Origin of the sequence: Roseibium hamelinense (genome assembly GCF_007830545.1) — a bacterium.
GTDB lineage: Bacteria > Pseudomonadota > Alphaproteobacteria > Rhizobiales > Stappiaceae > Roseibium > Roseibium hamelinense.
In genome coordinates this window covers 346,030-386,851 of sequence record NZ_VLLF01000004.1, presented here as the reverse complement: position 1 = coordinate 386,851, position 40,822 = coordinate 346,030, and the positions used below count along the sequence as shown (strand labels likewise).

At 55.3% G+C, this 40,822-nt stretch carries 40 protein-coding genes and 1 pseudogene (1 of these 41 cut by a window edge); 18 read left to right on the top strand and 23 right to left on the bottom strand.

Annotation, left to right across the window (positions count from 1 at the left end; all coding sequences use genetic code 11):
• Positions 1 to 360: transposase (locus JM93_RS11075; RefSeq protein ID WP_208995097.1), on the top strand; the 360-nt coding region annotated here is incomplete at its 5' end.
• Between the two features lie 65 nt (positions 361 to 425).
• Here JM93_RS11075 and JM93_RS11070 read toward each other — a convergent pair.
• Both JM93_RS11070 and aroC read right to left on the bottom strand, forming a co-directional pair.
• Positions 426 to 626, bottom strand: a pseudogene (locus JM93_RS11070) (dienelactone hydrolase family protein); the annotation flags it as partial.
• 156 nt (positions 627 to 782) lie between these two features.
• The gene (aroC, locus tag JM93_RS11065) at positions 783 to 1,868 is read right to left on the bottom strand and encodes a chorismate synthase (protein ID WP_145343260.1); all 1,086 of its coding nucleotides are present in this window, start codon (positions 1,866 to 1,868) and stop codon (positions 783 to 785) included.
• 329 nt (positions 1,869 to 2,197) lie between these two features.
• Between aroC and JM93_RS11060 the strand changes: the two genes are divergently transcribed.
• The gene (locus JM93_RS11060) at positions 2,198 to 4,468 is read left to right on the top strand and encodes a putative bifunctional diguanylate cyclase/phosphodiesterase (protein ID WP_145343258.1); all 2,271 of its coding nucleotides are present in this window, start codon (positions 2,198 to 2,200) and stop codon (positions 4,466 to 4,468) included.
• On the opposite strand, the gene JM93_RS11055 is transcribed toward JM93_RS11060, so the two are convergent.
• The 3 genes from JM93_RS11055 to fabI form a co-directional block, all read right to left on the bottom strand.
• On the bottom strand, positions 4,454 to 5,644 hold the full coding sequence (locus JM93_RS11055) for a DUF3095 family protein (RefSeq protein ID WP_145343256.1): 1,191 nt from the start codon (positions 5,642 to 5,644) through the stop codon (positions 4,454 to 4,456). The two genes, JM93_RS11060 and JM93_RS11055, sit on opposite strands and share 15 nt — an antisense overlap.
• 93 nt (positions 5,645 to 5,737) lie before the next feature.
• Positions 5,738 to 6,370 (bottom strand): histidine phosphatase family protein, encoded by a 633-nt coding sequence (locus tag JM93_RS11050; protein WP_145343254.1) that lies wholly within the window; start codon positions 6,368 to 6,370, stop codon positions 5,738 to 5,740.
• Positions 6,371 to 6,459: 89 nt separating this feature from the next.
• On the bottom strand, positions 6,460 to 7,278 hold the full coding sequence (gene fabI, locus JM93_RS11045; RefSeq protein WP_145343252.1) for an enoyl-ACP reductase FabI: 819 nt from the start codon (positions 7,276 to 7,278) through the stop codon (positions 6,460 to 6,462).
• A 169-nt stretch (positions 7,279 to 7,447) separates the two neighbouring features.
• Here fabI and JM93_RS11040 point away from each other — a divergent pair, with 169 nt between their 5' ends.
• Positions 7,448 to 8,860 (top strand): FAD-binding oxidoreductase, encoded by a 1,413-nt coding sequence (locus tag JM93_RS11040; RefSeq protein WP_145343250.1) that lies wholly within the window; start codon positions 7,448 to 7,450, stop codon positions 8,858 to 8,860.
• Positions 8,861 to 9,077: 217 nt separating this feature from the next.
• Positions 9,078 to 9,512, top strand: coding sequence for a glyoxalase superfamily protein (locus tag JM93_RS11035; RefSeq protein ID WP_145343248.1), 435 nt, complete (start codon positions 9,078 to 9,080; stop codon positions 9,510 to 9,512).
• Between the two features lie 54 nt (positions 9,513 to 9,566).
• Here the strand turns inward: JM93_RS11035 and JM93_RS11030 are convergent, their stop codons facing one another.
• Together JM93_RS11030 and JM93_RS11025 are read right to left on the bottom strand one after the other, a co-directional pair.
• Positions 9,567 to 10,403, bottom strand: coding sequence for a class I SAM-dependent DNA methyltransferase (locus tag JM93_RS11030; RefSeq protein WP_170230624.1), 837 nt, complete (start codon positions 10,401 to 10,403; stop codon positions 9,567 to 9,569).
• A gap of 71 nt (positions 10,404 to 10,474) precedes the next feature.
• On the bottom strand, positions 10,475 to 11,215 hold the full coding sequence (locus tag JM93_RS11025) for an SOS response-associated peptidase (protein ID WP_145343244.1): 741 nt from the start codon (positions 11,213 to 11,215) through the stop codon (positions 10,475 to 10,477).
• A 117-nt stretch (positions 11,216 to 11,332) separates the two neighbouring features.
• Here JM93_RS11025 and JM93_RS11020 point away from each other — a divergent pair, with 117 nt between their 5' ends.
• The 4 genes from JM93_RS11020 to JM93_RS11005 all read left to right on the top strand — a co-directional run bounded on the left by JM93_RS11020 (position 11,333) and on the right by JM93_RS11005 (position 13,340).
• The gene (locus tag JM93_RS11020) at positions 11,333 to 11,845 is read left to right on the top strand and encodes a hypothetical protein (protein ID WP_145343242.1); all 513 of its coding nucleotides are present in this window, start codon (positions 11,333 to 11,335) and stop codon (positions 11,843 to 11,845) included.
• 54 nt (positions 11,846 to 11,899) lie between these two features.
• A complete protein-coding gene (locus JM93_RS11015; protein WP_145343240.1) occupies positions 11,900 to 12,331 on the top strand; it encodes an NUDIX hydrolase in 432 nt (143 codons plus the stop codon).
• 44 nt (positions 12,332 to 12,375) lie between these two features.
• Positions 12,376 to 12,876 (top strand): TIGR02301 family protein, encoded by a 501-nt coding sequence (locus tag JM93_RS11010; protein ID WP_244300808.1) that lies wholly within the window; start codon positions 12,376 to 12,378, stop codon positions 12,874 to 12,876.
• A gap of 191 nt (positions 12,877 to 13,067) precedes the next feature.
• Positions 13,068 to 13,340, top strand: coding sequence for a hypothetical protein (locus JM93_RS11005; RefSeq protein ID WP_145343238.1), 273 nt, complete (start codon positions 13,068 to 13,070; stop codon positions 13,338 to 13,340).
• 44 nt (positions 13,341 to 13,384) lie between these two features.
• Here JM93_RS11005 and JM93_RS11000 read toward each other — a convergent pair whose 3' ends face one another.
• Positions 13,385 to 14,020, bottom strand: coding sequence for a LysE family translocator (locus JM93_RS11000; RefSeq protein WP_145343236.1), 636 nt, complete (start codon positions 14,018 to 14,020; stop codon positions 13,385 to 13,387).
• On the bottom strand, positions 14,017 to 14,175 hold the full coding sequence (locus JM93_RS21725) for a hypothetical protein (protein ID WP_155197364.1): 159 nt from the start codon (positions 14,173 to 14,175) through the stop codon (positions 14,017 to 14,019). The genes JM93_RS11000 and JM93_RS21725 overlap by 4 nt, the downstream gene beginning before the upstream one ends.
• Between JM93_RS21725 and JM93_RS10995 the strand changes: the two genes are divergently transcribed.
• Positions 14,174 to 14,848 carry a hypothetical protein gene (locus JM93_RS10995; protein WP_145343234.1) on the top strand — a complete coding sequence of 225 codons (675 nt, stop codon included), beginning with the start codon at positions 14,174 to 14,176 and terminating at the stop codon, positions 14,846 to 14,848. The two genes, JM93_RS21725 and JM93_RS10995, sit on opposite strands and share 2 nt — an antisense overlap.
• A gap of 9 nt (positions 14,849 to 14,857) precedes the next feature.
• Here JM93_RS10995 and JM93_RS10990 read toward each other — a convergent pair whose 3' ends face one another.
• From JM93_RS10990 to JM93_RS10975, 4 genes are all read right to left on the bottom strand, one after another.
• The gene (locus JM93_RS10990; protein ID WP_341873629.1) at positions 14,858 to 15,514 is read right to left on the bottom strand and encodes a class I SAM-dependent methyltransferase; all 657 of its coding nucleotides are present in this window, start codon (positions 15,512 to 15,514) and stop codon (positions 14,858 to 14,860) included.
• A 4-nt stretch (positions 15,515 to 15,518) separates the two neighbouring features.
• On the bottom strand, positions 15,519 to 16,781 hold the full coding sequence (locus tag JM93_RS10985) for a BtaA family protein (RefSeq protein WP_145343232.1): 1,263 nt from the start codon (positions 16,779 to 16,781) through the stop codon (positions 15,519 to 15,521).
• 160 nt (positions 16,782 to 16,941) lie between these two features.
• Positions 16,942 to 18,117, bottom strand: a complete 1,176-nt coding sequence (locus JM93_RS10980) for a L,D-transpeptidase family protein (RefSeq protein ID WP_145343230.1) — start codon at positions 18,115 to 18,117, stop codon at positions 16,942 to 16,944.
• Between the two features lie 284 nt (positions 18,118 to 18,401).
• Entirely contained in the window at positions 18,402 to 19,736 is a 1,335-nt protein-coding gene (locus JM93_RS10975; RefSeq protein WP_145343228.1) for a dihydroorotase, read from the bottom strand.
• Between the two features lie 154 nt (positions 19,737 to 19,890).
• On the opposite strand from JM93_RS10975, the gene ygfZ reads away from it, so the two are divergent.
• The 6 genes from ygfZ to JM93_RS10945 all read left to right on the top strand — a co-directional run bounded on the left by ygfZ (position 19,891) and on the right by JM93_RS10945 (position 25,446).
• Positions 19,891 to 20,778: a CAF17-like 4Fe-4S cluster assembly/insertion protein YgfZ gene (gene ygfZ, locus JM93_RS10970; protein WP_145343226.1), complete on the top strand. Its 888-nt coding sequence runs from the start codon at positions 19,891 to 19,893 to the stop codon at positions 20,776 to 20,778.
• 18 nt (positions 20,779 to 20,796) lie between these two features.
• Entirely contained in the window at positions 20,797 to 21,453 is a 657-nt protein-coding gene (locus JM93_RS10965; protein ID WP_145343224.1) for a YfbR-like 5'-deoxynucleotidase, read from the top strand.
• Between the two features lie 59 nt (positions 21,454 to 21,512).
• Positions 21,513 to 22,022: a tyrosine phosphatase family protein gene (locus tag JM93_RS10960; protein ID WP_145343222.1), complete on the top strand. Its 510-nt coding sequence runs from the start codon at positions 21,513 to 21,515 to the stop codon at positions 22,020 to 22,022.
• Positions 22,023 to 22,059: 37 nt separating this feature from the next.
• Positions 22,060 to 23,040, top strand: a complete 981-nt coding sequence (locus JM93_RS10955) for an NUDIX hydrolase (protein WP_145343220.1) — start codon at positions 22,060 to 22,062, stop codon at positions 23,038 to 23,040.
• Between the two features lie 81 nt (positions 23,041 to 23,121).
• Positions 23,122 to 24,021 (top strand): DMT family transporter, encoded by a 900-nt coding sequence (locus JM93_RS10950; protein WP_145343218.1) that lies wholly within the window; start codon positions 23,122 to 23,124, stop codon positions 24,019 to 24,021.
• Positions 24,022 to 24,246: 225 nt separating this feature from the next.
• Positions 24,247 to 25,446, top strand: coding sequence for a cell wall hydrolase (locus JM93_RS10945; protein WP_208995095.1), 1,200 nt, complete (start codon positions 24,247 to 24,249; stop codon positions 25,444 to 25,446).
• Positions 25,447 to 25,553: 107 nt separating this feature from the next.
• Here the strand turns inward: JM93_RS10945 and JM93_RS10940 are convergent, their stop codons facing one another.
• On the bottom strand, positions 25,554 to 26,057 hold the full coding sequence (locus JM93_RS10940) for a YqhA family protein (protein WP_145343214.1): 504 nt from the start codon (positions 26,055 to 26,057) through the stop codon (positions 25,554 to 25,556).
• A gap of 194 nt (positions 26,058 to 26,251) precedes the next feature.
• Between JM93_RS10940 and JM93_RS10935 the strand changes: the two genes are divergently transcribed.
• On the top strand, positions 26,252 to 26,848 hold the full coding sequence (locus JM93_RS10935; protein WP_145343212.1) for a HupE/UreJ family protein: 597 nt from the start codon (positions 26,252 to 26,254) through the stop codon (positions 26,846 to 26,848).
• A gap of 10 nt (positions 26,849 to 26,858) precedes the next feature.
• On the opposite strand, the gene nadC is transcribed toward JM93_RS10935, so the two are convergent.
• The 3 genes from nadC to nadA form a co-directional block, all read right to left on the bottom strand.
• A complete protein-coding gene (gene nadC / locus JM93_RS10930; protein WP_145343210.1) occupies positions 26,859 to 27,719 on the bottom strand; it encodes a carboxylating nicotinate-nucleotide diphosphorylase in 861 nt (286 codons plus the stop codon).
• 23 nt (positions 27,720 to 27,742) lie between these two features.
• Entirely contained in the window at positions 27,743 to 29,356 is a 1,614-nt protein-coding gene (locus tag JM93_RS10925; RefSeq protein WP_145343208.1) for an L-aspartate oxidase, read from the bottom strand.
• Positions 29,357 to 29,444: 88 nt separating this feature from the next.
• The gene (gene nadA / locus JM93_RS10920; protein WP_145343206.1) at positions 29,445 to 30,527 is read right to left on the bottom strand and encodes a quinolinate synthase NadA; all 1,083 of its coding nucleotides are present in this window, start codon (positions 30,525 to 30,527) and stop codon (positions 29,445 to 29,447) included.
• Between the two features lie 308 nt (positions 30,528 to 30,835).
• Here nadA and JM93_RS10915 point away from each other — a divergent pair, with 308 nt between their 5' ends.
• Positions 30,836 to 32,080: an MFS transporter gene (locus tag JM93_RS10915; protein WP_145343204.1), complete on the top strand. Its 1,245-nt coding sequence runs from the start codon at positions 30,836 to 30,838 to the stop codon at positions 32,078 to 32,080.
• 50 nt (positions 32,081 to 32,130) lie between these two features.
• Here the strand turns inward: JM93_RS10915 and glyS are convergent, their stop codons facing one another.
• Complete coding sequence (gene glyS / locus JM93_RS10910) at positions 32,131 to 34,218, bottom strand: glycine--tRNA ligase subunit beta (protein ID WP_145343202.1); 2,088 nt, start codon at positions 34,216 to 34,218, stop codon at positions 32,131 to 32,133.
• Between the two features lie 213 nt (positions 34,219 to 34,431).
• Between glyS and JM93_RS10905 the strand changes: the two genes are divergently transcribed.
• Complete coding sequence (locus JM93_RS10905) at positions 34,432 to 36,054, top strand: putative bifunctional diguanylate cyclase/phosphodiesterase (RefSeq protein WP_208995094.1); 1,623 nt, start codon at positions 34,432 to 34,434, stop codon at positions 36,052 to 36,054.
• Positions 36,055 to 36,066: 12 nt separating this feature from the next.
• Here the strand turns inward: JM93_RS10905 and JM93_RS10900 are convergent, their stop codons facing one another.
• The 5 genes from JM93_RS10900 to JM93_RS10880 form a co-directional block, all read right to left on the bottom strand.
• The gene (locus JM93_RS10900) at positions 36,067 to 38,028 is read right to left on the bottom strand and encodes a DUF2207 domain-containing protein (protein WP_145343200.1); all 1,962 of its coding nucleotides are present in this window, start codon (positions 38,026 to 38,028) and stop codon (positions 36,067 to 36,069) included.
• A 12-nt stretch (positions 38,029 to 38,040) separates the two neighbouring features.
• Complete coding sequence (locus JM93_RS10895) at positions 38,041 to 38,598, bottom strand: LemA family protein (protein WP_145343198.1); 558 nt, start codon at positions 38,596 to 38,598, stop codon at positions 38,041 to 38,043.
• 182 nt (positions 38,599 to 38,780) lie between these two features.
• Positions 38,781 to 39,749, bottom strand: coding sequence for a glycine--tRNA ligase subunit alpha (locus JM93_RS10890; protein ID WP_145343196.1), 969 nt, complete (start codon positions 39,747 to 39,749; stop codon positions 38,781 to 38,783).
• A gap of 146 nt (positions 39,750 to 39,895) precedes the next feature.
• On the bottom strand, positions 39,896 to 40,081 hold the full coding sequence (locus JM93_RS10885; RefSeq protein WP_145343194.1) for a hypothetical protein: 186 nt from the start codon (positions 40,079 to 40,081) through the stop codon (positions 39,896 to 39,898).
• A gap of 50 nt (positions 40,082 to 40,131) precedes the next feature.
• On the bottom strand, positions 40,132 to 40,822 hold the 3' portion of the coding sequence (locus tag JM93_RS10880) for a S49 family peptidase (protein WP_145343192.1). It continues 170 nt past the right edge of the window; the window shows 691 of its 861 coding nt (coding positions 171–861); its start codon lies off the right edge, out of view — the gene reads right to left on this strand; the stop codon is at positions 40,132 to 40,134.

Sequence of the window (40,822 nt, the reverse complement as noted above, 5' to 3'; positions counted from 1 at the left end):
CAAGAGAACCGCAGGGCAGCACAGGAAAAGGCTGACGCTGTTATCGCAGACCTGCGGGCACAACGTCTGACACGAGCTGCCGATCTCATTGAAGAGAGCATCGACGAGACGCTGACCTACTACGGCTTTCCGGACAGCCATTGGCGCAAGATCAGGACGAACAATCCTCTGGAGCGGATAATGAAAGAGATCCGGCGGCGAACGCGAGTTGTCGGGGCGTTCCCGGATGGTCAATCATGCCTGAACCTGGCCGCGGCAAGACTCAGACATATCGCGGCCGGCAAATGGTCCGCCCGAAAATACATGAACATGGCACCGCTCTACCAGGAGCAACACCAAACCCACGGAGCCGTCGCCTGAAAACAAAAGTGCGAAAAATATTTGACACTACCCCTGGCTGCGGCTTGGCTGGGCGCGTTCGGCATTCAGCTCAGATGCTGTTTGAAAAACGCAATGGTGCGTTTTTCGGCAAAAGCTGCGGCTTTGGCATCGAAGCGCGGCGTAGTGTCATTGTGAAAACCATGGTTCGCGCCGGGATACATGTGCGCAGCGTAGTCGTCGTTGTTTGCTTTAAGCGCTTCTTCATACGCCGGCCAGCCAGCGTTGATCCGTTCGTCCAACTCGGCATCCGGCGTCACCTCATTCATCACGCTCTGCGTTAGCCAGCGCCCGGGACAGTAAAGTTAGTGGGAGAGCCTCCAACGGTGATGTCCATAGTCGCGTTGGTCACGGGATTTCGTGAAAACGCGGCATCACGTCTGACAAATCGATCGACACAGGGCTTATCCGATTTGGGCACGATGCCGAATGAAGTGATCTGCAAGCACGCATGCCATCATTGCTTCTCCAACCGGCACAGCCCGTATGCCGACACAAGGATCATGCCGGCCCTTGGTCATTACATCGATTTCTTCGCCAGTCCGCGTAATAGACTTGCGCTCAGTCAAAATGGACGACGTCGGTTTGACCGCGAAGCGCACGACAAGCGGGTCACCATTAGAAATACCGCCTAGAACACCGCCTGCATTGTTGGTCAAGAATACGGGTTTTCCATCCTCACCGATGCGAATCTCGTCCGCATTTTCTTCGCCGCTCAAACGTGCAGCTTCAAAGCCGTTGCCGATTTCAACGCCCTTGACTGCGTTGATTGACATCATCGCCGCAGACAAGTCGGTGTCGAGCTTGCCATAGATCGGCGCACCGAGGCCAACGGGTACACCTTCCGCAACAACCTCGATCACCGCGCCAACAGAAGAGCCGGCCTTGCGCACCCTGTCGAGATAATCAGCCCAGTACGCAGCGGCTTTTTCGTCCGGGGCAAAAAATGGGTTCTGATCGACCTGGTTCCAGTCCCAGTTGGAGCGGTCGATTTCATGAGGACCGACCTGAACAAGCGCTGCCCGGATCGTAACGCCATCTAGGACTTTACGAGCAACAGCGCCGGCAGCGACACGCATGGCCGTTTCGCGGGCAGAGGATCTCCCGCCGCCGCGGTAATCCCTAATGCCGTATTTCGCGTCATAGGTAAAATCTGCGTGGCCCGGCCGAAAGCGATCTTTGATTTCAGAGTAATCCTTCGATCGTTGATCTGTATTCTCGACCATCAAAGAGATCGGTGTCCCAGTCGTTTTTTGAACGCCATCTTCATCAACCATCACACCAGAAAGGATTTTAACCTCATCGGGCTCGCGGCGCTGTGTCGTAAACCGGGATTGGCCCGGCTTGCGCTTTTCCATGAAGACTTGAATGTCTGTTTCGGTCAGCGGCAGCAACGGCGGGCAGCCATCAACAACACATCCGATCGCAGGTCCGTGGCTTTCTCCCCACGTGGTGACACGGAACATATGACCGAAACTGTTGTGCGACATAACTTTCTTTCATTCGGGATGACGTCCGCAGATCCGGCCGGGTTGAGGCCTCGGCTGCGCAAAAAAGACGGTGCCAGCGATACGGCATCACAAGGAAAAGCTCAAGATGGGAGGCGACGGCAATGGCTACGGCTTGTAAAGCACAAGACAGGCTTCACAAGCATGGGAGCAAAAACACGAAAACAGTCACATAAGGTTTTTTCCGGCCTTATCTCTGATCACAATTTACCGAGCCCTGCCGTTTACGGAGCTACGGATCGTTATCTTTGGAAAAATTTAAGTATCAGACCCCATTGTCAGCGTGTCAGTGAAGTACAGAAGGTGTGTCCGTGAACATTAGGCAATGGTTATCCGGCATAGTCGTGTTTCTGCTGGCACCAAGCCTTCTCTTTGCAGGTCTTTGGGTGAAGAATTCACTCAACGAAGTTCGTGCTCTAGACGCCGGTCTCTCGGCGCTGAATGCAGCAAGCGGACTGGAAAGCGCCATTCGCGCCCGCATGCTGCAAGATGATCCGCTGTCGGACCTCGCCCCCCCCGAAATACGGCCCGCGCTGCAAATGAGCGAAGAAGAAGCGGTTGAATACCAGCTCAGCTTGACTGTCTTTCGCGACGCGGAGACTGTGCATGGAGCGCTTCGCGGTGCACGCAGCGCAATTAGGCTTCTATTTCAAAGCGCCAAAATCTCGTCGGTTATAAGTCCCCAGGCGTCCGAGCTTGCGTATTTGATCAGTGACACCCTGCCGACCGTCATTATCGAATCGAGTGCGATGGTGCACGGTGGTCTCCGCTTGGCTGAAAAACCTGAACTCAATCTCTGGGATAAGATGGCAATCCCAGTGCAAGGTGGCCAATTCAAGGTCTCGGCCGATACCGTCACACGCGTCACCAACATGACTATTGGAATGCTCCCGGAGGCCGGCACTGCAGACTTGCGAATGCTATCGGACAACTACCGCGCGTCGAACGGTATTTATCAAAACGCCGGATCTCGCTTGCTCATGTCAACCAGCGCAGCACAAACCGGCCAAGATATCGAGGCTGGTCCCGTGCTGGACGCATGGCCAGAGCTCGCGAATGCCACCATGGATTTGTGGGCGGGCTCGGTTGCCTACCTAACGGCGGAACTCGAAGAACGCCGGTCCGCAACCTCGCTTGGTGTTGTCCTTGCCGGAACCGTCGGGCTGCTCGTTATCGCGGCCGCATTTGGCTTGGCTATTGTCCTGAGCCGCGCAGTCGCGGAACGTACGCAAAAAGAATTCGACAAACTGGGCTATCATGACCCGCTAACCGGCTTGCCAAACCGGCGCGGATTGATGTCTGCCCTGGAAGTGGAAGCTGGAACCGAGCCTGAAGGCTTCCCGGCCCTCATGCTTCTCGACATTCGGCGCTTTAAAGCAATCAACAATCGTTACGGAGACGAGGTTGGGGATTCTGTTTTGCGCAGCATCGCAGAAGACCTTGCCGTGTTTGGGGATACGGACGATTTCATCGTCCGCACCGGGGGAACCGAATTTGCAATTTTGCGAAGAAATGTCACCGACCAGAAGAGCTTTCACGAACTGGGCGAGAAAATCGTTCAACATTTAGCGCGAGAACGAAATGTTGACGGGTTCGACATAAGCTTGGAAAGCTGCATCGGCTACGCGATCGGCACCGTTCGTCAGCAAGCCACAGAACAGCTGATCATGGACGCAACACTCGCGCTGCGATCCGTTAAACAGCGCAACACACTGTCGGTATGCCAATTCCATCCAAACATGCGTGCCCAGTTTGAAAAAAACACTGAAATTGCAAAAGATCTGCTTGAGGCAATGAACAGCGGCCACATCCTTGCGTGGTTCCAGCCTCAAATATGCGCAAAATCCGACACTGTCGTTGGAGCGGAAGCTCTGGTGCGCTGGGTCGATGCAGAAAACGGTGTCCGCTACCCCGGCGCTTTTTTGCCTGCAGCAGAAGAAGCAGGCTATATGGAAAGGGTTGACAGGTGCGTACGCAAACAGGCGCTTGCCATGACGGCGCGCCTTAGAGAAAACTGCCCAATTCCTTTTCATGTCGGACTAAATGTCACCGCCTCGGTGCTTATTGACGAAGACTGTGTCGCTCTGCTCCTGGAAGAGGTTGAGGCAGCAGGGCTCAAGCCCGACTGCGTCAGTATCGAAATCCTCGAGGCAGTTATGATCGATGAGTTTGCGGCAACACCGATCAAGGCCAACATCGCCAAGCTGTCAGAACTTGGATTTTTCATCGAGCTGGATGACTTCGGCACTGGGCACTCAAGCATCACCAGCCTTCGGGACCTGAAAGTCGACCGGGTGAAGATTGACAGGAGCTTTGTGCGCGGCGTCGATTCCGACCCTGAGCTCCAGAAATTCACCCGCGCTTTGATCCAGCTCGCGCGCAGTCTGGATATATCCACCTTGGCCGAGGGCGTCGAGACAGAGGCCGAGCGCACATGGCTGGCGGATCATGGATGTGATGTAATCCAGGGTTTTCTTGTTTCAAAGGCTGTCCCGGAGGCTGATCTTTTCAAGCAGATTGCCGAGCGGGCCGCCCGCACCGAAACCCCGCCCCACCCCTTGGCGGCCTCAGCCAGTGTTTAAGCAGTCTTTGGCACGTGCTTGGGTTTGCAGCCGTCTGTGAAAATCGGTTGCAGCCTCGGAAAAGCCTCCGTCTTCTCCATCTATGAAATGAATGTGCTGGCTATTGCCCATATCTGTCACGAAGCACGTCATCAGCGCAGATTTCGACACCTTCAGTCCGTAGGTCAACAAGCCACTTGAATAGGCATTCTGCAAATATTGCTCCAACGCATTTGTTTGCTCATGCGTCAAATCCAACACAAGCCGGAGAGCATCATCGAATTTGCGATGATCAGTGTTGCGGCTGATTTCCGCTAGATACTGTTTTGGCCGGAATGGCCCAACCCGAAATCCGGTCACATATCCCCATACAAAAGCAACGCATTCCAAAACCGTTCTGACTGCGAAACCAACCTTGCCGATGGTTGGCCCGATAAGTCGCACTTCCCTCCGGAACCCGCTCGGCAGGAACTTGAAACGCAGATTTTCAGGTGTCACCAACTGGGCGGATTGCCCTTCCGACAAAGGATTGAACCCGATTGCGTCGGTCATGCCTTCGATGATGGAGTTAAGCTGATGACCGCCTTTAGGTTTCAAGATCAATGTGACCATCTTGCCATACTTGGAAGGCAGCGGCTCCCAACGGCACGACAATCCATCGAGGCTGGGAAGGTCCGCGCCCTCCAAGTTGAGCCGGTAGGGAGAACACGCCTGCTCATCCTTGAGGATCTTCTCGGATAGCTCAAGACCATCCCCAATTGCCATGGCAAGATAGTTGCCAGGAGACAGTTCGAACTTCCGCAGCTTTATGTCCGTGCCGCGTGCACGCAGATCGGCCACCGGGATAATAGCGATCCGTAGATCGAGCTGTGCGGCATCGCGGGCTAGCAAAGCAACTCCCCGCAGCGCTTCGCGGCTGGGTTCCAAATGTTTGGCCGGAACAACCAAAAGGGCACCGTCCCCGCCGAAAACGAAAGGAATGTCATCGCGACCAAGCTTGTTCAAGACCGCCGAAATGACCGCGGCACCGATTAGGTTGACATCTTTGTAGCGCCCTTCTGCGACAGCCTCCCGGGACCGGACAATATCAGCGGCCAGGACCAGCCAATCATCCGGCACGCTCCGGAAACCCTCAAAATCGCCCAACCGGGCCAGATCGGAAAAGCTTTCAAGATCGCGATAAAACTGGTCGGACATCTGATCGTTGTTCCCAAGCTACACGACTAGAATACGCATATTTCTGCATCTATGATGCATCGCGCACTGATAACATCCATGTGTACAGCGTGGCTAAACCCACTCCATCTGGCTGTGATACCAGACAAAAACCCGGTCTTGAGGGACATCAAGCTTCGGAATATCCGAGGTTGCAAGACCTTCCAAGTGACCGCGGAGCACACGGAAAACGCCACCGTGAGCCACCACAACACTCTGTTCTTCAAAACTCTCCAACCATCCCCCGATCCGTTTGGCGAGCATTTCGTAGCTTTCGCCGCCGCCGGGGGGCACAAAAGCCCATTTGTCAATGCGCCGCTGCTCGACCAGCTCCGGCGTTTGCTCTGCCAACTCGGGGATCGTGAAACCCTCCCACGCGCCGAAAGTTAGCTCCTTGAGACGCGGTTCGGTGGTATAGGCCTGCGGATCAAGACCCATGTTTTCACGCAGCAGCTCCATGGTTCTGCGGGTACGGTCCATTGGTGAGGCAACAAACCGGAACATGCTGGCAGTGAGCCCGTTTTTTTCAAAAAAGTCCTTTAAACGCCTGCCGTTCGAACAGGCCTGCTCCCGACCGGTCGCGTTCAAAGGGATTTCCTTCTGTCCCTGCATCCGTCCTTCGGCGTTCCAGTCCGTTTGGCCATGACGCACAAAAATAAGGCGCGCAGAAATTTCGAGCGGCTTAAGCCGGGAAACGGGAGCAGTCATCTAAACCAATCATATCTCGGGGCGGAGTTCGGCGCGGGAGCCAGTTAACTCGTCATAGACGAAAAAGGCCGGAAAATCCGGCCCTTGAGTTAGTCTTTAACCACCGAGATGTCCGGTGCATCGACGGCTTTCATGCCGACGATGTTGTATCCGCAATCCACATGCTGGATTTCGCCTGTCACTCCACGTCCAAGGTCAGACAGCAGGAATAAGGCACTGTCGCCAACTTCTTCAATGGTGACGGAGCGGCGCAAGGGGGCGTTGTATTCATTCCACTTTAAGATATAGCGGAAATCGCCAATCCCCGAGGCGGCGAGCGTTTTGATCGGGCCGGCGGAAATTGCATTTACGCGGATGTTCTGCGGGCCAAGGTCCATAGCGAGATACTTGACGCTTGCCTCAAGTGCAGCCTTTGCGACACCCATGACATTGTAGTGTGGCATGACCTTTTCTGCGCCGTAGTAGGTTAGAGTCAGGATTGAACCACCATCTGTCATAAGCTTCTCGGCTCGCTGCGTCACAGCCGTCAGCGAGTAGCAGGAGATGTCCATCGTCCTTGCAAAATTCGCAGATGAAGTGTCGACATAACGTCCGGTCAGCTCATCCTTATCCGAAAAAGCAACGGCATGAACAATGAAGTCAAGCTTGCCCCACTTCTCTTCAAGGTGCTTGAAAACCGCATCTATGCTGACCGGATCCGTCACATCGCAATGCCCGGCAACGATAGCGCCCAGTTGATCAGCAAGCGGTTCGACCCGCTTTTTCAGAGCATCGCCCTGATAGGTTAAGGCAATCTCGGCACCAGCATCTGCGGCGGCTTTTGCAATTCCCCACGCGATAGATCTGTTGTTCGCAACGCCCATGATCAGGCCACGCTTGCCAGTCATCAATCCACGCGTTTCCGCCATATTCATCTCCAGAAGGATTCATTAACTCTTGCCCGAAGGGCCGGCATGCTATGGCACAGGCCTAAATTTCCTTCAAGACACACCGTGGCGTAATGAGCCGTCGACGGCTTAAGCTCCACCTACTATGTTACCGCGAAAAACCAATATCGAATTGTGAGGTTCCCTTTTCATGGAGCAGTCAAACCACGCTGGCCGATTGGCGTCCATCGTCGGCGACGCGAATGTCTTGACCACTGTAGAAGACAAAGCGCCCTATCTTGTGGAATGGCGTGACCTGTATCAGGGCTCAACACCAATGGTGCTGCGGCCGGGCTCAACGGAAGAGGTCAGCAAGATTCTGAAATATGCATATGAGAACGGGCTGACCATTGTGCCGCAAGGCGGCAACACTGGCCTCGTTGGTGGTCAAATTCCAACGGAAAACGGCGGCGAAATCGTTCTCTCTCTCGGGCGCATGAACAAGGTGCGCAATATTGATCCGGTGGGTTTCACGATCACGGTTGAGAGTGGTGTTGTCCTAGAAACACTGCAGAACGAGGCTGAAAAGGCCGACCGGTTATTCCCGCTTTCGCTGGGCGCCCAAGGCTCATGTCAGATCGGAGGAAACATCTCGACCAATGCTGGCGGGACTGCGGTGCTTGCATACGGAAACACCCGGGATCTCGTTCTTGGGCTCGAAGTTGTGCTTCCGAACGGCGACATTTGGAATGGGCTGCGCACCCTTCGCAAGGACAACACCGGTTATGATTTGAAACAATTATTTATCGGTGGTGAGGGCACCCTGGGGATAATTACAGCCGCTTCTCTAAAGCTGTTCCCAAAGCCGAAAAAGCTCGAGGCATCATTTGTCGGGCTTCCTGATCCCCATGCTGCGCTCAAGCTGTTCTCTCTCGCCAAGCAAAAGGCGGGACCGGTGTTGACGGGGTTTGAAATCATGCCCCGCGTCGGCGTTGAATTCTGCCTGTCCCACCTTGATGGTGCCCGTGATCCGCTTGAGGCGCCGCACAATTGGTACGTATTGATGGAACTCTCGAGCGGTTCCGACGCTTTCCCGGTCCGGGACCTGTTGGAAGAAATTTTGGGCGAAGCGTTTGAAGACGGCTTGGTTGAAGACGCCGTCCTGTCCGAGAACCTGTCTCAGGTGAATGCGTTCTGGCACATCCGTCATGGCATGTCTGAGGTTCAAAAGGCCGAAGGCGGCTCGATCAAGCACGATGTTTCGGTGCCTGTTGCAGCGATTGCAGATTTTTTGGACAAGGCAATATCGGCGGTGAGCGAGTTTGTACCGGGATGCCGGCCCGTGCCGTTCGGACATTTGGGAGATGGCAATATCCATTTCAATGTAAGCCAACCAGTTGGAGCGGACAAGGAAGCCTATCTGAAAAACTGGGATGCGATGAACGAGATCGTTCACGGTATTGTTCATGACTTTGGGGGCTCAATCTCCGCAGAGCATGGGATCGGACGCCTGAAGCGGGACTTGCTCAAAACGGTCAAGAGCGACACCGAACTCGACCTCATGCATCGTATCAAAGACGCGTTCGATCCCAAAGGTTTGCTCAATCCCGGCCGTGTTCTCTAATACAATGACCGGATTGACTTGGCCGCGAACGGCGCTTAAACGCGTCCGTAAGGTCGGGGGCCCTGCCGTTCGCGGGCTGCAAGCAGCCTTTGGTGAAATCCCCATCGCATCCAATGTCTCAGCGGATACGGAAGCACAGACGCCTCTTGCATCTTTTTGCAGGTTGTCGGCAATGCGAACACCGTCATAGATGCCTGCCTCATAAGAGGGCTCGTAAATGACAATTTCTTCGGTGCAGAACCTAAAAGAGCAAGCTAAGCGCTTGCGCAACGCCATACCATCCGTACTGCAGCAGACTTGTACGCATGGCCAAGCCCTGGAGCTGATCGCAAAGCAACTCGGCTCCAGAGACTGGAATACCTTGCTCGCGACAACCCGGTCGCGAACTAGCGAGAAGACGTTTTCCCTGGGTCAGAGGGTAAGCGGTGAATACATGCGGCAACCATACAGCGCCAAAGTTATCGGTATTTCTCAACTGGCCGATGCCAACCGGTATCGCGTAACCCTGCAGCTCGACCATCCGGTCGATGTCGTCACCTTCGAGAGTTTCTCATGCTTTCGAAGCCGGATCAGTGCCGTTGTAGACCGGTTCGGAATATCCATTGCGCGGACATCGGACGGCAATCCGCATCTAAAAATTTTGGCAGCATAACAAGCAAAGCATGCGCGGCACCCTGCCCGCATGCCTCGCCTCCTTCAGCGCTGTTTACTGATCGCGCTTCTTTGAAACGATCATATGACCGGGCACCGGGGCGCCGTCTTCCAGTCTAACGGTGATATCTTCCCGAGACAGCGTTTGAAAACCGGCGTGCTCCAGTTCGCTGAGCAGGTGCGGCAAGTGATGGGCGAACCTGTTCTTAGGGCCAACAGCGAAACAGCTGTCTGCGAAAGCCGGATCCGGCAGAGTTTCGGTTGAAAAGGCAAACAGTCGGCCCTTGGGCAAGCGATCCGCTGCAGCGGAGATTATCGGTCTAACCTCGCCGAGATAGGGAAACACATCCGTGGCCGCGATAAAGTCGTACATTGGGCGTGTTCCGTCGTCCTCTTCAAATTCTTGAAGAAACTCGACAGCCTCGCCAATATAAAGGTCCTCATAGACCTCACGGTCATAGGCCAACTCGACAATACGTTCCGACAAGTCAACGCCAGTCATCCGAGCAGCACAATCGGAAAAAGCGATACCCGTCAGACCCGTGCCGCATCCGAGGTCGAGCAGTGTTTCAAATGGACCAAGGCCAAGCTTGCGGATGCGCTCGCGAAGCAGCAGCGGCACGCAATACCCGAGCTGATCCACTAGAATATCGTCGAACACATCGGCATGCTGGTCGAACAGTGTCGCAACATAGGCGTCCGGCATTTTGGAAGGAGCTGCCATGCGGCCCATCGCAGCCAACCGAATGCTCACACCGCCGGGGTCGGACGGATCCATTTCGAGTAGCTTGCGATATTCACGCTCGGCGCCGTCATGGTCGCCTTTCTTTTCGAGCTCAAGGCCATGATTATAGACCTCCGCCAGCGCATCTTCATCGGTTTCGTTCAACAGAGGCTCTCCAACTCGGTATTCGATTGCGCTTTCTACAGCGCTGCTGCATCTGCGGCCACAGCTGATTGGCCTCAAAATAGATCCAGCTGGTCTCTCCCGCCTTTTGGTTTTGCAGTTTGCTTCTTTGACTGAGGAGAGGCTGGTTGTTCCTCACAAGCCTCCTGGAGGCTTTTGTCATCGTTTGTCACCTTGTTGACCTTTGATGAAACCGGAACCGCTTGGAGATAATCGTTCTCAATCGGCCTCAGCAGATTGACCGCTTCTTTGACCGGGACGTCAGTGACATTCAGCCAGGTCTCAAAGTCTTGCCAATGAAGAATTGCCGGCATTCTGTGGTGGATGGGCGCCATCATATCGTTGGCATCCACTGTCAGCAGTGCTCCGGTGTCTATTTCCCCTCCATCAGCATCCGACCATGTTGACCATAGCCCGGCCATCGCTATGACGCCTCCCTCCACGGGGGAAATCCAGAAAGGTTGTTTGCCATCCGGTGTTCGGCACCATTCATAAAATCCTGAGGCTGGAACAATGCACCGATGATGGCGCATGGAGACTTTAAAGGATGGTTTTTGCGCAGCGGACTCGGCGCGCGCATTGATCAGCAAGGTGAAACTCGCCGGATCTTTAACCCAGCCCGGAACCAGCCCCCAGCGGACAAGTGCAAACCTGCGCTGGCCGTGTTCCCGGCGGACAATCCCGATCGGCTGAGTCGGCGCGATATTGTAGCGCGCCGGAAAATTCGGTTGATCGATGTAGCCGAACAGGGCCTTCACATCGTCGGGTGTGGCTGTAAGACTAAAGCGGCCGCACATTTACTGACCTATCATTTTAAGGGCGCTGCGTGAAAAGCGTTTGCACACGCACGGTTAGTTAATTGGCAACAAAACCGAAGTAGGTTCGAACCATAATGTAGTCGCCGGGGGAACGGTATGGAATGCGATGATCCAGTACTTGGCGCCGGAGTTTTGGCAGCTGAACGGCTGGAGCAGGCGAACATTAATGCTTCGACCGGATTGGCGACGGACTATCTGAACCATTTCAATGAAGTGGTTATGCTCCTTGAGATGCTGCCCGCCATGCCCGACTGTGCCGAAGACGTCATCGCGTGGAGCCCACTCGGTTATGCCGAGCATTTCGAAAACTCCTCGTTCAAAGACAAGAATCTTGCGATCCTTGCGTATTCTGCAGCACCTTCAGATCTCCGTGAACATCTGGAAGCGAATGTTGAAGCAATCAATTCGGCTGTTGGCGAGGCTCAGGACATGCTGAAAAACGCACCCGATGTCGCAGAAATTGCGGGCGAAGTGTCGGAAAAGGCCACGCTTCGCATTAAGCCGCTCATTTCGACCGCGAGCGGAATCATACATGGACACATTGAAACAGATACGCTTCAACCCGAAGGTGATGCGGCGCAAGCAGAAATCGATGCCATGTTTGCCTAGGCCGATTGGCCCCGCAGCTTATGCCAATGTTCATTTCTCACTCAGCCAGCCGACATGACATCTGAAGTCGCTTCGCGAAAAGGCCCCATTGTCGGCGTCAGCGTGTTGTGCCACGACCAGGATCGCGTGCTTCTGATCAAGCGCGGCAATCCGCCCTACAAGGGGCTTTGGAGCCTGCCGGGAGGGCGCGTTGAATATGGTGAGGCGCTGACCGCAGCGGCAGAGCGCGAGCTTTTTGAGGAAACTGGCATCAAAGCAACGCTTGGTGAACCGGTCGACATGTTCGAAACCATGATGCACGACGGCGCGGGCACCACGACAAGCCATTATGTGCTTGTCGTTTTCTCTGGTGCCTATTTGTCCGGCACGCCGTGGGCAGGAGATGATGCCGCCGACGCTTCTTGGTTTGCCATTGGAGAGCTGGGCAGCCTCCATACCACCCCAGGCACCGTCGCGCGGATAAAAAGACTGCTTCCAGGCCGATAGCCTGAAGCGGTCCGCCCGCCCCGCAACTGTATGATGTTCACGCTGTGTGCGGCAAACACTCCAGCATCAACATCACCAGCAATATTCGTGTGTTCAATCTGTCCGTGAATGACGCCTTTCTGTTGCGCATTTCCAGCACTGTCCTCATGATGCCGCCCATGCGATTTGCCATTTTTCTTCTGCTGGCAGTATGTCTTGCTACCAATTCTCCAGCCAGCCATGCACAAACGCCACAAACCGAGGAGCCGCCCTATGAGCAGCAGCTGCTCCGGCTGTCGGAGGTGATGGGTGCGCTGCATTTTTTACGGCCCCTGTGCGGGTCTAACGACGCACCGAGCTGGCGGCAAAATATGGAGGCGCTTTTGCTGGCAGAAGCCCGCACGGAGAACCGCAGGCGCAAGTTCATCGAACGTTTTAATCAGGGTTATCGTGGTTTTTCAGCAGTTTATAGGGTATGCACATCCACCGCGCGTACCGCTATGGAACAGTATATCGCAGAGGGCGAAACGCTGATAACCACAGTTACAAGCCGCTATGGTCGATAAATCCACAACCGTTGGGTCACTTCTTACCGATTGGTTAACCTTTCCGATAAAGATTGTGAATGGCCGTTAAGTTTGCGTTCACGGTTGCTACCCCTCCCGCTTCGGCGTGCTAGGATTCTTAGCAAGAGATTCGGAAAGACCGCATTGGCAGGCGCGTTTAGCCCCAGTGTTTTGAGACCGGTAAGGAACGAATGATAAACGACGATTTCAACGACGCTGCCATGGAAGCGGAATTTGCAGAAGATGAAGATCTCCGGCGGGCGGCACTCAGCTTCATAACCGATGCCTGGGCAGAGGCCATTGCAAACGGTGTGGACGCCGATGCGGTTGCTCATGCTGCCATGTTTACCGCCCTAGCCGACCTGGTTGCGACCTATGGCGAGGAAGCTGTGGCAAAGCTTGCGGAAGGCTTGCCGGACCGGATCCAGCGCGGCGACTACACCGTGAACCGTATCCTGCAATAAGTCTGATGTCCCGGCTGGTTCTGCAGCCTAGTATTGCGTGGCACTCAGAAAATATCGAAGAGCAGATCGGCGTAAATCAATGCGCCGAAGACCACTAATATGGTGCCCGCTATGTGGTTGGCCTTGTCCAGCCAACTATCGTCGATGCCGCCGCGAAAGCGCGTAACCATGCCGGACACAAAAACCCACCAGGTCGTTGCGCCACCTGCAACACCTGCAACCATGATGAGCTTGCCGAAGATATCGCCATGTTTCGGTCTCAGGTCACCCAACCCGCCGAATATTGCAACAAACGCTAATACGGTGCCTGGGTTGGTCAGGGCCATGAAAAACGCCGCCGTGGCATCTCCCCAGAATCCTTTCTCATCCCCGTCAGCAGCATCTGCCAGATGCGGGTGCGTGTTCCACACTTTGATGCCGAACACGATCAATAAAGCACCACCGACGATTTTAATGAGGTCAAACTGACCCTCGATGAACTGTGTGATTGCGGATACGCCGAAAACCGCGACAGCGGCGTAAATTGCGTCAGCGACAACAGCGCCCAGTCCGACAAAAACGCCCTGACGGAACCCGCTCTGAGCTGCATGCTGGATAGCCATGACGTTAACAGGTCCGACCGGTGCCGTCGTTATCACGCCGATTACGAATCCGATCAGCGCATATTCCAGAAATGTCACGCAATCCGGTCCTTCACAATGTCGTAGTACTGCCGTCGATAGCGGCTGGTGATACGCGTTTCAAGTTTCGAGACGATTACCGGGATTGCAGGTAGCGTCGTCGGCGAGAATGTGGGACAGCAGGCAGACTGCTGAAATACGAAGGTGAACGGCATGCTGAAGATTCTCAGATTATCTGTAATTCTGGTTTGGATGATTCCATTGGTCGCGCATGCAAAAACCGTTCGGACCGACACTATTCTGGTTTCACCAGAAGCAGAAGCAGGATCAACGATCACGATTCCGAGCGAGGAGCTTCTTGAAACCGAAACAGAAGAATTCGAAAAAGCACCGCTGCCAGACCGGGCTGCTGAGCCTTTGCCTGCGCCCGAAGTCCTCTACGATTTGAGCCTGTTGCCCAAACCGGTTCAGCGCATGCATTCGCAACTGAAAGAAGCCGCCCAGACCGGAGATGTTGAACGGCTCCGAATGGTGCTTGAGAGCAATGAAGTCCTGCCAACCCTTTCCTTGACCGAAATTGGCGACCCGATTGATTTTCTTAAAGACAGCTCCGGTGACGGTGAAGGGCTGGAGATCCTAGCAATTCTGATCGATGTGCTTGAGGCGGGATTTGTTCATACCGACGCCGGTACCGCGCAAGAAATGTATGTCTGGCCGTATTTTGCGCGCTACCCGCTAAACGATCTGCGTCCGGACCAGAAGGTGGAGATGTACAGGATCATCACCTCAGCGGATTTCAACGAGATGCAGAACTACGGCGTTTGGCTGTTCTACCGCGTTGGTATCGGCAAGGACGGCACGCTGCACTATTTCGTCGCCGGTGAGTGAGCAATCGCCTTAGCTGACCTGTACGTAGGTTGCATAGCCGCGGTACAGGCTGGTGCTGGTCATAGGCCGGCCCGAGCGGTCCGACAGTTTGGCAACCTCATTCAACAAATCGGCACGCGGTGTGACATGGAAGCTTGCCAGCCAGGTCCGCAACAAGCGAGCGAACCACACCGGCAACCGGTCCAGTTGACCGAAATCGACGATGCAGAGACGCCCATCCGCCGAAAGGCAGTCCAGACCTGCGGCCAGCGCCTCGCGCCAGACCGGCATCATAGACAATGTATAGGAGTAAAATACTCGGTCGTATTCAGGCGCACCGGCTGACGATACGAAAGAGCTGCTTGAAGCATCGCCCTGGTGGAGATAAATCCGGTCGCTGAGCCCCGCGCGCGCAACACTTTCACGCGCTGTTTCCAGCATCTGTTGCGAAATATCAATGCCATGGAACGTCACATTCGGGTACCGCTTGGCTGCGCCAATTAAATTGCGGCCGGTCCCGCAGCCAAGCTCCAGAACGGTCTGGTCCGGCCCCGGTTCCAGCTGCTCGATCAGATGATCCCGGCCGAGCAGGTAGTATTTGCGTGTGACATCGTAAAAATGGCGCTGATACTTATAGATACCGTCCATCAATTGAGCGGTTTCCGCAGCTTTTTGATCACTATGCACGCTGTTACCCATTGAAAACGTAAAGGTGGAAGCCGCCATAGATAGACGAGCGATCCTGCCGACCGAGCGCGAAGCTTTCGTCTTTCTCGTAGGTCCAGCGGTCGAGGATTGCATCGGCGACCCGCCCCGGCAACAAGGTCGGCTCCGCGGCGGTGCGGAAGACAACACGGGCGCCTGGACGAGCAGTCCGGGTGATTTCGCTCCACAGGGCATTGAGCTGGACGTCAGTCATCCAGTCCTGAGCATCCAGCAAAACAAAGGCGTCGAGCTGGTCATCGCCCTCAGTCTGCAGGTGTTCGGTGAAGTTCCGGTTCAACACGCGCACACGTGAGGCACGTTGTTTGATGTCTTCAAAGTGCTGCCTCTTCAAATAGGGCGGCAATGGCCCGGCCTCGCCGGTGCTTTCGCCCGCTCGCGGAGCATAGCCACGATTAAAGGCCTGCCACGCGAAGTAGTTGTCTTGCAGCGAAAAATCGCAGGCAAGCTTTTCAAGACGCTCGCGCAGAACCGAGGACATGTCCCGATCGGCACTGGCAGAAACAAGAGCCTCATACTGCGCGGGCGGAATTCCCAAACCATAAAGCGACATTTTCTTGGAGGTCGCCCAGCGCACCAGGCGCTTGTCAAACAGCGGGGCCAAAGCCGTTTCGAAGTAGGACCGCTGTTCGTCCAAGCTACGGGCCTTCACCATGTGTTTCGGGTCAATGCCGTAAAGACGCGCGATAAAGTGCCCCAGGCCAATGCAATAGCCGAGCAACCCATGGTGATAGAGATCTCGCGAAAAGAGAGTAATTCGTTTCCGGCCCCAGCCGCTAATGTCCCGACCTTCCCAGTAGGCAAGGCTTTCCGCATCAAGTTCGGGCTTTAGAAAGCGCTCATAAGCTGCAATGTTCGAACGCTCGTCCGCTTCGCCGAAAAACCGGTAGAAAGCGTCGTAGCTTGGAAGCCTCCGGGCCGCCAGCAATTTGAGCCGGCCAAGTGCAACATGCGCCCTGTTCAAATCAACGGCAGTGATCTGCGCCGGATTGGCCGTCAGGTAGGACATGACATTGCAGCCGCCGGACGCTATCGCAACCATACGAGACTCCGATGTCAGCCGCAGCGCCTGCATATCGACATCAGGGTCTTCCCAGATTTGCGGGTAAACAAGTCCCTTGAATGCAAAGGTGAAAAGCCTTTCCAGCATCCCCTCCCGGGACGTAGCGCTTGAGCGGTGAACAGCCTTTTTCAGACGCGATTTCGAAGCTTCAAGCGTGCTTTGCGGCATAGTTGTCTCCCGGCTGCCACTTTAATTAGGTGGCTTTCCGATACGGCAGGGCGACGACAGTTTGGTGACGAAACGCGCTGAATTTCAGGTTATCCGGATAAACAAAAGCCTCCGCGGGCGGGCAGAGGCCTTTGTGCACAAATTCAATCAAAAATATATATTACCTGGTCATTACAACGAAATCCGTACCAAGATCTGTGTGCCGTTTGAAACTGCGTTCCGTAATAATAAGCGATGTGCCAGGGGTCAGGATTTTGCCAAGGTCCTTTCGGACCTTTTCAGGCAAGTCGACCCTGTCCAAGATCGCGTGCGGGGTTCGCTCGCCCCGGTCTTCCGCCCGAACCGATATCCAACTGACCCGCGCCTCACCCTCTTTGAAGCCCAATGCTGTGAAGACATGGGTACCAACATGAACATCCGGATTTTCTATGAAGACCGGCGCTGAATAGACTTCTCGGAACTTGCGGCGAACCCGGAGGGTCGCGTTCAGAGGCTTCTCATAGCCTGCTTCCTGAAAGATCCGCGCGACGATGAAGTCCGACATATTGCCGTTGATTGGAAGCTCCGCTCCCTCCTGAAAAAGAGCGATCGCAGCCCGGGTCTTGCGGCCGATCACACCATCGACCGGGCCAGCTCGGTATCCAAGCCTGTTTAGCAGGCGCTGAACTGTCTTGACCTTGTTGATTGGTTTGTTCGGCGTGATGATCATTCGCAATGGATGTTCGAAATATGGGTTCGGCTCTACGGTCTGAATGTTCTCCTGGAGCGCTGCCGATGTTAGTGAGCCGCGCAATCCGGCATCGAAACCGATAACTGCGGGAGACAGGCTGACCAACGTGGTCGCCGGCACATAGGGTTGCGGCAAAACGGGATGGTCCACGCGCCGTGGCTCGGCATGCTCGTTAGTCACGATGACCTGAGCGCCTCTTTTTGTCAGAGCAAAAAGATCTTTGGCAAAGTCACGGGGCATTCGGACACACCCGTGGGAAGCAGGGTAGCCGGGCAAATGTCCCTGGTGCAATGCCACACCTGACCATGTCAGGCGCTGCATGTATGGCATAGGCGCATCATCATAAAGGTTTGAAAAATGCCGCCGCCGTTTTTCAAGGATAGAAAACACGCCGGTCGGCGTGCTGTACCCCTTCTTGCCTGAGGAAATCGGTGATGTCCGGATCAGCTCGCCACCGCGATAAACGTCGATCTTTTGATCGTCCAGCGATACAAGCATGTGGAGTGGTGCAAGTTCATCCAGCTTATCTTCAGCCTGATTTTCGAGAGCTGATGCTCCAGAAACCATACCCGAGCCAACAGCAAGGGAACTAACTGCAAATATCATGCGAAGCCGACTTGACCAACCACCAAGAAAACCAGGATTTCCCCTACGCATTTTTGAGCCTCACCCTACGCAATACATCTAAGCCCTGGCGAACTATACGCTCGCATGCATGTAAGTTAAGTTAGTAGATAAGGTTACGTTTCCCTTATCAGCCACAGCCCCGCACATTAACAAGCTAAGCACATCGGTTCTGTTGTGAACATCACTCTTTGTGTTCTATTTCCCTCCTGGAAACCGATTAGGTCGGGACTGCTGCATTTGGGCTTCGGTCCCTCCCTTTTGGTTCACGACCTAATGCGGCTTTCCTGAAACAACACCGCTTCGCCTGTGGAAGCCCCGACCAGCTGATCCTCCCACATTACTTTTCGGCCACGGATCACGGTGCCAATCGGCCAACCAGTCACTGACTTTCCGTCGTACGGCGTCCAACCACACTTCGACGCAATCCAATCATTGGTGATGGTCCGGGTTTTCTTCAGATCAACAATCGTAAAGTCGGCATCATAGCCAACGGCGATCCGGCCCTTCCGGGCAATCTGGAAAAGACGCAGCGGGCCTGCGCTGGTCATGTCAACGAAGCGGTCCAGCGTCAGGCGCCCGGCATTGACATGGTCCAACATGATCGGAACCAGGGTCTGAACACCCGTCATGCCAGACGGCGACGCCGGATACGGCTTTTGTTTTTCTTCAAGAAGATGTGGCGCATGATCCGACCCAAGGATATCGAGCACGCTTTGGCCAAGGCCCCACCACAGTCGGTCCTTGTGCCGCTCAGCCCTTACTGGCGGGTTCATCTGAACAAGAGTTCCAAGGCGTTCATACGCTTCGTCGGTCAACGTCAAATGATGGGGGGTGACCTCTATTGAGGCAACATCCTTGTGCGGGATCAGAAAGTCCACCTCTTCGGCGGTCGACAAATGGAGGATGTGAATTTTCGCGCCTGTTTCACGGGCAATGCGCACCAGGCGTTGGGTGCACTGCAAGGCAGCAATTTCATCCCGCCAGATAGGATGGGAGCGCGGATCGTTTTCAATCCTTTCGCCCGCGCGGTCCTTAAGGCGGTATTCATCTTCGGAATGGAAGGCCGCGCGTCGGTTTGTTGCCGAAAGAATATCACGCACTCCTTGATCATCCTCGACAAGCAGATCACCAGTAGACGATCCCATAAAGACTTTGATCCCCGCAGCAGCTGGCAGACGCTCGAGTTCGGGAATGTCTCTAACATTCTCACGAGTGCCGCCGACCCAAAACGCGAAGTCGCAATGCATGCGATGATGCGCCCTTGAAACTTTGTCTGCCAGCGCGGCTTCGGTTGTTGTGAGCGGCTTGGTATTCGGCATCTCAAATACTGTTGTTACACCACCCATGACGGCCGCATGTGAGCCTGTTTCGAGATCTTCCTTGTGCTCAATGCCCGGTTCGCGAAAATGAACCTGGCTGTCGATAACACCCGGCAAGACATGAAGGCCGGTACAGTCTACTGTTTCGCCGGCCTGCTCTGGATAAAAAGACCCAATCCCCGCAATCCGTCCGTCGCGGATGCCGATGTCGCGCTGCGCGGTTCCATCCTGATTGACGACGGTTCCGTTTTTGAGAATGGTATCGAAAGTATCCGGCACACTGAGCTCCCATCATTGTCATGATTTCCGAGCTGCTTATACGTGTCCTTGCTCCTTTGAGCGAGTCCGGGTGGTGCAGCTTTTAAACCTTGCCCGAATTTCACAGGCTCACTATCTGGATGTTGGCCAACCATCACCAAAGTCGGGAACTGAGATGTTTTTTACGCCTCTAGAGAATCGCGGTCTGCTTAGGATTTCTGGCGATCCGGCGCATGATTTTTTGCAAAATCTCGTAACCACTGATTTGAGCATCGTCGACAAAAATGGTGCGGCGTTTTCCGGCTTGCTCACACCTCAGGGCAAGATTCAGTTTGACTTTTTCATCGTGAAATCCGGTGAAAGTTATTTGATCGAAGTCGACCGCACTGTTCTTCAGGATTTGAAAAAACGACTGACATTTTATCGCCTGAGGACAAAGGTCGAAATAGATGTTGCCGAACAGGCGGTCTTTGCGGTCTGGGACAGCGAAATTTTTCATCTGGACGGAGCGCTAGTTTTTCGAGACCCGCGGTTGGATGAACTCGGTTACAGAGTGATCGGGCAAAAAGAAACTGTTTCGTCTGGACTTCAGACAGTTGGCGGAACCAGCGCAACGTTTGAGAACTATCAGCTGCACCGTTTGAAATTGGGCGTGCCAGAATCATCGACTGATTTTTCTCTGTCCGACATTTTCCCGCATGACGCAGACATGGATGCACTTCAAGGCGTCAGCTTTTCCAAGGGCTGCTATGTAGGTCAGGAAATTGTCTCGCGCATGCAACACCGGGGAACCGCCCGCAAACGGTTTGTCAAACTAAGGTCAAAGGCGGAGCTGCCGGAGGCCGGCAGCGATGTGATGGCAGATGGAAAAAGCGTTGGCCATATTGGCTCGCATGTGAAGGACGGGGACACCAGTATTTCGGTCGCCCTCCTCCGCCTTGACAAGGTGCGTGCCGCACTCGACAAGGGGGCCACGATCACCTGTGGCGAAGCTCCCGTTGAGGTCGATCTTCCGGCTTGGGCAACCTTTGACTGGCCCGAGACGACGAAAGCGGACCACTGAACCTGGGAAATGGAATCGATGACGAAAGAGCGATCAGACGCAACACCCCGCGCATGGCAAAGGATGTTGTCTGGTCGCCGCCTTAACCTGCTGGATCCCTCACCGCTGGATGTCGAGATCTCCGATATTGCGCATGGCCTTGCCCGAGTGGCGCGCTGGAACGGCCAGACGATCGGTGACCACGCCTTCTCGGTAGCCGAACACTCTATGGTCGTTGAGGACATTGCCCTCACACTGAAACCAGACCTGTCTCCAGACTGGCGCCTCGCCGTTTTGCTTCACGACGCCCCCGAATATGTCATCGGCGATATGATCTCACCGTTTAAGGCGGTTATGGGGGGAGCGTACAAAGCCGTGGAGGCCCGGCTGCAAGCGGCAATCCACCTTCGATTTGGTCTGCCGGCCGACATTCCGCAGACAATCAAAAAACTGGCCAAACGCGCCGATCTGATCTGCGCCTATTTCGAGGCAATTGAATTGGCCGGTTTTGACGAGAACGAAGCGGCCAAGATTTTCGGAAAACCGCGCGCCTTTCAAGAACATCTTGGTCCTGGACACCGGCTCAAGCTGACCCCGTTGACAACTGCAGACGCACAGCGCCTTTTCCTGAAACGGTTCGTAGAGATCGAGGATCTTCGTGCTTCGAGCAAAAACACCTGCAGAAAAACAGCTTAACAGGTGACCCCTGCCGTTCAGACAGGTACGGTCTGAAAAAACCAAATCAGCGGCATGCCATGCTTTTTGTTTGTTCACTGTCCAGGCTTAATGAAACTGTTCAAAACACCGGTGCGACACGTCTTGTCACTTTGATCAATGGCGACATGAAAGTTCCCACGCCCGATGGTATCGCGCCTGAAAACCACTTGTTTTTAGGTTTCAACGATATTGTCGCACCGGTTGCCGGGCTGACCCCACCGACGGAAGACCATGTTCTTCAGCTACTTAAATTCACCTCCGATTGGGACCGGACCAGCCCGTTGATTATTCACTGCTGGGCAGGCATCAGCAGATCAACAGCAGGCGCCTACATCACCGCCTGTTCGCTTCTGCCCGATAGAACCGAAACAGATCTGGCGAAGACGTTGCGCGACCGGGCGCCTTCGGCAACTCCCAACGCAAGGCTTGTAGCTATGGCGGACAAACTGCTCGGACGTGACGGTCGTATGATAGATGCAATCAGCGCGATCGGCCGCGGTGCGACAGCTTTCGAGGGCAAGCCGTTTCAGATGCCATTGACACCGTGACCACTTCGCTGCCCGGACATTTGGGAATCTGCTCGGCATGAATAACAAGACCGCCAGCATTGAGATCGGGCTGAATGCCGTGATCGTGTCGGTCTCGGCCGGGTACCCGCAGATCGTACAAGTTGGCTCGGGCGGAAAGGGCATTCCGGACAGCCTTCCCTTTGGGCCATTTGACCCCTTGCATCATCGCACATTCGAAATCGGGCTGCGCGCCTGGGTGGAAGAACAGACCGCCCTTAAGCTTGGTTATGTAGAACAGCTTTACACCTTCGGCGACCGGGGCCGCCACCGGCTTCAGGAAGACGCAGGACCGCATGTGGTGTCCGTCGGGTATCTTGCCTTGACACGCCAGACTCCCGACGCTGAGGACGTGTTGGCCAAACAGCAATCCCGCTGGCGTTCCTGGTACGACTATTTTCCATGGGAGGATTGGCGAAATGGCCGCCCTGACATCCTGGACCGCGAGATACTGCCGGCATTGGACGCGTGGTCAGAGGAACCGCTGCCGCAGGACACGCCTCCCCGCGCCTTAGCAAGAGGTGAGCGCATCCGTCTCGCCTTTGGGTCCGATCGTGAATGGGACGAAGAACGCGCGCTGGATCGGTATGAACTGCTTTACGAAGCGGGCCTGGTGCAAGAAGCACTCGTAGACGGACGTGAAGCTGCGCTCAAGCGGCCAAACGTCCCAGAACTGGGCCGCACCATGCGGTTTGATCATCGCCGTGTGCTTGCAACGGCGATTTCGCGATTGAGAGGAAAGCTGAAATACCGCCCAGTCGTTTTCGAATTGATGCCTGAGCGGTTCACATTGACCGAACTGCAAACATCGGTGGAGGCGGTGTCTGGCCGTCACCTGCATAAACAGAACTTCCGGCGCCTTGTGGAAAACGCCAATCTCGTTGAACCCACTGGAGCAACCTCGACTGCAACAGGAGGACGGCCTGCTGCTCTCTTCCGATTCCGCCGCGCTTTGCTGACGGAACGCCCTGCCTTAGGCCTTAAAGTGGGTGGTAGGTAGATCGAATTATTTCTATTTTAACTTGCATTCGCCGCTTCACAGACTGTAGCTTCTTCCCAAAGTACGCCGTGGAGGGCATTCATGTCCTTGCTTGCAACTTCAGCAGCATTGGGCGCCTCAACTTGCTGGGCGTTCGGTTCGATTGTGGCAACTGAACCGTCACGCCGTCTGGGCACATTTGCGGTTACCCGTTTGCAATTGATTGTTGCCGCTCCAGTTCTGGTGACCCTGGTCTCCGCCGGCACTGGTTGGGCAAGTGTCAATTTTGATGCCTGGCCGTCAATATTATTGAGCGCCTTGGTTGGAGTGCTGTTGGGCAATCTCGCGTTGATGGCCTGCCTGAAACGCGGCGGGCCAAGGCGGATGCAATTGCTGCTATCGCTAAGTCCGCTGACGACCATGTTCCTTTCCTGGATCTATTTGGCCGAAACAATTAGTCTGTTCCAATTGATCGCGTGCCTTTTGACACTCTCCGGAATTGCGATTGCAGTTGGAATGCGTGGTGCGAAGGGATCAGCCGCGTCTATCGACGGGGTTTCCGGCTCGATAGCTTCCGTCATATTCTTTGGGACTGTCGCCGCATTCTGTCAGGGGTTTGGGCTGATTGTTCTTAAGCCGGTTATGGAAGCTGGAACCGAACCGCTTGTTGCCTCGTATTTGCGCACCGGGCTCGCTGCGATTGTCATCTTTTTCGCAGGACTTCTTCCTTTGGAAACACTTCGTCCTTCTACGTCCCTGACACCACGCCTGCTATTTCAAGCCGTTGTACCGGGCCTTCTTGGATATGTTGTCGCGGTCAGCCTTCTTCTTTATGGGATCAGTATCTACCATAGCGGTGTTGTTGCGGTTTTGGGTGCCACCGCACCTGTCATCATGCTGCCGCTTCTGTGGCTTTTGGGGACCCGGGATCTACCACCGCCCGCCTGGGTCGGCGCGGCTTTGACTGTTACCGGAACAGGTGTCCTTCTGCTTTTGCAATAGATATTTTAACCATAAGCCGTTGAATTTCTTTCGCTACTTGGCAGAATTCCGCGTTTATTCCCTTCATTAACGCTCTTTCAAGGTTAAGCAGACAAACTTAAATCAGTCGAATGGCTTAACCGCTTGTTTAGTCTAACGAGCTGGGTCCGGCCGAGTTGCGTATCGAGTTGGAGTTGGCTGCGTATGTTTGGCCCGAGAACCCGCTTTTCCAGGCGGCAACTATCCGTGGATCATACGAAAAAACGAAGCAAACCACGGGTGCGGAAGCTCAAACGCTTTCTGGCATTATCACCTGTCCTATTTTTGGCACTGACAGCAACAACCGGACAACAAGACATTTACGGTTTGCTTCAGGAACGTCAGGCTAAGGCTCCGGCCTGGATGATGAGCCTCAGTGCAGCGAGCTTTTCCACCGCCCTACCGGCAACACCAACACGTCTTGCGCAGGCGAAAGTGCCTGCGTCAGGCAAACCAAAGCTGTCGGTGACATCGGCTGCCAAAGGCTCGAAGGAAACTCCGGTCAATGGCCTTGAAGATATTGCCGAGGAATTCCTCCCTATTGAAATCCCTGATGAAATTGAAATCAACCGGACAGGCAAAGGTGACCGGCTGATCAGTCTGGCGCCCGACCGCCAAATGGTCGACATGGCCGCTGGCGCCGTCTACGCGATGCGCAGCCTCTATGCCAATGACAAGAAAATCGACGACTTCCCACGCGTCGCGTTTGTAAAACCGCAGCCGTTCGACACGCTCAATGGCAGCAATTCACTTGACGGGTCAGGAAACGAGCTGGATGACGGCACTCCGATCGACCTGCAACGGGTGATGATGGCACGCAACGCTGCCGCAGCAAGCTTCTCACTTGTGTCTGCCTATGCTCCCGACAGCGTGCGCGAGACAAAAGATCCATTCGACGCCCTATTTGGCGCACCAAAATACGAGCAAGAGATTCCCCCACCTGAAGATCCGAACAATCCGCATTGGTGGGCGCAAAAGCCACTGCCGCTGTCTGTCGGAAGCGCCAAAGAACAGCGCTGTCTTGCCGAAGCGATTTACTTTGAGGCGCGCGGGGAAAGCGAAGAAGGCCAGGTTGCTGTTGCGCAGGTGGTCTTGAACCGCGTCAAAAATCCTGCTTACCCGGATTCAATCTGTGGCGTGGTTTATCAGAACCGGCACAAGCACAACCGCTGCCAGTTTTCCTATGCATGCGATGGCATTAAGGACCGCATCAACAGCCCTGGCGCCTGGAAAACCGCCCAGCGCCTTGCCCGCGAAGTCTCTGATGGTCAGCGGTACTTGAAAATGGTCGATGCTTCGACGCACTACCATGCCACTTATGTCAATCCGCGCTGGGCAAAGTCCATGAACAAGCTTGGACAGGTCGGATTGCACATTTTTTACAAGACCCGGACCGGCGGCTGGTAAAACACAAATATTCCTGACCTCCAAATCCCCTTGCGGCCATCGCGAAATGCGGTGGCCGCTTGATTGTGTGCCAACGACTTACGAGATGTCGAAGGGCAATCAGTCAGCTAGTCGTTCGATTCGAACACGTTTGTAACGACGTAGGTCGCAAGCAGGATGAGGTGAAAACCGAACAGCGCCGCGACCTGAAGCGCAGTTGCCTGCGAATACTCTAATAGCTCACTTAGTACGTGGATCGACGAAATGATGATGATCGTCGATACAATGCGGTGCTTCATCCGCCTGTAGGCTTTTTGGCCTTGCTGGATGTAGTCCTCACCATGCGCCGATGCTTTGATCCGAAACGTATTAAAGGTGTTGGTTGCCACCATAATCACCAGATTAGCGATGAACACCATGTCGAGCAGATTCAAGATCAAGAGGATCGTCTTCTTTCGATCCAAAAATTCATAGGTGACAATCGCCTGAAAAATATCGACAAAAAAGGTAATCAAAAACAACGCCATACCGATTGCCAATCCGACAAGCAGCGGCAACTGGGCAAACCGGGTCAAACGGGTGACAATGTCTGGCGAATGGGGACTGTCAGACTTCTGATGGCCTTCGTTCATGACGTGCGCAAAACTCTCAAATGATGCACTGCAAAAGAACGATATTTCGGTTGTCAAGCATGATCAAGGACACGCGGAAAAGACGGCCTGCCATTTTATCTTGCATGATCTGTCGAATCTGTTTTGGTTGCGCTTTGTCTATGAAAGGTGCGACCCAATCCGGGGCACCTGAACCACCCAAAAAGGATCAATTCATGGTACTCCGCATTCTTCTGGCTGCGAGCAGTCTGGTGTTGCTTGCAAGTCCGGCAGCTGCCCATCTCGATCCGGCCGAGCACGGATCATTCGCAGCCGGTTTCACACATCCCCTGTTCGGGCTGGACCACGTTCTGGCAATGATTGCGGTCGGATTATGGGCTGCACTGTCCGGTGGTCGCGCGCTGTGGCTGTTTCCCAGCGCCTTTGTGGGCGCCATGGTGATTGGCTTCGTTTTAGCTATCGCGGGTATGCCCCTGCCATTTGTCGAGCCGTTGATCCTGGCTTCGGTTGTTCTGTTCGGCGCAGCCGTGTGTCTTGCGCTAAAGATCCCAAATGCTGTCTCCGTAGCACTTATCGGCATTTTTGGTATCTGTCATGGCCACGCACATGGTGGAGAAATCGGATCAGCCGGGGAAATTTCCTATGCCGCCGGATTTGTTCTCGCGACGGCGATCCTGCACGGTGCCGGTCTCTTGATCGCACAGGGTGCCTTCGCCGCCGCTCGAAACAATCCCGCAGTAGCCCGGCGCGTTATCCGCGCTCTGGGCGCGATTACGGCCGTATCCGGCGTCTATCTTGCGGTAGCCGGATAAGCACGGGCGCTCAGGCGATTTCAATATCCAGCCCTAGGTCCAGAATCGGGGCGGAATGAGTGATCCAGCCAGATGAGATTAGGTCGACACCGGTTTCAGCTACAGCCTTGACCGTGCCGGCCTCAATCCCGCCCGAGGCTTCGAGGATCACAGCGCCGTCCGCAATACCAACGGCCTGTCGCAAAAACCGAGGGCTCATATTGTCAAGCATGATGACATCCGGATCGGACCTGAGGGCTTCTTGTAATTGGTCCAGTGTATCGACCTCGACCTCAATCTTCACCAAGTGTCCTGCAAAGGCTTTTGCGGCCTCAATTGCCTTGGCCACCCCACCTGCCACTGCGATATGGTTATCTTTGATCAAAATAGCGTCGTCCAAACCATAGCGATGATTTGAACCGCCGCCGCAACGCACCGCATATTTTTCGAAACTGCGCAGACCTGGAGTCGTTTTCCGCGTGCAGGCGATACGTGCGTTCGTGTGGCTGATCAAATCAGCGAAACGTGCTGTCGCCGTAGAGACCCCGGACAAATGGCAAAGAAAATTGAGAGCAACTCTTTCAGCCGACAACAGAGCCCTGGCAGGGCCTTGAATGCGCATAACGACATCACCTGGCTGAATGCGTACACCGTCGGTTTTTAAAGACTCAATCGTAAAACCAGGGTCAGTCAGCTCAAATGCCGCTTTGGCCAGCGCGACGCCTGAAAGCACTCCTGGCTTTCGTGCGGCGACAACCGCGCATGCTACGGTGCCAGCGGGAATGGTCGCCTGGCTTGTGAGGTCACCAGCGCGGCCCCAATCTTCCAAAAGCGCCGCTTTGACAGCCTCATGGACCATGAGTTCGGGGAGCACTGGCAGGTTTGCAGACATGAAGGGCCTTGCGATTTGATGGGTCAGGCGGACGTTGAAACGTTTTCGACAGCGTTTCTGGCGATTTCATTCACTTCACGCAGTGTGATGTAGGAGCGTTTGGCTTGCGCAGGATCAATATCCGGATAATCACTGCGGAAATGTCCTCCACGGCTTTCCTTACGATTAAGGGCCGATGCGGCAATGATCCGCGCAGTGACCATCATATTCTTGATTGAATCGCGCTGACACTGCGCCTCGGCGGCCAAAATATCACCTAAGGCGCGCTGCAGCCCTTCGGCGTTGCGTTCAACACCGACATTTCTTGACAGGGTTTCACGCAGAATGGTGATGGCTGCCCGCTCTTCCGCGTTGCGACGGGTCGGCAATCCAGTCTCTTCGCCCATATCGGCCCAATAGGCACTGCGTGGGGTTGGCATCAGCCCCTGGATGTCTTCCGCAATCCGTGCCGCAAAGACAACTGCTTCCAAGAGCGAGTTCGACGCCAGCCGGTTTGCGCCATGCGCACCGGTTGAAGCCACTTCACCCGCTGCCCAAAGACCATCGAGCGACGTTCTGCCGTTGGCGTCGGTCAAAACACCGCCCATATGGTAATGCTCCGCAGGCGCGACCGGGATGGGTTGTGACATCGGATCGATTCCCGCAGCTTCACACGCTGCAAACACGGTCGGGAAGCGCTCCGGAAACTCCGCACCTATCGCTTTGGTGCAATCGAGGAAAGCCCCACGTCCAGCCTCGCGCTCCCGGTGGATGGCACGGGCGACAACATCTCTGGGTGCCAGATCGCCGTCTGGGTGAACGTCTTTCATGATCGCTGCGCCCGAAGCGTTGACCAATGTCGCCCCTTCGCCGCGCAGGGCTTCCGTTGCCAATGGCGCCGGGTCCCGTCCGACGTCCAGAGCGGTGGGATGAAACTGAACGAACTCTGCATCCGCGATCACCGCACCGGCACGCGCGGCCATTGCAACCCCATGACCGTTGGCTTCTCCGGGATTGGTCGTCACAGCGTAAAGATGGCCGATACCGCCAGACGCAAGTACCACCGCTTTTGCCGGCAATGCTACCCGGGCGAGACCGCCGCGTTTACGGGCAAGCACCCCTGTCACATAACGTCCTTCTCCCATCAGGCTTTCGCCCATATAGCCTTCAAGGATACGAATTGACGGTGTGTTCCGCACCGCGCTGATGATGGCGCCCATGATCGCCTTACCGGCCATATCGCCGCGCACGCGGACGACACGGTTTTCCGAATGCGCGGCCTCACGCGAAACGGTCAGCCTGCCTTCAAGATCCTGATCGAAAGGGACCCCATAAGACAGAAGATCCCGAATCCGGTCGCCTGCCTCCTGAGTCATCTGCTGGACTATTTTTTCTTCGCAAATACCCGCCCCGGCCGCGATCGTATCGGCACAGTGTTTTTCCGTTGTGTCGTGATCGGAAACGGCGGCGGCAATTCCGCCCTGTGCCCATGCGGACGAAGCGCCCTGGCCGATAGGAGCATTCGAAATGACGGTCACGGGCCGGGGCGCAAGTTTTAGTGCGCAGAACAAGCCGGCGAGCCCACCTCCAAGTATCACGACATCATCGACATCCTTGCCAATAAGCGCGGGCACAAAATCCTCAACCGATACGGCCATGGGAGACATCCTGAATTCGTATGGCCGGACGGCCGAAAGGACCTTCCGCCGGCCGGCCGGCGGAAACCTTTGAAAAGTGGAGCGGAAATCAACTCTTCAAGTTGATCATACGTTCGACCGCAACGCGCGCTCTTGCAGCAACGTCCGGGTCAACGACCACTTCCTCCTTCATCTCGACCAAAGAGTCGAGGATTTTTGACAAGGTGATGCGTTTCATGTGCGGACACAAATTGCAGGGACGGATGAAGTCCACATCCGGCGTTTCGCTGGCAACATTGTCCGCCATCGAGCATTCGGTGATCATCATCACCTTTTCCGGCCGTTCGGTTTTGACCCAGTCAATCATATGAGCGGTTGACCCGGCAAAATCGGCTTCGGCAACAACCTCTGGCGGACATTCCGGGTGCGCGATGATCTTTACATCCGGTTCGATCTTCCGGTAATCGCGCAGCTCTTGCGCGGTGAAACGCTCATGCACCTCACAGGCACCGTCCCAGATCAGCACCTCCACATCGGTCTTGTTGCCAACGTTCGCCGCCAGATATTTGTCCGGGATCAGAAAGACCTTGTCGACGCCGAAGCTCTCGACAACCTGCAGGGCATTGGAAGAGGTGCAGCAGATATCGCACTCCGCCTTCACATCAGCCGAGGTGTTCACATACGTAATGATCGGAACACCAGGATTGCGCTTACGCAGACCGCGCACATCCGCTCCCGTGATGGATTCGGCCAAAGAACACCCTGCCTTCATGTCCGGAATCAAAACGGTCTTTTCTGGGCTCAGAATTTTGGAGGTCTCGGCCATGAAATGCACCCCGCACTGGACGATCACGTCCGCGTTGGTGCGTGTTGCCTCAATTGCCAGCTGCAGACTGTCACCCACGATATCCGCGACACCGTGGAAAATGTCTGGCGTCATATAGTTGTGAGCCAGTATGACCGCGTTGCGCTCTTTCTTCAGCGTGTTGATAGCATGAATTGTCGGAGCAAGTGCAGCCCATTCAATCGCAGGAATGATGTGTTTGACCTTCTCATACGCCTCCTGTGTCGCCTCGACGACTTCCGGCGTGAAATTAAGGTCGGGGCGCTCGATAACGCCAAAGCGATCGGCAGCGGTTTGAACCGTGGCGTTTCGCAACGGTTGGCTCATCGTGGTTTGCGTCGTGGTCATCTTGACCTCCCTGACACTTATACTCGTTCTGAGCATATTATTCCCAAAAGAAAACGGGCTTTCGCCCTCGGTCTTTTGCTCTTCATGAGCTTATATAGGACCCAGCTAACGGAAAATCTACTTGTTTTTTGACCGCAGGTGCAGCGTGCCCGTCCTCATAGCCTGCTCCGCCGAGCTTTCCTGTGCCACTTGCACCGACATTTGCACGCTGAATTCATTCCATAAACTGATCGATACTTCACAAAAAATCGTTATCTGGAATGTGAATACAACAGTATTGTAAGGCAACCGAAAAATCAGGGGCGCCTATGTCGAATTTTTCATCCAACAGTCCAGCTGCGCGCACGGGGCCGAACATCCCGCTGGTTATCGCTTGCGGTTGCATCATTGCGCTGATTTCCTTTGGCCCCCGCTCTGCCATGGGTTTGTTTTTTCAGCCCATGACAGAAGCCCGTGACTGGAGCCGCGAACTGTTTGCCCTCGCGATTGCGATCCAGAATCTCATGTGGGGGCTCGGCCAACCGGTTGCGGGCATGATGTCCGACCGCTACGGCACTTGGAAGACAATCACAGTCGGCGCCCTGTTATACGCAAGCGGCCTGTTCATGATGGTCGACGCGCAAAGTGCAGTCGCCCTGCACGTATCCGCCGGCGTCCTTGTTGGTCTTGGAGTCGCTTTCTCCTCGTTTTCAATTGTTCTTGCAGCGTTTGGCCGCGTGGTAACACCGGAACAAAGATCGATCGCGTTCGGGATCGGTACCGCCTCCGGGTCGCTCGGGCAATTCCTGTTCGCACCGCTCGGAGGCACTCTGATCCAGGACATCGGCTGGCAAAACACCTTGATCGTGTTTTCCGGTTTGATGCTCCTTCTCCCGTTGCTTGCCGCTGCACTGCGCGGGCGGTCGGCAGCCCCGGCGGCACAGCCAGGTGTAGTGGACCAGAACCTCAGAAGCGCAATCGCCGAGGCGTTCGGAACGCGCGGCTTTGTGCTGCTAACCATTGGGTTCTTTGTCTGCGGCTTTCATGTCGCTTTCATCACCGTGCACCTGCCGCCCTATATTGCTGATCTCGCCCTCGACCCGGCCTGGGGCGCAACCGCGATCGCGCTGATCGGGTTGTTTAACATCGCTGGATCGCTGATTTCGGGCTACGTTGGCGGCCGGTATTCGAAGCCGATTTTCTTAGCTTTGATCTATCTAGCAAGAGCGGTGGCGATTTTCCTGTTCATCATGATCCCGGCGACGCCTTTGACTGTGCTCGTCTTTGCAGCCGTGATGGGCCTTTTATGGCTATCGACTGTGCCGCCGACATCCGGTCTTGTCGCTGTCATGTTCGGACCACGCTACATGGGGACACTGTTTGGCTTTGTGTTCCTGTCGCACCAGATCGGCTCGTTCCTGGGCGTCTGGCTCGGCGGCAAACTCTATGATGAGACCGGCTCCTACGACGCGATCTGGTGGATGGGCATTGCCCTTGGCATAGCCGCGGCCATCATCCACTGGCCGATCCAGGAAAAACCCGTTGACCGTATTGCGCAACAGGCTGCTGAATGAAGTAAATAAAAGCGGGCCAAGCCCGCTTTTTTAATTGTGCTCCGGCCGGATTACCCTGCCACTTTCGAGAAATCGGCAACCACGTGGGTGGCGTCGCGGATTTCGGCGAGCAACTGTAGACGGTTCATCCGAAGTGCCGGATCGTCGGCATTGACCAGAATGTCCTCGAAGAACTTGTCGACCGGCGCGCGCAGTTTGGACAGCGCCTCCATGGCCCCTTCGAAGTCTTCCGATTTCACAGCCTCGGCGGCTTCCGCACGGGCCGTGTCGATGGCAGCCGCCAGGTCAATCTCGGCCTGCTCGGCCAAGTGATCCGCGTGCGGCCTGCCGGTAACCGGTTTTCCGTCCTTTTTCTCTTCCGCCTTCAAGATGTTCACCGCCCGCTTGTAGCCGGCTGCCAGGTTGGTGCCGTCGTCGGAGGAGACGAATTTCTGCAAGGCTTCAACGCGTTTCACGACCATCAGGAGATCATCCTGACCCTCGAGCGCGAACACGGCGTCGATCAGATCATACCGCATGCCCTCGTCCTTCAGGTGGACCTTCAGGCGGTCGGCGAAGAAAGAAAGAAGGTCGGCAACCAGTACTGCTTCATCATCAGCTTTTGCAGACTGGGCTTTCAGCGCGGAGAGGATCAGATCCCCCAGCTTCAGGCGCAAATTGTTTTCCAGAACAATCCGGATAACACCCAGAGCAGCGCGGCGCAGGGCGTAAGGATCCTTGGAGCCGGTCGGCTTTTCGTCAATCGCCCAAAAACCGGTGAGAAGATCGAGCTTTTCAGCCAGGGCCACGGCAATCGCGACCGGATCGGCCGGCACGTTGTCGCTCGGACCTTGCGGCTTGTAATGCTCTTCGATCGCCGTTGCCACAGAGGCGTCCTCGCCCTGAGCCGTCGCATAGTAGCGGCCCATCAGGCCTTGCAGTTCGGGGAACTCGAAGACCATCGCAGAGACAAGATCGGCCTTGGCAAGTTCCGCTCCGCGTTTGGCCTTGGCTTCGTCCGCGCCAACCAGCGGTGCAAGCTCTGCTGAGAGCGCGATCAAGCGCTGAACCCGTTCGCCGACGCTGCCGAGCTTTTCGTGGAACTTCACGTCCGACAGCTTCGTCAGATTGTCACTGAGCTTGGTTTTCAGATCGCTCTGCCAGAAGAACTGAGCGTCCGACAGGCGGGCGCGGATCACCTTTTCATTGCCCGCAACAATCGTTTTGCCGTCATCGGGCGCAACAATGTTGGAGATCAGAACGAACTTGTTGGCAAGTTTGCCGGTTTTCGGATCCTTCAGCACAAAGCACTTCTGATTGACCTTGATGGTCAGCTGAATGCACTCGTCCGGGATTTCCAAAAACGCCTCATCAAAGGACCCGGTCAGAACGACCGGCCATTCGACCAGACCGGCAACCTCTTCCAGAAGTCCCGGATCTTCGACAAGCTCAAGCCCAAGCGCCAGTGCCCGGTCTTTTGCGTCGGCAAGGATGATCTCCTTGCGGCGGTCCGCATCCAGCACGACCTTGTGCTTTTCCAGAGCCGGTGCATAGTCATCGAACCGGCGGACATCGAAGGCGACGTCGGCAAGGAACCGGTGACCGCGGGTGGTCTTGCCCGACTTGATGCCGTCAAACTCGAACGGCACGACATCAGGCTCTTCGGTTTCCGGACCGAAGGTGGCGACGATGGAATGGAGCGGGCGCACCCAACGGGTTGATGTAGTGCCCCACTTCATCGACTTCGGCCACGGGAAGTTGCGCAGGATGCCCGGAATGAATTCGGCGATAATGTCGATGGCGGAGCGGCCCGGCTTCTCGATCACGGCCACATAAAAGTCGCCCTTTTTCGGATCCGTCTGGATCGTAGCCTCGTCAATGGAGACAAGTCCTGCCCCGCGCAAAAACCCTTCAACGGCCTTTTCCGGCGCGCCGACGCGCGGGCCTTTCCGCTCTTCACGGGTTGCAGCAGAACCGGCTGGTACACCGGCCACATGCAGGGCCAGGCGGCGCGGCGTTGCAAAGGCTTTGGCACCCTCATAGTGCAGACCCGCATCAACCAGAGCATTTGTGACGAGTGACTTGAGGTCGTCAGCAGCTTTGCGCTGCATACGCGCGGGAATTTCCTCGCTGAACAGTTCGAGCAGAAGATCTGGCATTTTTTTCGGCCTTTGATGGTCGGGGCCGGAGGGCGGCGGCCCGTCTGTCTGTTGGGTCGTCCGTTACCAAGTCAGCCGTGAATTGTCACCCCCTTTGGGGACAAACACATCCTTCCTTTAAGTCATGTGAGTACCGGAGGTTGTTTCACGTTTCTTCAAGGAAAAACAGCAACACTGTTTGACGTCTGCGTTGCTCGTGTTTGGATCCGGTCAGTGAAGCTTTCGAAAATCGTCGCAAATCGTCAGTCTTGGGTGCTTGGAGGCCTGTTTTGTGTCACGCTCGGTGCAAGCTATGCCCTGTCGCTGTGGCACCCGCTTGAGCATATGCCACACTCCGGCATCTCTCATACTTTAGCCGAGTTTTTGTTCAGCTTCGCTGTATGTTTCACGGTTGCCGGTTTCGCCGCGATGGCTTGGCAATACGCTTACATGCGCCGCCAGTTCTCCAAACAGCGCCGGGCGCATCGGGAGGCGATGGAACTGGCGCAACATGACGCTCTTACTGGGCTACCAAACCGGCGCAAGTTCGAAGAAGTCTTCCCGGCCATGACCTCGTCGATCAAGGTAGGACACTACCGTGGCATCATGATGCTTGACGTAGATGGCTTCAAACCGATCAACGATGTGTATGGCCATGCGTTTGGCGACAATTTGCTCAAGAGCTTTGCGGAACGTCTCGCTGCAGCTGTTGGCCCGGACGGTCTGGTCGCGCGCCTTGGCGGCGATGAATTTGCGATTGTCACTCCTGAACTGGCAGACAAATCCGAGGCTGCGGGAATCGCACGACGGATCTTGACAAAAATTCAGGAGAGCTTTGAGCTCGGAGCACGCAAGGTAAGCGTCGGCACCGGTATTGGAATAACCATTTTTCCCGATGACGGCTATTCTGCGACCGAGTTGCTTCGTCGCGCGGATATCGCGCTCTACCGCGCCAAGACTTCTGGTCGATCGTCTTTCCGGTTCTTCGAAGTGGATATGGATGCATCGATCCTGCATCGGACCTTGCTCGAGCAACGGCTCCGTGCGGCCATCAAGAAAAACGAAGTGCAAGCGCATTACCAGCCGATTCTCGACCTCACGAACCAGACTATTGTCGGCTTTGAAGCGCTGGCCCGGTGGAACGACCGGGACTTCGGGCAGGTTGCCCCAAAGCAATTTATCCCTATCGCCGAAGACTGCGGGATCATCACCGATCTGACCGAGCATTTGCTCCGTGCGGCCTGTAAAGTTGCCAAGACCTGGCCGGACCATATGTGCCTTAACTTCAACATCTCTCCGGTGCAGCTTCAGGATACAACCTTGCCGTTGAAGGTAATCTCGATCCTGTCGGAAACCGGATTGGCGCCGGACCGGCTGGTTCTGGAAATCACTGAGACGTCCCTCTTGAAGAATCCGATGTCTGCGAAAACGATTTTGGAACAACTAACTGCGGCGCGGATTTCAATTGCGCTGGATGATTTCGGTACCGGCCATTCAAGTCTCAGCTATCTCCGGGACTTCCCCATCCAGAAAGTTAAGATCGACAAGTCCTTTACGCTCAAGATGAACGAGGACAAGGAGTCCGCTGCGATCGTTGAGGCAATCCTGATTCTTGCCGACGGCCTCAACATTGATGTCGTGGCCGAAGGCATCGAGCAGCCGGAAATCTTGCAAAAGCTCAACAGCCAGGGCTGCCACTATGGCCAAGGGTTCCTCTTCGGAGCAGCAAAGTCGGCGGAAGGCATCACTACACTGCTTCAAAACGAGCTTCCCGACAACGAGACCGTTCCGGAAGGGGCTCAACCCTCATCTGATATAAGCCCGCTGTTTTCCGACCAGAAGAAAACTGCAATCTAGAACGTGGCGGGGCTACCAGCCTCCGCCGCCGCCGCCTCCCCCGCCGCCGCCCGACGACCCGCCACCCGACGATCCGGAGCTGGACGAACTGGACACGGGCAGTGAAGACTGGAACGACCCCGCCATGGCACTCGCTGTCGTCCCTATGCTGCGTGAAATGTTGCGGCTGTCGAAATCGGGTCCCCGATACCAACTCGGTTGGTAACCTTGAGATGCTTGAGGCGTTACTGCGCTGGACAGCCAGGTCTCGAAATGAGTGGCCCACGGCTTCTCAACCCCGAGCGAAACGGCGTAGGGCAACAAATTTTCGAAATGCAGAACACTCATGTCCGGCGCATCACTCATGTTCAGCCGGTCTTTTTCGGCTACGGACAAATACAGTTTCAAGCCGTCAATCGCGTCCATCACCTGCCGGCCGTGGGCCGTGGGAACATCAATAACCGACGCGTAAACGAAAAACATAGCGACAATGCTGAGCACGAAAACCGGAAGCAGCGGAATTTCGTGTGGGCTTCCGAGCATGAACGACACAAGCAAGCTTACCAGATAGATCAAGCTGCCGAGGATGACGGCAAAAACCAGCCAATACCCCAAGGCAGGCAGTCTGCTGCCGGACAGGCCCTCCAGAAGTGATTGAACAAGAATCGACAAGCCGAACGATATCGCAATGGCGAAGATCGTGAAGAAGCCGAAAAGAAAGGCCTGGACAAATTGAGGCTCGCTCAGGTTTCCAAAGCGGATCAGCAGCACAATCGTCAAAATGCTGATGGCTAGACCCGGAAGCAGGTAGAGGCCGTTTCTGCGGAAATAGACGCCCCGGTATTCCTTTGAGATTGCGCCGACAAACTTGTCGCCCAGCGCGCTTACCGACTTGCCATTTTCCTTGTCGAGCGGGAGCGGGGCTCCACGACCATGCAAATAGTCTTCGACAACAGCTTCCCCCTTTGGAAGCTCGCCGCGCTGGTGGCTCGAAACCATGTCCGGCAGTTCCAGAACCATGGTTTTTCCATCCTGATTGAGCTGCAGGCGGCCTTTGATGGCAAGGTTCAAGCAAGCAGCTGTAAGCGCTGTCCAGCGGCCACCCTCGATCCCGCGGTTGGTGATGTAGTTTGCAAGAGCTGGGGAGATATCGTCCGGCGCTTTGAACCGCGGAAATATGACGCCTTTAGCAGGGTCGCGGCCGACCCGCCACCAAGTGAAGACGTAGTAGATGCTCAAAACAAGAACACCTGATGCCCCGATCGCGAAGACTCTTTGGTCCTGAAGCCACATCAACAGTTTTTCTGTGCCAGCGGGCTCAGCAACAATCCCTTTTTGAAATCCAACTGCAACGGTCATGCCCTCGTTGGCTTGCAGCGGCCGGATGGTTTGGAAGACGACTTGCCCCGTGGCCTGATCGACTTCGGCCTCATAATTCGATCCATCCGCTCCGAACACGCCAGTGTAGGCCTGATACTGGATCACCTCGGCGCCCTCCGGAAGGGTGACACGGGCGCTCGCTTGATCGATCGGAAACGCCCATTCATTCCCCGTTACGTTCCAGTAGATCTCATCATAGTCGCCAAAAAAGCGGACCTGACGATCCATCAAATACTGGATTGTGTATGTGTACTTGCCCGGATCGAGAAAGACGTTGGATCTACCAATGTATATCCGGACGCCCGATGCGCTGTCTTCAGTGAAGTAGGACGCACGCTGACCGTCCTGTTCCACATCCAGAAGTTCAAAACCAACCTCGTATATCCAACCGTTGGCATCACGGGCGCGCAGAGGGATGTCGCGGAAAATTCCGCGCCTGATTTGATTGCCTTCTGCGCGAACCGTGATCCGTTCGGTGACGAGCAACTGTCCGTCAGTACGCACCTCCATATCCGAGTGGAATTGGAGGATCCGCTCTTCCGCGACCCCGGCACCCGTTAGAAATAAAACAGCGACAAGGGCAAAAAGGTGAGAGGCAATCCGAGAAAACCGCACTGGCCGGCCCTCCTAAAAAGTAACCTTGGGAACGGCGCGTTCGGCCTCGTCTTCGATCTCGAAATATTCTGCCTTCGTAAACTTGAATTGGCTGGCCACGAGATTGGAAGGAAAGCTCTCCACCGCAACGTTCATGTTTCTTACGGCGCCGTTGTAGTAGCGCCGGGCCATCTGAATGGCGTTTTCAATTTCATCCAGAGAGGCATGTAGATCCGAGAAATTCTGGCTGGCTTTCAGGTCCGGATACGCTTCGGCAACAGCGAACAACCGTCCCAACGCCTGACTGAGCTCTCCCTCAACCTTCGCGCGCCCCGCAACATCGTCCTTGGCAAGACCGCCGGCCTTAGCGCGTAACTGCGTCACAGCGTCCAGCGTGGACTGTTCGTGGCTGGCGTAGCCCTTAACCGTCTCGACAAGATTTGGAATGAGATTGTTGCGGCGTTTGAGCTGAACGTCGATTCCGCTCCACCCTTCTTCAACCATCTGGCGCTTTTTGACCAGAGCATTGTAAAGCAGGATCGCAAACAGCGAGAGCGCGATCAGCGCTGCAAGTATAAACCAGGTTGCCATGACATCCTCCGGAAGGCGCGTTGTTCGGAGGCTAGCCTCAGCTCACAACAATGTCATCAGCGGTGGACGAGCAGGCTCTTAATAAGCGCCAAACCGTAATCCGGAACACACTTTTGGCACATCTTTTATGGCCCGCCTTCAAACTGTGCCGTCTAAGCCTCATTGACGGAGAACGGTGACAACTACTCAGCAGCCTGATTGTGGTACCCGACTCCGCCGGCTTCGGTCTCCAGAAACGCCGCGCCACAAGCTTTTGCAAGTTCGCGTACCCGAAGGATGTAGCTCTGGCGCTCCGTAACCGAAATCACGCCGCGGGCGTCCAGCAGATTGAATGCGTGGCTGGCTTTGATGCACTGGTCATAGGCGGGCAACACCACCTGATGCACAGCTGCACCCGCTGCATCGCGTGCTTTCGCCCCGGCTTCCAGGATCGCGCGGCACTCATTTTCCGCATCCTTGAAGTGCTGGAACAAGGTTTCCGTGTTTGCGTGCTCGAAGTTGTAGCGGGAATACTCCTGTTCTGCCTGCAGAAAGACATCCCCATAGGTGACCTTGTCCGCCCCCTCCATGCCGTTGTAATTCAGGTCATAAACGTCATCGACACCCTGAACATACATGGCGATACGCTCTAGGCCGTAAGTCAGCTCCCCGGAAACAGGGGAGCACTCAAAGCCGGCAACCTGCTGGAAATAGGTGAACTGCGAGACTTCCATACCGTCGCACCAGCACTCCCAGCCCAGGCCCCACGCGCCAAGCGTCGGGCTTTCCCAATCGTCTTCGACGAAGCGAATGTCGTGCAGCTTCGGATCAAGACCGATTGCGTAAAGGGAATTCAGATAAAGATCCTGAAGATTGGCTGGTGACGGTTTCAGGATCACCTGGAACTGATAGTAATGTTGCAGTCGGTTCGGATTCTCACCATACCGGCCATCGGTCGGCCGTCGCGAGGGCTGAACATAGGCTGCTTTCCACGGGCGCGGACCGAGAGAGCGGAGCGTTGTGGCCGGGTGAAATGTTCCAGCGCCCACTTCCATGTCGTAAGGTTGCAAAACCACACACCCTTGATCCGCCCAATAGCGTTGCAGGGTTAGAATAAGGCCTTGAAACGAGTTTTCCGGCCGCATATGCGCCGGAAGATCCTGTGTCGACATGAATTACGTCCAAAATTGATAGAAAATCCGGCCGAGCGCCAGACTGCCGGACAGGTGCCACGGACATTCGCCGAGGTCAAGGCTGCAAGTCAGCGCCTGCCTTTCCAGCCGGCAGGCAGGACGGTCCAGCGGCTCACGACAGGGGTCTAACGTTGCGGCCTGTACCGGCCGGTTTCCGGGTCAAGAACGAGACTGGGCATCTGGTCCGCGCCCTGTGCATCCCGCGCCGCCTTGGACAACTTGTTTTCAACTTCGGCCATTTTACGCTTCATGCGCTGGACGATCCAGTATCCCCCGACAGCCAAAGCAGCAACGCCAATCAATTCAGTCATAATCGTACCCGATCCTGGAAGCCTCATAACACAGTAAGCGAAGGACTCTTCTAGAGCCCAAAGCGCATCCACATTGCTCTGGTTTCTGCGGCTGAAATAAGATCATCCCCCAAACCGCTCATCGCCTCTCCTGAGAGAGCGGAAATACCTCCCGCGCCGCTGCGCCGTCCAAACAAGCTGCGAGGGGCGGAAATAAGCCGCGTTTCGGTTTTTTCGCCAAATCGCTTCTTGAGCGTCCCTCGCAGGTCTCCGATAGAGTCGACCAATCCAAGATCACGCGCGGAACGTCCGGTCCAGAATTTGCCACTGAAGATGTCTTTATCGTCGCTGAGAACATCCTTGCGCCGCTCTTTGACGAGATCCGTGAATGTTTCATGGATCTCCGCCTGCAGGCTCTTCAAATATTCGATGTCTTCTGCGTTTTCCGGTTGAAACGGATCGAGAATGACCTTTTTTTCACCGGCAGTGTAAACCCGCCGCTGAACGCCGATTTTTTCAATAAGTTCGGTGAAGCCAAAGCCAGCAGCCACCACCCCGATGGATCCGACAACCGAGGACGGGTCGACGATGATCTCATCCCCGGCCACAGCAATCATGTAGCCACCGCTCGCAGCGACATCCTCGACAAAAACGAGTACCTCTTTTTCCTTTTCTTTCGCCAGATCACGAATGCGTTGGAAAATCAGACGGGACTGGACGGGAGATCCACCCGGCGAGTTGACAATCAACGCGACGGCCGGC

Excerpts from the sequence above, each read along its gene's own strand:
- aroC (WP_145343260.1), bottom strand. The coding sequence starts at position 1,868 with ATGTCGCACAACAGTTTCGGTCATATGTTCCGTGTCACCACGTGGGGA.
- JM93_RS11055 (WP_145343256.1), bottom strand. The coding sequence starts at position 5,644 with ATGTCCGACCAGTTTTATCGCGATCTTGAAAGCTTTTCCGATCTGGCC.
- JM93_RS11050 (WP_145343254.1), bottom strand. The coding sequence starts at position 6,370 with ATGACTGCTCCCGTTTCCCGGCTTAAGCCGCTCGAAATTTCTGCGCGC.
- fabI (WP_145343252.1), bottom strand. The coding sequence starts at position 7,278 with ATGGCGGAAACGCGTGGATTGATGACTGGCAAGCGTGGCCTGATCATG.
- JM93_RS11040 (WP_145343250.1), top strand. The coding sequence starts at position 7,448 with ATGGAGCAGTCAAACCACGCTGGCCGATTGGCGTCCATCGTCGGCGAC.
- JM93_RS11035 (WP_145343248.1), top strand. The coding sequence starts at position 9,078 with ATGACAATTTCTTCGGTGCAGAACCTAAAAGAGCAAGCTAAGCGCTTG.
- JM93_RS11025 (WP_145343244.1), bottom strand. The coding sequence starts at position 11,215 with ATGTGCGGCCGCTTTAGTCTTACAGCCACACCCGACGATGTGAAGGCC.
- JM93_RS11020 (WP_145343242.1), top strand. The coding sequence starts at position 11,333 with ATGGAATGCGATGATCCAGTACTTGGCGCCGGAGTTTTGGCAGCTGAA.
- JM93_RS11015 (WP_145343240.1), top strand. The coding sequence starts at position 11,900 with ATGACATCTGAAGTCGCTTCGCGAAAAGGCCCCATTGTCGGCGTCAGC.
- JM93_RS11005 (WP_145343238.1), top strand. The coding sequence starts at position 13,068 with ATGATAAACGACGATTTCAACGACGCTGCCATGGAAGCGGAATTTGCA.
- JM93_RS10995 (WP_145343234.1), top strand. The coding sequence starts at position 14,174 with ATGCTGAAGATTCTCAGATTATCTGTAATTCTGGTTTGGATGATTCCA.
- JM93_RS21725 (WP_155197364.1), bottom strand. The coding sequence starts at position 14,175 with ATGCCGTTCACCTTCGTATTTCAGCAGTCTGCCTGCTGTCCCACATTC.
- JM93_RS10985 (WP_145343232.1), bottom strand. The coding sequence starts at position 16,781 with ATGCCGCAAAGCACGCTTGAAGCTTCGAAATCGCGTCTGAAAAAGGCT.
- JM93_RS10980 (WP_145343230.1), bottom strand. The coding sequence starts at position 18,117 with ATGATATTTGCAGTTAGTTCCCTTGCTGTTGGCTCGGGTATGGTTTCT.
- ygfZ (WP_145343226.1), top strand. The coding sequence starts at position 19,891 with ATGTTTTTTACGCCTCTAGAGAATCGCGGTCTGCTTAGGATTTCTGGC.
- JM93_RS10965 (WP_145343224.1), top strand. The coding sequence starts at position 20,797 with ATGACGAAAGAGCGATCAGACGCAACACCCCGCGCATGGCAAAGGATG.
- JM93_RS10960 (WP_145343222.1), top strand. The coding sequence starts at position 21,513 with ATGCTTTTTGTTTGTTCACTGTCCAGGCTTAATGAAACTGTTCAAAAC.
- JM93_RS10955 (WP_145343220.1), top strand. The coding sequence starts at position 22,060 with ATGAATAACAAGACCGCCAGCATTGAGATCGGGCTGAATGCCGTGATC.
- JM93_RS10950 (WP_145343218.1), top strand. The coding sequence starts at position 23,122 with ATGTCCTTGCTTGCAACTTCAGCAGCATTGGGCGCCTCAACTTGCTGG.
- JM93_RS10940 (WP_145343214.1), bottom strand. The coding sequence starts at position 26,057 with ATGAACGAAGGCCATCAGAAGTCTGACAGTCCCCATTCGCCAGACATT.
- JM93_RS10935 (WP_145343212.1), top strand. The coding sequence starts at position 26,252 with ATGGTACTCCGCATTCTTCTGGCTGCGAGCAGTCTGGTGTTGCTTGCA.
- nadC (WP_145343210.1), bottom strand. The coding sequence starts at position 27,719 with ATGTCTGCAAACCTGCCAGTGCTCCCCGAACTCATGGTCCATGAGGCT.
- JM93_RS10925 (WP_145343208.1), bottom strand. The coding sequence starts at position 29,356 with ATGGCCGTATCGGTTGAGGATTTTGTGCCCGCGCTTATTGGCAAGGAT.
- nadA (WP_145343206.1), bottom strand. The coding sequence starts at position 30,527 with ATGACCACGACGCAAACCACGATGAGCCAACCGTTGCGAAACGCCACG.
- JM93_RS10915 (WP_145343204.1), top strand. The coding sequence starts at position 30,836 with ATGTCGAATTTTTCATCCAACAGTCCAGCTGCGCGCACGGGGCCGAAC.
- glyS (WP_145343202.1), bottom strand. The coding sequence starts at position 34,218 with ATGCCAGATCTTCTGCTCGAACTGTTCAGCGAGGAAATTCCCGCGCGT.
- JM93_RS10895 (WP_145343198.1), bottom strand. The coding sequence starts at position 38,598 with ATGGCAACCTGGTTTATACTTGCAGCGCTGATCGCGCTCTCGCTGTTT.
- JM93_RS10890 (WP_145343196.1), bottom strand. The coding sequence starts at position 39,749 with ATGTCGACACAGGATCTTCCGGCGCATATGCGGCCGGAAAACTCGTTT.
- JM93_RS10885 (WP_145343194.1), bottom strand. The coding sequence starts at position 40,081 with ATGACTGAATTGATTGGCGTTGCTGCTTTGGCTGTCGGGGGATACTGG.